This window comes from Sodalis sp. dw_96 (assembly GCF_018449575.1).
Lineage (GTDB): Bacteria > Pseudomonadota > Gammaproteobacteria > Enterobacterales > Enterobacteriaceae > Acerihabitans.
This window is the reverse complement of the sequence record NZ_JAAVUT010000013.1, coordinates 1-57,671: the sequence shown is the minus strand read 5'-3', so window position 1 is coordinate 57,671 and position 57,671 is coordinate 1. Positions and strand designations below refer to the sequence as shown.

Genomic DNA, 57,671 nt, shown 5'->3' with positions numbered 1-57,671 from the left:
CCGCCATTAGCTTTTTTAATTAAGTAGAGAGTCCTCAGCAGCGTTTATTAACACTGCTTTAATGTAAGTGGATAAAATATTGTTTATACATCACCCTCTCTTAGGCTAAACCGGAACAAACGTTATGTCGGTATTGATATCAACAGAAGGGTCAGATATTAAGTAGCATGTGACCCTCACCATCTCAGGTGTGGTATTAGTGATGCTTAACAAATATTCACCATTATTATCTGTAACACCCGTGCTCGGTAACATAGCATTCCCGCTGGCCCTGAATCCCAATGCAGTATTCCTTACCGGCTGCAATTGACTATTCAATAATTGATAACGCAATTGAACGGGCGTTGTGCCATTGGCTGGAACGAAGTCATTTATCACCGTTACAGTTAATATGTCATTTGACCTGAAGTTAACCTGATCATCCCGATAAACATTCGGCTGAGCTGCGATGTATGCGCGTACGGAAACCGTGCCAGGCACAAAGGCATAGAGATAAAGAGGAAGCATGCCTTGTGAATCGGTACGACTAGACAGCCCTGGCAACAAAGTTGCCATGCCTGCGAGCAAAGTAAAATTGATCAGCTCATCGGGTACGGGTTGCCCGGCGGAATTCGTCACCGTATAAATGATGATATTTGGCAGGCTACCGTCAGCATAAACATTATTTTGGTCAACCCTTGAATTCAGAATAAGCACCGGAGAAGCGGCATTTTCAAAGGTAGAATATTTTCTCGCGAGAATATCTTCGCCATTGAGCGGAGTATAAATACTATAGACTGACACTGTTTCAGCGACATTGTTGGTAAAATAGATCGTTGCAACACCCAGGCTATTGGTGCTGACAGAATCAGTTTGCGCGTTATTGCTGCTAAACCTTGCGCTACCGGAAAGCTCAAAGGTAATAAGCCTGTTGGCCAGGTATATGCTGCCCGTTTTTAGCGTAGCCTTGGCGGTATTAGTGGCAATGCCATTAGCTACAGCACCCGATGTCACCTCCAATGTCAGGCTGTAATCTGCCAATGGCTCCTCGTCGGATAACGGTTCCTCGCCGGAAAAATATTTCTCTTGCATATTATGCCCCTGGCTGATGACGAAACATTTTTACTTATTTGATTGCGCACCGCGCATTAACATTCTGTGATTAAATTTCCGCGTCGACATATCTTTCAGGCTCTGATAATGTATTGCTAATGCCGACAGGTTGTGAAACAAATACAGTATTCAAAATGACTTCCGAACCACTGGCTTGGGGTAAAGAAAGTATCACTCTGACCTGTTCGGCAACAGGGTCAATAATATTAATAGTGGCGGATTGATCGCTGTTGAGCAAAATATCCGCAGTCTGGGTATACCCTACTATGGTTGCGTTGCCATTGACCTGTGCCCGTACATGGGTAATAATATTCCCTCGATTGGAAATAATATCGGTCAGCAAATAAATTGAATTGTATGTTAAGTCATTTGCCGGTGCGCCGGTGGTATAATTGATCCTTAATATTTTATCTTCGCCGTTCCTGAAAGGACCGAACACAGTTGTTTGCGTGGAGTTCATGCCGCTGGTCATATCACTGGCGAGAACAAAATTAGCACTTTGTTCATTTGACCAGAGACGGAAAAAGCCTTGGCCGGTGGAGTCAAGATTGAGCTCAAAGAATCTTTCATCCGTTTCATAAAAATAAGCTTGGCCAATTATATCTAATCTGATCCTGGCACCCGGATTACCGTATACCACCCCCCGGTTAAACGGATTCACCCTGATGGCATCAAAGTCGAAATTGGCGGCTCCGGTGGAAATTATCATGGACAATGAGATAGCTACAAACACTTCCAGGGGCTCTGAACTGCCGGGATTACCTAAACGATCCGTTATAGTATAACTAATTATATTTATTCCTCGCCGTACTAGCTGCAGCGGAACGAAGCCTACAATAGGAAAATCAGCATATGGATTACTAATGGTATAATGACCAATAAATATTCCATCCCAATATATCTCTATGACATCATCCACGGCCGAATTTTCATTACGTAATATCTGATATATTATGCCGCCAGCGGACTGGATGGTGGCCGTCGGTATTTGCCCATTCATTACTTGAGGCAAAAAAGGGGGTGCAAGTGCCATCTCCACTCCTTAATGGATGCGCGGTTGGGTGCATCAAATTATTGTAGGGTCTACATGAAGTTTTGATATTTATATTAGAGAAAGCGCATTGCTTTGCAATGGTATTTTTTGACAACCAAAATGCTAAAAAAAACGGAACAAGATACCTGAAATTCCGTCATGTACAGAGGGCGGTGGTAGTCCCGATGGTGCCGACATCCCGAATGGTATCCTACTTGATATGCGCACGAAAATGACTGGGAGCCATGCCGACAACCCGCTTGAACGCGCGGCTGAAGGAGGCTTCGGAATCGTAACCCAACCGACGGGCCACCTCCGAGATACGCGCGGCATCACGACTAATCCATTGACGCGCCAAATGCATCCGCACCTGCGCCACATAGCGGGCCGGCGTCTCCCCCACTATAGCGGAAAACTTACTGGCGAAGCTGGAGCGCGACGCCCCCATGACCTCCGCCAGTTCCCATAGCGGCCAGTCTCGATGGGGGCTGGCATGGATGGCCGCCAGTACCCGGCCGATTTCAGGATTACGCACCGCGGCTATCCAGCCGGTGGCATCACCGCTGCCGTGTTCCACCCAGGCACGGATAATCTGGGCGGCCAGCACATCCGCCAGGCGCGCGATAATCCCGCAAGCGCCGACCCGGTTCATCTCCACTTCACATCCCATGGCTTCCAGCAGGTGCAAGATGGTGGGTTCGCATTTCATCAGCTCATCGGCACGCATGACATCCGGCATCATCCGCAATAGCGGATGAAGGCTGTCGAGATTAAAGCGCATGGAGCCGGAAAACAGCAGGCAGTTTTCGCCTTTGACGCCGGAATGGTAATCAAAAATATTGCCGCTCAACGCTTTGCACTGCCAACGCGGGAACTGGTGCGGTATTGCTCCCGGCTCACTTGCCAGGGCATGGGCGCTGCCCCGGGGCAACAGCACTGCATCACCGGCCCCCAGTTCAACCCATTGGCCGGCAGGGTTCAGCAACCAACAACCCCGCTCCGCCACAAAATGAAATAATGCGTCCTGCCGGGCGGGAAAAGCGAATGCCCACGGCGCGGCCAATGTACAGCGACCATATTCCACTCCGTCCAGCCTGAGTCCTTTCAGCATATCCGTCAGGGGATCATTGGGGGTCGGTGAGGTCGGCGGGGTGGATTTGGACGAATTGTCATGCATTTCGGTTTTCCTAGCATGGAAGTTCCAACACATCGACTGTAACATTCGTTTAACTGCTTTGGAAAGCGATCTGCGTACAAATTTTGGAGAATCCATGACAGAAAAAAGCTGTATCGGCGATGACGCCCTGGCCTGCCCCGCGTCCCGTACCGATGATGAACGAAGCGCCGCCTGGTATGCGGTACTTTCGCTGTCGGTGGGTGTATTCGCGCTGGTGACGGCGGAATTCCTGCCAGCCAGTCTGTTGACTCCCATCGCCGCCGATCTCGGCATCTCGGATGGCGCCGCCGGTCAGGCAGTGACGGCGACGGCCCTGGTGGCGGCGGTAGCGGGACCGGCGGTGGTGCTTGGCACCGGCCGCATTGATCGGCGCAATGTGGTGTGGGGACTGACGCTGATGTTGGTGTTATCAAACCTGCTGGCGGCGGCGGCCTCGAACATCTGGGTGCTGATTGCGGCACGAGTGGTGCTGGGCATCGCCCTGGGCGGAGTCTGGTCCCTGGCGGCGGCCCTGGTGCTGCGGCTGGTTCCCGCCCGGTTATTGGCGCGGGCCATGATGATCATTTTCACCGGCGTCTCGGCGGCGACGGTATGCGCCCCGGCATTGGGCTCTTATTTCGGCGCGCTCTGGGGATGGCGAACCACGTTCCTGGCGGCCGCCGCCATCGGGGTCCTGGCGCTGCTTTTACAATTGCTGAGCCTGCCGCGCCTACGGCCGGAGGCGGGGACAGGATTAGGCACCTTCGGTGTCCTGCTGCGCCGCCCCGGCATCCGCATCGGTCTTATTACCGTCCTGTTTGTCATTTCCGGCCATTTTGCCGGTTTCACCTATATACGGCCTTTTCTCGAACAGGTTCCACGCCTTGACGTTCGAATGATTTCCTTGGTGTTGCTGGCGTTCGGCATCGGCGGCTTTTTCGGCAATATCGCCGGCGGGATGTTGGCCGGACGCAGCGCCAGATTGGCTGTCGCGCTGGGTTCGCTTCTGCTGTCGGCCATGGCGTTTTCCCTGCTGGCCGATGGCGCATCAATATACATCGCCTTTATCGCCACGGCGGGCTGGGGTTTTGCCTTTGGCGCGTTCCCGGTCAGTATCCAGACCTGGAATACCTTGACCGCGCCTGATCATGCCGAAACCGCCGGCGCCCTGCTGTTGACCACCTTCCAGGTAGCCATCGCCCTGGGCGCGGTGGTCGGAGGCGTACTGGTGGATAACTTCGGCGCGACGGGAGCCATTACCTATAGCGCGCTGGCGGTGCTGGCTGGCGGGCTGGCGATGCTGCTGGCCGGCCGCGGTCACGGACAACCGGCGGTCTGACGCCGACGGAGACATCATACTGACGCTGTTCAATCTTGCCATGTTTCCTTTACCCCGGCGCGACAAAACCAGCGCGGACCTCGGTGTCACCCCAGCGCGGCAAAACCGGCGCGGATCTCCGCCTCGGGCAGATCGATGCCGATAAACACCAGCACGCTGGTTTGCTGTTCGTCCGCTCGCCATTCCCGGTCCCAGTCGGCGCTGTACAGCCTTTGCACGCCCTGAAACAGCAGACGGCGGACATCGTTTTTGATGGCTAAAATCCCTTTATAACGCAATAGATTGTCCGCATATTTCACCAACAGGCTTTCCATGAAATCCGACATCACCAGCAGTTCCACCGGCTTGTCCAGATAGACCACAATGGACTGCACGATATTCTGCGGAGGGATAAGCGGCCGGAACCGCGGTTTGGTCACGGTCACCCGGTCATTGAGAATAAAACCGTCGACGCCGAACAGTTCGTTTAACCGGATATCGCCGTGCACTACCCGATAAACGGGCGCACGGGCATTGATGGCCTGCAGGCGTTGCACCAGCGCCTCGCAATCGCCGGCCACATCGGTCTTGGTGAGCAGGATCCGGTCCGCGAAACCCACCTGGGCCTGCGCGATGGGAAACCGGGTCAGCTGCTGTTCGGCATGCACCGCATCCACCAGCGTAATCACCCCGTCCAACAGAAAGCGGGTATTGATAATCCCGTGGGAAAAAAAGGCCTGGATGATCGGGCCGGGATCGGCCATCCCGGTACATTCGATAACCAGCCGGCTGAAATCCACCTCTCCGCCGTCAAGGGCCGTGAGCAAATCCAGCAGCGCCCGCTCCAGTTCATTGGCGCTGCTGCAACAGATACAGCCGTTGCTCAAGGTGGTGATACGGGTGGCGTTATCGCCCAACAGACCGCTGTCGATAGGCACCGCGCCGAATTCGTTTTCGATGACGGCTATTTTTTCGCCGTGATCGGCATTCAAAATATGGCGCAGCAGGGTGGTTTTCCCGGCGCCCAGAAAACCGGATAAAATCGTGGCCGGCAAAGGCGTGTTCATGTTCGGATCCTTTTGGCAAACCCTATCGCTAACAACAGCGGAATCCCCCTTTACCGTTGCCGCCGTAGCGCGCCTCCTGCCGATCGCGGAAGAACGCTTCATAGTCCATCACCGGTTGATCGGGGTGATTGGTCGCCATATGCTGCACGTAATTGTCATAGTCCGGAATACCCACCAGCATCCGGGCAGCCTGCCCGAGATATTTTCCCGCCTGACCTAAATTTCCAAACATAGGGCGTCTCCGATGAAAGACCCGCATAACCATCGATGGTTATGCGGGGTATGGATGTGTTCCCCCTCAGTGGCCGGAGGAAGTGGTAACCCCGCCTTCAGGGAGTGCGATATAGGCGGTCTCTTTATCGGTGCGCTGGGTGGTTTTGCGTGCGCCCAGCACCGTTTTGATCCCGTAAAATATGATGCCATAGACCACTATCAAGAACAGTACGCTTAACACCGCATTGGTATAGTTATTGACAACTATGTGATGCATATTGCTAATTTGCTGCGCCGTCAGGCCGGCGCCCTGTTCGTCGATTTTGCGGCTGTAGGCGCGGGCCAGGTATAAGAAGCCTTCCAACTGCGGATCCTGGCTGAACAGCTTAAGCCCCAAGGCCCAGGTGGTGCAGATCAGCAGCCAGACGGCGGGAAGCACGGTTACCCAGATATAGCGGGTGCGTTTCATCTTCACCAGCACCACGGTACCCAGCACCAGGGCAACCGCCGCCAGCATCTGGTTGGATATGCCGAACAGCGGCCAAAGGCTTTTCACGCCCCCCAGGGGATCCACTACCCCCTGGTAAAGCAGGTAGCCCCACAGCCCGACACAGCCCGCGGTGCCCGCCATGCCCGCCGGAAGTGAGTCGGTTTTTTTGAGAAAGGGCACGAAGTTGCCCAGCAGATCCTGCAGCATAAACCGGCCCGAACGCGTACCGGCATCCAGCGCGGTCAGGATAAACAAGGCTTCAAACAGGATACCGAAATGGTACCAAAAGCCCATGTCGGCGCCGGGCATGATTTTATGGAAAACATGGGCGATGCCTACCGCCAGGGTCGGCGCCCCCCCCGCGCGGTTAAGGATCGAAGGCTCGCCGATATCATGGGCGGTTTGCATGATTTGCTCGGGCGTAATCACAAAGCCCCAGGAGCTCACGGTGGCCGCCGCATGCGTCGTCACATCCCGCAGATTGGCCAGAATAAGGGCCGAATCCGCGCCACCGAGATTATGCAGGTCCGGCATGGTGATGCCCAAGGCCACCGGCGGGGTATTCATGGCGAAATAGAGGCCCGGTTCAATAATGGACGCCGCCACCAGGGCCATCACGGCCACAAAGGATTCCATTAACATCGCGCCGTAGCCGATAAACCGGGTATCGTTTTCACTGGCCAGCAACTTGGGCGTGGTGCCCGAGGCAATCAGGGCATGGAAACCGGATACCGCGCCGCAGGCGATAGTGATAAACAGGAAAGGAAATAATGCGCCTTTCCATACCGGGCCGGTGCCGTCGATAAAACGCGTCACCGCCGGCATTTTCAAATCGGGGCCGATAATCAGGATGCCGATGGCCAGGCCGACGATAACGCCGATTTTCAGGAAGGTGGCCAGATAGTCCCGGGGTGCCAGGATAAGCCACACCGGCAGCAGGGAGGAGATAAAGGCATAACCAATCAGGGTGTAGGTAATGGTGGTGTCTTTGAAGGTCAGTGCCGGTCCCCAATAGGGGTCATGGGCGATAACGCCGCCGAACCAGATAGCCGCCAGCAGCAGGACCACGCCGATGACCGAGACTTCCCCCACCCGGCCCGGGCGGATAAAGCGCATGTAGATCCCCATCAGCAGGGCGATAGGCACCGTCGAACAAACGGTGAAGACCCCCCAGGGACTTTCCGCCAGCGCTTTCACCACAATCAGCGCCAGCACCGCCAGAATGATAATCATGATGAGGAAACAGCCGAACAGGGCGATGGTGCCGGGCACCGGGCCCATTTCTTCCTTGATCATCTCACCCAGGGAGACGCCGTTACGCCGGGAGGACATAAACAGCACCATAAAATCCTGCACCGCGCCGGCCAGTACCACGCCGGCCAGCAGCCACAGGGTGCCGGGCAGATATCCCATCTGTGCCGCCAGTACCGGGCCCACCAGCGGTCCGGCGCCGGCGATGGCGGCGAAATGATGCCCGAACAGCACGTTTCTGTTGGTGGGCACATAATTCAGGCCATCATTGTTAATCACGGCGGGCGTCGCGCGGTCGGGGTCCAGCTGCATGACATTTTTAGCGATAAAAAGACTGTAGTACCGATAGGCCACCAGATATACGGCAACGGAGGACACGACAATCCACAGGGCGCTAATGCTTTCGCCACGGCGCAGCGCGACCACGCCGAGGCAGCACGCGCCGATCAGGCCGATGATCATCCAGGGTATGTGTTTTAGAATATTATTCTTCATCATTTTGCTGTCTTCAGTAGGTAAAGATAAGACGGTACTCTATGACAATGATGAAGAAATCAACCGTGAATTTTGGTTAAACGGTTATTACAGGGGCGGGAGCGGTCAAATAGACAATTAAAGGGTTTCAGGGAGTAGCCGCTCTTTCAGGCCAATCGTTTCCGAAGTCGTGCTTTACACTTGATTAAAGGTGTATAGAAGCAGACCGTTAAATGCAATGTTATCCGCGCCTCGCAAGGCGGGGGCGGAAAACCCTAACCAAAGGAACCTTCAAAAATGAAAATCGGCATAATCGGTGCGGGATACGTAGGACGGGCGCTGGCGGCGGCGGCGGTTAAGAGCGGTCATGACGCCATGATCAGCAACTCCCGCGGCCCCCAGACCTTGTTCAGCGACGGCGCCATGTTGGGCTGCAAAACCGGCACCATAGACGACGCGGCCAAATTCGGCGATATCGTGATTGTCGCCATTACCCTCAAACATTACAAAGCCGTCCCGGTTGAGCCCCTGGTGGGCAAAATTGTCATCGACACCAATAATTATTATCCCCAGCGCGACGACAAAATCGACGCCCTTGACAGCGGCTCCACCACCAGCAGTGAACTGCTGGCGGCCCACCTGCCGAAATCAAAAATCGTCAAAGCCTTCAACGCCATCATGATGACCCATATTGAACGGGACAGTCAGCCTACCGGCTCCTTTGACCGCCGCGCCCTGCCATTATGCGGCGACGATGCGGCCGCAAAAAAAGTGGTGGCCGATCTTTACGATCAGTTCGGTTTTGATGCGGTGGATGTCGGCCCGCTGTCGGAAGGCTGGCGCTTCCAGACCGGCACTCCGGCTTACTGTATCCGCCTGAATAAAGAATGGATACAAAAAGCCCTGGCAGCGGCGACTCGTTAGCAGGATACAGTTGCCGTTAATCTTCGCTAAATGCCCTTTACCCCTTAGGGAAGGGGCATTGGCATAGGTATAGGCAAGGCGCTAAAGTTGGCCGGCATGACCGTCGAGCATTAATCCCATCCGCCGATTCATTCGCCGGATATTTTTTTCATCAGCGCCAGCTGCATCTCCTGTATCCAGGGCTCATTCCCCACCGCGCGTTTAAGCAGATTCGCTCCCACCATGGACGCGAACAGCAGCATCAATTCTTCCCGCTGCGGCCCGTTCGGTTCAGGCGGCGCCGCTTTCACAAAGGTTTCAAACATCTGTTGCGCGCCATGTCGATAGACCTGACTGAAAGGCTTATCGGCTGAATGGGCGGCGGCATCCTGTCCAAGGGCTATCATCGGGCAGGTTTTTTCCGGCGTTTTTTCACTGAGATAATAGGTCGCCAGTTGCAGCAGCCTGTTGGTTCCACCCGGTTCGGGGACGGCATTGATCAGGTCTTTCCAGGTGGTCGTGGAACGGTTGAACGCCTCGGCACAGGCCTCGGCGGCCAGGGCTTCCTTGGACGTAAAATGCTTGTAGAAACCGCCCTGAGTCATGCCCGCGGCTTCCATGATTTCAACAATGCTGACCGCATCTATTCCCTTTTCACGAAACAGTCCCGTGGCGGCATCGACGATTAGAGCCCGATTCTGGTCAGCCTGAGCGCGAGTTGATCTTCCCAAAATAAGCCTCTGCTAAAATAGATGTTCTATGAACTTTAATTCTTAATGGGCGTTCTATCAACCGCTAATATAAAAATGGTCAGGCAACCGCCCATTTTGCTCATCTATTGCGAAGGGGGTCGACGCTGTCCGCGCTCCCGCAATAACAAAAGCAAGAGTATGGTAGGGTATAGGCCATAAGAAAACGTGAGGAGGCGCGCCATGCCGGAAGATGCCAACGGCTAGCAAACGTTCTACGCCACTCCTTTTTGTTTGATGATAAGATTAAGTATTGCTTTGGTAAACATCTGGCCAAGGCCCTCATCAGCATTTATATTATTTACTACCGGAAAAATAGAATAATGCTCATCAGCTTTATCATGGGCAATATCATAAATGATTTTCGCCATGAAATGAGCATTATCCATCATGATATTTTTTTGTAGCAAAGGATTGTTTTTGATCACTTGAATCAGCTGGACAGCATCAACTACCTTTACATCGAGAAAATTTTCATAGCTTTTTATAAATAAATCATCGAACATAAAAACTTCCTTACCCTGTGCAAACATATCCTCATCAAACACCTCAAGAATTTGATTTACATCTCCTGCCTGCCGGCCTTTAGGTGAAAAGATAAAACTACGCGCACCGATCTGTATACTCGAATTTTCCACTAGCGACGTGATTTTTAATCTATCATTCAGGATAATATCCCTATCAAAATAATCCACCATAATAACGATTCTATTACCAGAATCCATTGGCATGGTAAATCCTAACATAGGCTCTTGGAAAGGAATTCCTGGCGCGTTTTTTACATTTGATGTGGCAAATATTATATTTCCCATGTCTTCACGAAAAAATTTTACCAATTGCGAGAGATAAAATTCCAGCCTAAGCATTGCCTGATGCACGATAGTGCTGTCATCGGTATCAAGGATTCTTTGCAAATGGCCTTTAATACTATTCTGAGAATGATATTCAAGACAGCCAAAATCATTTCTTTTGGTAGTGCGGTTGAATTTGAGCAATACCTTATTTACCATACCTCTGACTTTATTTATTTCCATTCTAAATACATTGAAATTATTTTTGAGATAAAAAAATTGATCTGGAACGTCATTGCCAGTATTTTTCAAATAACATATGCAAACGTCTTCTGTTCGATAATTGCTTTTTATTTTCCGTTTTATGGCTTCATAGGTATCCGATTTTTTATCTCCGAATTGCAACTGATGATATTTCATTGGATTGATAAATTGCGCCAGCTTGGGAATATAATAATTATGCGCATTATGTATTGGAAAGCTTTCACTTCTCTTCGGGGCATCACCGCCATCGGCTATGGCCGCCTCGCCAATGATATCTCCGGCAGCCGGTGGAACCGCGCTCCCGTGGCTGCTCGCCTTGATGACGCCCATACCCATGAACGGGGCGGTGGTCACGCCGGTTGCTTTGACAGAAGTCGCTGTGGATGGCGCCACCGAAGGGGTCGAATGCCCTGACGCTTCAGCCTTGTGCCTGGCGTTGTCCCGGGCTCGTTTGCGTTTTTTCAACTTCCCCGCTTTTGCGATTTCGCAGGAAGGATCCGCCGTATTTTTCCCCGTGACGTGCGGCTTGTGCAATGGAATAATATCGATTAATGAAATATTTCCATAAGGCACCTCATTGTTGAGACTATTATTTAATCTGGACAGAGAAGACAATAACATCGTTTTTTCTGATGATAATTTTTCATTATGAACGCCATAATGAGGTTTTAAAGCCAGAAGAATTATCGCCACAGGCAAAAGTGAAGCAACCTGCATTTGCTTTGTGATTATTTTATCATTTTTTCTGTCCGAATGAACTCGATTACTCACGTGGGCTAATTTTCGAATGCTCTCACCTTCTTCCAAAAGAGGAAATTGAGAGTAAGCCAGATCGATTTTTACGCGTGTTTTACACTTTTTTCTTTCCAGGTGATAATAAACACCTATTGTCCGACGTTGGTTGTCTATGGATGAGATCGGCATGCTGCCTCCTTGTAATAGCGATTGAGTTGTAGGCATCTCATTAGATCCGAGTGGATAAATGAAAATGAAATGAACATCCAAAAAAATTAATTTACGTGAAAGAGTTCTGCCCGCCACTTGTTAAAATCGCATTTAATATGTCATATATCAAAGATATGAAAGTTACATTATATACCATTGAAAAACAATCAAGAGCCTTATCACTTCGAACCCAGCAGCCGATAAGGACACAAGCATCATGCTCATATATTTCCAAAAATACAAGAGTCTAATGGAAAATATATCAGTGATATTTTCCATTTGTATATATCGTATATTTAGGCAGGTTAAAATCCTTCTATAACCCTTTATTATATATAATATATTCCAATAAAATTAGCTGAGTTATTGATAATTTATTTATGCGGTTAGTTTGATTCTCAAAGTAGTCAATCTTACGTGAACGATATTATACCCATCAATAATCGCTCGTTTTCTAAAAAGAGCTGGAATTTATACTGACGGCGCCGCTGCGCACTGAGCGCTGCAAAACCTACCCAGGATGATGCAAAAACTCGCCTGGGCCATGAAAGAAAGGTCAATGATTGACAGTTGAATCGTGCTGGAACCAAGGTGATAAAACCTTATTGAGATAATATCAGTTCATCCAGGTAAATTTCTGATATGGCATAGGTGCCATTGCCGTTAAGATCGGTGTGGAAATCTCCGACATCGTGCAAAACCAATATCTGATCAAAGGCATTGTTGAACTTCATCACTATCTGCTTGGGTTTGGCAAAGCGTTCGTCCTCCAGGATATAGTGCCCCAGCGGCAGGTTTGCATGGCCAAGTGAAAAAACGTCATTCGCCCCCTCCTCTCCGCCGATGCTGTATATTTCTATATAACCGTCGGAAAAAGCTATCGCCGCCAGCGCGTTCAGGGCGGAGAATGCAACGCTTATCAGCTTGCCGGCACCGTAGCCCTCCGGCTTGACCGGCTGGCTGCGGCGCAATAGCATGGACTTATCGCACAAAGTATCAAACAGCAAGATTTCACTGACATGCATATTCCCGTCACGTTTGACGTAGCCGAGAAAGCGCTGATCCGGGGAGACAAAATTCGGCTGATATTCCTCGGGTGTGACCCAGCGAGGATGGTCTTCATCTAAAAAGGACCAGTGTTTTTCCCAGGGGACGTATAAATCCCCCTGATTGGTGACCCACCATGCTCGTCCGGGAAAATAGGGGCTTGTCAGTATGGCTTCTTGATAAAACTCGAGTTCAACACCCGCCGCCGGGCTGCCCATGTCCGGCATATGATAAAACAGCGCCCGTTGTAGCTTTGGCGTACGTTCGACGATCAACACCACCGTGCCGCCGTCGGGAGAGATAATAATGTCGTCCACGGGATGATGACTTTTTGTACGAAACAGCCGGGTTTTCACCCCGTCCGGCGTTTGCGCCCAAATCTGGTTGCTGTCGTCCAGCCAGAACACCGGCTGCTGTATATCCACCAGAGTAAACTTGGTGACTACCGTCGGTTGAATGTCATCAATCAACGGCAGCCAGCGACGAAAACCGTCTTCACGAATGAGTGGCTGCGCCGTTACCCTTTCGGGGAAAAGCCATATTTCAAACTCTTCATCCCGGGATTTTTCCGTGGGATATGGCTCTCTATTAACAATAAACAGGCTGAGTTCGGCACCTTGGGCGAACAGAACCGGAGGAGGAAAATGCCAGAAGATGCCTTCAATTTGCGACAGCTGCCGACTGGACCAGGCAGCCTTCTTCGCCGGTTGGCTCAGGCAGGCGTCAAGGGTCTTAACCAAGGTGGCCCACAGCGCCAGCGGCTGGAAGTTGGTCACCCAATCGTTCGGCAAGGCGTTATTCATCTGGAACGTTCGCAGCGCTACGCTTGAGGCATGCAGGAGTTCGACGCGCCGCGCCGGGTCGAGGCGCAATAAAAGCGCCACCTGGCGCAGGCGGGTATACAGTAAGGAGCTTAAGTTTTTCTGCGGCCAGGTTCCCACTCGGCACAACGTGGACAGCGTGGAGAAAATACCCTTGGGATAGGTGCGCATGGCGAGCCTTTCGAACCTGGAAGGCGGCCCATTGATCACTTTATAGCGTGATGAGGGGGAATAGCTGATGTCGATAATATCGAAGCCGCCGGTGAATAACTCATAGCGCAGGGTCCAGTCCCTTTTATCCGGTTCAATCTCGTCGCCTGCTTGGGACAAGCTATGATACAGCCCACCAGATGGCGCGATATGCAAAAACCGGTTGCCGTATTTAAGAAACATTTTATTACCGTAGCTAAAGGCACCGTTTACCAGCGGCGGCAACAGAATATCGATATAAGGTTCCCGGGCGGACTGAGGATTTTCGGCAATTCGCCGGCGCAAGGCTTCACCCATTTTAAGGGCATTGGCGGGTTCCGTCGGCGATACAAAAATAAAATCGCCTTTGTTGACCTGATAGGCTACCCGGAATGCCGGCGCGGCGGGCTGAGTGGGATGACGCAGCAGGAAAGTGGCGCTATTCATTTCGGGGGTCAGCAAATACCTGGACTCGCCTATGTGCACGTTCAGGGTTGAATCATCGTGAATGACGGCGGGGAAACCAAAAATATCCTCCTCATCCCGGGTGTAATTGGTCAAATACGGCCCCCAGTCCTGGACTCGGGGTATGACGGTTTCACGCTTCCGACGACCGTGCAACGGGGTCAGCGTCAGCCGTAACTGTCGGTCATTCTCGCCGGGCTCAATCATTGAGGTTACGCGCTTGCCCGGGCCGGGGGAAAGTTGCCAATCATCGATATTATCCGCCGGCATCAGAGTAGCGTTGACCTGGGAAAAGGCCCAGCGCCGGCCGTTGATTTCAAATACCACCCATTGCCGATCGGCAAAATCAAGCAGATGGAGCGGATGCACCACCACCAGGGATATCGGCGACTGGCTTGAGAGTAGCCAAAAGTAATGCTCGTCGGCCGGTCGTGGGAGCGCTGCGTCCTTTTCTATCACAAAATCCGGATACACATAGGCTTTCAGTTGGCACCGGGCGCTGCCGAGATACAGGCAGTAGTATTTTTTATAAATGCCGAACTGATTTTGCACATCCAGTTGGGCAAACATCAGTTGACCGACCGGGGTGCGTTCGCCCGTTTCCACCGCCACCATGCTGCTGTTTTGTATTTGGAAAACCGGATAAGTGACCCCTTTCACTTTAACGGTGAGCGGTGTGTAGCCGTCTTTGTCATAGGAAATTTGATAATCCCGGGTATGGGTGGTCACCACAAACTTGGGTATATCACTGGCGACTTTAACCAGGTTGCGTTGCCAGGCATTCAACCCTAACGCCGCCCTGCCGAGCAACGCCAGATAGAGGCCCTTGGTCAAAACGCTCAGCGAGCGCAACGCCGCAAATCCCGGATCGGCAATGTTCAGTATCTCTTTCCCCATGACATCCATAAAGGCGCCTAATTGGGCATGGGTGGCGACGATGCCGCCGCCGATTTGCACCATGGCGGGGACAACGTTCCTAAAGACCTGCTGTCCCGAGGCGCTGAACGTCGGACCGCTCAACGTACGGCCGATCCCGATTGCCCCCGCCCGGAACAGGCCCGACCCGGCCTTGATGCCGGTAAAGATCAACGGCATGCCCACCAGGGCGCCGTCCACCAGGCATTCAGCGAATGCGACCTGGTGCTGTCCGGCGTTAATGGCGCTGATACAGCCATAAAAAGGGACTATATAGTCGGCCGCCGTATCTAAAATACTTTCAAGAGAAGGCCCCGGCCCCTCGTAGCCCTGATCGTGGATTTTCAGGCGGTAGATCTGATAATGGGAATCCGCGTAGCGCTCGAGAAAAACGGATAAGGTTTCGTTTGATCGTTTCATCAGACCGGCATTGTCTAATGCCAAAAGAGTAAATTCATGCTGAGGTACCAATTTCGGCAGCGGCCAATCCGCCATAAACGGCCGCAGTGCGTTCAGGTATTCATCTTCAAGGGGGATTTTTCGCAGCACATATCCCTGCTCGGTGGTTTGCAGGGCAAATAGCCGTTGTTCGCTTCCTGCCTTGACCCGTAAAAAAAACGTATCGGGTTTGGCTAAATAATTCACCGGCACGTTGGAATAAAACATATCGTGGTGACTTCGGCGCCGGGACAGCCTCGGGGCAACCCATTCAATCTCCGCCCGTTGCATAAATTGCTCTTCCTCCGCCTGAAGATTATTATCCAGCACATCACTGGACATAAAGGCGGCCTCCAGCAGCGCCACATCCAGGGCCAGGATTTTTCTCGCAAACCGGTCCACTTCCTGACGATAATAGCCATTCACATCAGGAATCGGCTTACCTGACGACACGCATTGCTGGCCGATGGGAAATATCATTAATCGCCGGGCCGGATCTCCTGCATATGACGGGGGCAAAGGCTGCAAATTATCGTGGTCCGTGATGGGCGCCTGGACGCTCCCGCAATGCTCTTTGAGCAATTCCTCGGCCGCCGCCTTGCGCGAACGCCAGGTGAGCCGTTGGTAATTCACCTGGTAATAGGTAAAGCTGTCATACAGGCGCTGGGCAACAAGATGCCGCCGTTCCAGCGCCTCCTTGAACAGAGCGAACGCGGGGTCCAGTGTGCCGGATGCCAATAATTCATCGAGGCCCAGTTCCGGCCGGGCGCGCAGATAATACAGCACCAGTCCCAAATACAGCGTCGGCTCCACGCCCGTTGCCAGCAAACCTTGTTGGAACATGGCCACCAGGCCGAGACCCAATTCAATCAGAGACTGCGAGGACGTGGATTTCAATTTGTCCGGATCGTCCAATGCTATCGATCGGGCGCCGAATTGCATTAATGCCCAGGTCAGGCTGCCCACCAGGAGATTATCCAGATCGAAAACCGCGGTCTGGTTTTGTGCCATCAAATGCGATCCGTCCTGCACCTTGTAAAGGCTTCTCAGATACAGCGTGGGGATTTCCGGCGCTTCATAGCGCTCCTGCCACACTTTTTTTTCCCGCTCAAAACTCCCTGTGTACGGCCAGGATTGCACTATTGCGGCAAAGGCCCGCTGCGTGATATGGCGATGAGCGGCAAACAGTTTCACCACGCGCAGGGAGACATTGTCCTCCCGGTAAATCAGCTGGCACAGCATCTGTCCGATAAGGCCGTTTTGCTGCAGGGGACTCAGGGTCTCCCCCAGGCGTTCGCCGTAAAGCCGGCTGCCGGACAGGGTCAGCCGGGCAAGATCGGCTAAAAGCCGCGGCTGTTGTTCGAGGGTGGTAAGCAACCGGATAGCCAGTTGGCGGTCCTGAATGTATTCCGGATTAATGCCCGCCGCCGCGTTTTTGTTGAGGTAGACGGCAAGCCGATATTGACTATCTGTCCGGATATGCCGGGGAGACGGCAGGGCCTCGCGCTTAGACCTTTTCCTTACTTGCCCTGGCGCCGGCGGGTCACGATGCAAGCACCTTGTCGGCCAACGGTAAATGGCGCCGGAAATATTCAGCGTACGGGACGGTATTGATCCCTGAAGTGACTTCTTACAAGCGCCGTTACCATGATGCGGGGCTGGAGACGATGCTGCAAAAGCGCCCTGGTCATCAGCTATTTTCGCCCGGTATTGCCGCCCGCTGTTAAAACGCGAAACCAGAAGAAGACCATAAATAATTTTTTTCAAGATATTTTTGGGTGGTTTGAATGTCACCCCTATAGTGAAATCATCATTAACAACCTGTCCACGCTCCTTATTAAAATCGGTCGCCATATGATAAAGATCAAGGCCACTTAGGGATGCATTATTTTTTGGTAATTTATTTTTGGATGAATAGGCAGATTTAACATTATTTGAAAAATTATTGTTTTCTTTCTCATAAGAATGAAATTCCGACAACGGCCTGATTGATGTCACAATATGATTCATCCTGCCGCCTTTTTTTAATATTTAATAACGGTTATATTTTAATAAATTATAAAGATATAGCGTAGCCGTGATGGCAACCAATATACACATAATTACCCGTAGATGGATTCATAAATATCAAATATCATATTCACTACATAAAATGGCAATAGGCTATCCGTTTACAGCGACTTTATTTGAAGAATTCAGTATGGAATAGGCTTAAAAAAAAAATCCAAGAGCAGTTAAAAGAGTCAAATTCGATAGCATTTTTATTTTAAACATAATTCTGATTTTGTCACCCGGTTATTTGATCAACATCATTCCCCCCTGGCTTGTTTGGCTCTGATCGGAGCATATCCACCACGAAGTCGATAAATGCCCGCACCTTTGCCGGCGGTAAATGACGGGAAGGGTAAAGTGCATAGAGTTGAAAATGCTCTCCTGACCAGTCAGTGAGTAACGCCACCAGTCGTCCCTTTTCGATCAGGTCCTCAACCCCTCTGGCTTTAATCCGTGCAATACCCGCACCGGCCAGGCATGCCGCCAGTAGCGTGCCGGCCTCATTAACCAGCAGCCGGCTCACGATCTTCACCGGAAAAGCCTTGCCGTCAGAAGAGTATGCCCACTCCAAAGGCAATCCCGTCATGGAGCTTCGCATCTGGATACAGAAGTGGTGTATCAAGTCCGCCGGTGTGCGCGGGTAACCATGTTTCTGAATATAATCCGGAGAAGCCACGGTAACAGTATGTGTTTCAAGCAATTTACGGGCAATAAGGGAAGAGGACGGAGGTTCCCCGAAGCGCACGGCGATGTCGAATCCTTCGGAAACCAGATCCCCCAACTGATCGCGTACCGTCAGCTCAAGGGACAAGCCCGGATAACGCTCCAGAAAGGTGGTGAGGTGAGGGGCCAGCATTCGTCCGGAGAAAAAAGGATCGACGTTCACCCGAAGTCGTCCATTAACGGCGGAGGCTGCGCCGGAGGCGAGGCTGACGGCATCAGCGATGCCCGCCAGCAGCGGACTTATTTCTTCGTAAAGCCGTCTGCCCTCGTCGGTCAGGGTAACCGCCCGGGTGGTCCGGTCAAATAAACGCACGCCGATACCTGCTTCCAGGCGGCTTACCGCGCGGCTAACCCCCGATGGCGTCATGTTCATTGCTTCGGCGGCGCGAGCGAAACTGCCGCTGTGCACTATGGCGGCCAATACATTGATGTTGGAAAGCAGGCGTCCGTCAAAGCTCATGATTTACTCGTGACGTAAAGTCACTAAAGCTATGACCGTATAAGCATTCTGTCAAGGGACAACTCATTTTATACTTCGCTCACGCCAAATTTACCGGTCATGTTTTCATCTCTCCTTATCTGAATCTGAACAGGAACTCTCTTAATGTATGTTATTACAGGTATCACCGGAAAAGTCGGCGGCGCAACCGCGCGCGAATTGCTCAATAAGGGTCAACCCGTGCGCGCCGTTATGCGAGACGCCAACAAGGCGGCGTTTTGGCAGGCGCTAGGCTGTGAAATTGCCATCGCGAATATGGATAATGCCCCGCAGCTCATCGAAGCGTTTAAAGGCGCAACCGGGGTATTTATTCTTCCTCCCTCGGAATTTGATCCCGCGCCGGGCTTCCCGGAGGCGCGAAAGGTGATTGCCGCCGTTTCCAGCGCCATCAAGGCGACTCATCCGGAAAAGGTTGTTTGCCTCTCTACCATAGGTGCTCAAGCCGTTCAAACCAATCTGCTGACACAACGCACCCTGATTGAAAAGGATTTGGCCAAATTAAACCTGCCTGTGGCCTTTCTGCGGCCTGGCTGGTTTATGGAGAATGCGGCGATGGATATCGATGCGGCGCGCGACCATGGCGTCATCCAAAGCTATTTGCAGCCGCTGGATAAAGCCGTTCCGATGATCGCCACGGCCGATATCGGGCGAGTGGCGGCGATTCTTTTGCAACAGCATTGGTCAGGTCAGCGGGTGGTGGAGCTGGAAGGGCCGCGACCTGTATCACCGAACGATATCGCCGATACGTTTGCCGACATTCTTGGACACCCGGTTGTTGCAAAAGCCGTTCCACGCGCGAGCTGGGAGTCGATGTTTCGTGCACAGGGCACACAAAATCCCTTGCCACGTATACGGATGCTTGATGGATTCAATGAGGAATGGATCCGGTTTGAAGGAGAAAAAAAGGACAGAGTCATTGGTGAAGTTGAGCTTGCCAGGGTTTTGCGGGAAATGTTGTTAAAAAATAAATGATTGGCGGTGCCCTCTTGGGACAGCACTTGAATTCATCCGGTTGATTGCCTGAACCGTCAGGTTGGTTAATGCTATAGCGCTCACATATCGCGGGGAGGAGGTATACCGTGAATGGGCTGTTTACCAAATATTTACGATTTGCCAAGTAACCTATATTAAACAATCTATTGATTTTTATAGTAAAAAACTCTCATGATCGCAAACCTAATTTTACTATGGATTACCGTTTAGCCTGTGCTAGAATGTAACCATCATGGTTAGTTAAAGGAGAGTAAGAGGATGCGCAAGGATGGCCAATTTACCCTGTTACCCCTTGCGCGATATTTTTATCGCGGCAATGAATGATGACATTATTATGAGCAGAAAGGCGCAGAGAGACCTGAGAAATCTTGGATATGAACGTGATGATATGATCGATTGCATAAAATCACTCAAAACTTCAGAATTCAAGCTTTGCAGAATCTACCCGCCAAACCCATTTCCACATGACGTTTATGTGACTCGTTTCCATCGATCGCAGGAGGATGACCCTGATGATATTTACCTTAAATTCTATATGTCAAAAATTAATGTTGTCATAGAATTAATGTCATTTCATTTATCGGCCTAGCGAACGGGAGGATTGTATGACTGCATGCACTATATGCAATAGTGAAGATTTCTTAGTCCTTAACGAAATGGAAATCATTTCCTATAAAGATAAAGAGATTAACGTTTTTTCAGAATATACACAATGTCAGCATTGTGGGAACGAATTTATCAGCAAAGAGCAAGGACGCAGAAATGATTTAAACTTCAAGGATGCAAAGCGCAAAGCCGATGGATTGATGAATCCGGATGAAATAAAACGCGCACGAATTAAATTGGGGCTCACCCAAGCGGATGCCGCCAAATTTTTTGGTGGCGGATATAACGCATTTTCAAAATATGAACGGGGTGAAGTCACTCAAAGTGTGGCAATGGATAAATTAATCAGGTTATGCTTGGTTGATAAGAATAATTTGCAGTACTTACGTTCCAAAAGCGAAACGGGCGCACAAATCAATGATACTGACTTTCTTCTATCCACAAGAAACCCCAAGGGAGACTCTGGAAATTGGCTAAAAGTAAAATAGGCCATAATATTATTTACCTCGAATTATAATAACAACAAAGTCATTCCGGAATGAGTAAATTTTTGTTAGACGTACTAATCCAGTATCGATTGAAAATACACTCACCAAATCAGGAGGAATTCAATAATGCTTTTAACCATTGGTGTGCTTGCCGGGATGGGACCGCGATCCACTGCGCCTTTCATAGATATGTTAGTGAGTTCTTGTCAATCCTTGTACGGTGCAAAGGATGATATGGACTTTCCTAAAATGCATATCATTTCATTACCGACGCCCTTTTATCCCGGGCGGGACATAGATGATGTCAAAATGATATTGGCTCTGCAAAGTGGCATCGCTGATCTGGTTAAAGCGGAGGTGAATTTGATCGTGGTTCCGTGCAATCTTGCACATCGCTATTTTGCTGATATGGAAGAAGCCAGCGCTGGAATCCCTGTATTGCACATTGCAGATTACGCGGTTAAAAGCCTCCCTCCTGACGCAAAAAAAGTGGCGATCATTGCAACAGAGCCAACGATAGAGGACGGCTTTTACCAACAGCGTCTCGTCGCGGCGGGCAAAGAGGCTATTTCTTCACCCGCTTTGCGCGCACATTCAACAGAGCTCATAAACTTAGTCAAGGAAAAAGGTTTTAAGGATGAAGACGTTATAGCTAGCTGGCGCTCCTTGTTGTTGGATGCCGCAGCGCTTGGGGCGGAGGCGGGACTCATTGCCTGCACAGATCTCAGCCCACTAATAGATGGCGGTCCAAAGCCCTTTGTAATGACAGATACCGCCGCCAGCTTGGCGGAAGCCGCAATTCAAAATTTATTAGCTTAAAAAATATACTTATAGACGTTTAACCAGCTTAATCATCGTAATGATCCTTCATAATCAAATGAGCAGGCCCCGAATTCATTTTGCTGCTTCTTGAGAGAAAATTTCCTTCGCGGCAAACAGTCCGTTGAGTGCCGCCGGAAAGCCCGCATAGACTGCCATCCGCATTATGATTTCGACAATTTCCTGCTGGGAACAACCCACATGCCTGGCACCGTGGATATTAACGAAAGCGGGGGCGGCATTTCTGCCGAAAGTCAGGGGGACGTTACTCAGGCCAAAAAGGCAATAGCAGTCGCCAGAGTAAGGCACGAAGCACTGCGAGCGGACAATTCCTCATAGGCTAAACTGCGGTGTTCCTTGCACTCGCGAGGTCTGAAACTCGTCATACGCCGGGTCCCCAAACCAGTCAGTGACAAATGCGACACCGAGCGTCCCTGAGCGGCTTCATTGATTCCTTTAGAATTTATGCCGGTAACAGTCCGGCTGCCCGATAGCTCTCCATCAACGCGTCAAAGAGCGCGATATCCGAGCGACTCCGTGCCATGAGCTGGGCGCCGGCGATGGCGGCGAAGATGGCGCGAGCCCGTCGTTCGCTCTCCTCGGCGCTGACCGCGGCCGCCGCGGTCAGGACCCGGCTCAGCCATGCCACATTGATATCGGCAAAGGTCTGCACCTCTTTTTTCACCACTTCCGGCAGATCGTCATATTCGGCGGACATGAAGCTGCAAAGGCACATACGGTTACCGTCCTCGAGAGACTTGCGAAATATATCGGGATAGTGGCGCAGGCAACTGACCGAATCCGAGGCTTCGGCCAGCATAGCTTCCAGGAAAGCCGCCGTATCCTCCCAGTAGCGCCTGGCAACCGCGGCACCGAGATCGGCCTTGCTGGGGAAATAGTAATAAATGCTCGCGCTCTTGATGCCCACCGTTTGCGCGAGATCGCGAAAATTCAGGCCGCTGTAGCCATGTGCCTGTGCGACGCTTTTGGCGGCCGCCAGGACGGCTTCCCGATAATTTGAACTCATTTTACCGCCTCGTTGTAGGGTTAGAGCCCCCGCATGTTAAGCGAAAAAAAGGGCTTGACCAATGCTCTTTTAGCTTATAACTTTGTCTACCAATCGGCAGACAGACAAGAGTCTATAATGATATCCGATAAAATCAATTTTGACCCAACCAAACTGGCTCTGATGAAGATTCACGATTGGCATACCGGCCCGTATCCGGCTCGCGTACGAATAGCCTTGGCGGAGAAAAACCTGCAATCACGCGTCCAATTTGTGTCGGTCAACCTCTATAAAGGCGAGCACAAGAAAGCCGCATTTCTCGCCAAGAACTACTCAGGCACGCTGCCGGTGCTCGAACTCGACGACGGGACTTTTATTGCCGAATGCACGGCCATTACCGAATACCTGGACGCCCTTGATGGCTCTACCATCCTCACCGGCAAGACTCCGCGGGAAAAAGGGGTAATCCACATGATGAGCAAGCGCGCCGAGCTGGAGTTGCTGGATGCCATTAGCGTTTATTTCCACCACGCCACGCCGGGGCTTGGGCCGGACGTCGAGATTTATCAGAACGCCGAGTGGGGGTTCCGCCAGCGCGACAAAGCCCTGAGGGGTATGCACTACTTCGATGCCGTTCTGCAAAAACAGCCGTTCATTGCCGGTGAGTTCTTCTCAATGGCCGACATCACGGTAATAGGCGGCTTGATCTTTGCGGAAATCGTAAAGCTGCCGGTGCCGGCGGAATGCCTGGCGCTTCTGGCCTGGTATGCAAGGATGGAGGAACGTCCCAGCGTAAAGAACCGGGTGACAATGTCAGAACCGAACCAGGCGTCCGTTTGAAATCGCTGTCTGTGAACGCCTTATCCTGACCGGCCGCAACTTAGCCCTGCCAGCCCAGCCCCAGGCTTTTTTGCAGCGCGACAAAGTCCAATGCCAGGTCGGTTTGCGCCTGGATACGGTTCTGCCCGGCGGTAAGCTCCGTGCGCTGGGTATCCAACAGGTCAATCAGGCTGGCGACGCCGGCGCCATAACGCTGGTTAACCAGTGTGCTATCGCGGCCTGCGGCATTTTCCACCTGCAGATAATTCACCAATGTCTGGCGCTGCTGGCCGTAGCGCGACAGCGAGCTGTTCGCGTCGCGCAGGGCATTCAGCACGGTTTTGCGCCATTGAGCTTCGGCTTCGTCCCGCTGTGCCTTGGCCACATTGATTTGCGAACGAACGCGGCCGAAATCCAGGATATTCCACTGCAGCATCGGGACGAGCATCCAGGATTCATTTTCCTGTCGGTATATTTGGCCGCTGTCTGAACTGCTGAAACCCAGCAGACCGCGCAGAGTGATCTTGGGGTAAAGATCCGCTACGTGCTCGCCCACGGTTGCCGTGCTGGCGGCCAGCTGGCGCTCGGCATTACGGACATCCGGCCGATGGCGTAACATGGACAGCGGGTCGCCGGCGTTGACCTGCCCGGGCAGCGGCGGGAGCCGGTCAGCGCCTGCCAGCAGCCTATCCAGCGCGCCAGGAGCCAGCCCCGAGAGGAAGGCCAACTGGTCCTGATAATCGTTAATGTCAGCCAGTAATGACGGGATCTCCGCCCGGCTGTTTTCCAACTGCGTTTCCAGCCGGTTGACATCGCTGTCATTCGCCGCGCCGTGCTCGCGCCGTTGACGGACAAGGTCCAGGGCTTTTTGCTGCAATTGCAGATTTTGATTGAGATTAACCAGCCGTTCCCGCGTACCGCACAACAGCAGGTAATTTCGCGCCACTTCAGCGGCGATGGAGACCTGCGTATCCGCCAGACTGGCCTCGCTGGCCTGCGCCTGCGCCCGACCGGCTTCCGCTGTGCGGCGCTCCTGGCCGAACAGATCCAATTCCCAACTGGCGTCAAAACTGCTGCTGTAGAGATTCATCGGGTTGTCGCCGCCCAAACCGATGCTGTCGGGTAGCTTGGCGCGCGCCGCCAGAGCGCTGGCATTAAGCTTAGGATATTGCTGCGCTTCATCGCCTGCCAACGTCGCCCGCGCTTCCTTCAGCCTGGCGGTGGCAATGGCCAGGTCGGGATTATGCCGCAGCGCGTTATCGATGAGTCCGTTCAGCCGTGGATCATTAAAAGCCAGCCACCAGCGCGCCTGCGCCGGCTGCGTACCGACGCCGATGGAAGGCATGCGCTCAAAATGGCTGACCGCGGGTCCGGCGGGCGGTCCCTGATAGTCCGGCCCCACGCTGCAGCTCGCCAGCAGCAGGGTCAGCGTGGCCTGTAACAACAGTCTACCGTAAACGTCAGTGGTCATTTTGATCTTCACTTATGGGTTAAACGCGGCGCGCGCAGCAGTAACGCCAGCGGAATGCAGCACATCAGGGCGATGCCAAGCAGGTAAAACGATTCGGAATAGGTCATGACCGCCGCCTGCCGGCTTATTTCGTTCGCCAATTGCGCCATGGCCTGCATCTTGGCGTGCAGCATGTCGCCATGCTCACTGGCGAACAGGGCGGTGTTGCCGGACAAACGACTGTCCGCCAGCGGCGAGTTGGCGGTCACGGACTCCCGGATAATGTCACTGTGTAATTTATTCTGGCGGTCAATAAAAATGCCCATCAGCGCCAGTCCCACCGAGCCGCCGAGGTTGCGCATCATGTTATACAGCCCGGCGGCATCCGCCGCCTCCTCATTGCTCACCGCCGCCATCGACGCCTGATTAAGCGGCATCATCGCCATGATTTGCCCGGCGCCGCGCAGCAGCTGCGAGTAGAAAAAATCATTGCCGGCGCTCTGCACGGTGAGCGAGGTGTCCAGAAAACAGCTCACCGCGAACAGGAGTATTCCGACAATAACCAGCAGCCGGGCATCCACAGTGCCCAGCAGACGCGGCAATATCGGCATCATCAGCAGGCTGGGAATGCCGGAAATCAACAGCACGTTACCGGACTGCAGGGCGTTATAACCGACAATCCCGCTCAGGAACTGCGGCAACAGGTAGAGCACGCAGTACAGGCCCATACCGACGACAAATACGATGACCAGCACGCTGGCAAAACGCGGGTTGGCGAGCAGGGAAAGGCGAATGACCGCTTTTTTGGCGGTAACCTGGGCTATGGCCAGGCATATGAACCCGATGACCATCACCACCGTCAGCCAAACGATCAGGTCCGACTCAAACCAGCGATCGCGTTGCCCCTCCTCCAGTATCACCGTCAGGCTGCTCAGGGCCGCGCTCAGGCCGAAAATACCCAGCCAGTCCGCTTTAAAAAAGTCGTCCCAAACCGGTTTTACCGGCGGCAGGCCCAGCAATAACAAAAGCACCAAGCCCGCGCTCACGGGAATATTGAGAAAGAAGCACCAATTCCAGCTTACGTTTTCAGCCAGCCAGCCGCCCACCACCGGCCCGAGTACCGGCCCGAGAATAACGATGACGCCGAACAGCGACATCCCCAACGGCAACTGGCTGCGCGGCAGGCGGGTACGGATAATCATCTGCGCGGTGGGGATCATTGCGCCGCCGGCAAAACCCTGGCCGATTCGGCCGATAATCATTTGCGCCAAACTGTCGGCGGTGCCGCACATAATGGAAAAAAACGTAAACAGCAGGGCGCAGCCCACCAGAAAATTACGCAGGCCCAGCAGGCGGCTGAGCCAGCCCGCCAGCGGGATCATGACGATTTCCGACATCAGGTAGCCGGTGGAAATCCAGGTGCCTTCCGTACCGGTTGCGCCGATTTCCCCCTGGATTTGAGGTAGCGCCGAATTGGTTATCGATATATCCAGCGTCGCCATCAACGCACCCAGCGCACCGGCCAACACGGCGATCCAGTCCGTAATATCGGCTTTTTTTTCTTGCGCCGGACTCATGGCTGTGTCCGCTGCCGGGACGGATGGGTATCCACATCCACAGACACGGACATGCCGGCCACCAGACGCTTCAATTCGTCGGAATGTTCGGTAATCCGGATACGCACCGGCACGCGCTGGACGATTTTGGTGAAGTTGCCCGTGGCGTTATCCGGCGGCAGCAGCGCAAACAATGAACCGGTACCGGGGGCGAAACTATCCACTTCGCCCTGAAAGTCATGATCCGGCAACGCGTCCACATGCAGGGTGGCCGGTTGGCCGGGGCGCATGTTGGTCAACTGCGTTTCCTTGAAGTTCGCCACCAGATAGATGTCATCATTCGGCACCACGGTTAACAGCCGGGTGCCCGGCTGGACATATTGACCGACGCGCACGGCGCGATCGCCCACATAACCGTCGATGGGGCTGCGGATCACCGTATCGTGCAGATCGATACCGGACTGCTGCCGGTTCGCCCGGGCGGATGACAATTGTGCCTTGGCTTGTTCAATCTGCGCCTGCATGGATCGGATCTGCGCCGCGGCCGATTTTACCGCCGCGACGTTGGCGTCGTAATCCGCCTGCGCCTGATCCCGGCTTCGGCCCAGATCGGTGAGCTTTTCCTGGTTCTCCGCGCCGCTGGCGGCCAGCGGCCGATAGCGCTGATATTCATGTTCCGCGTAATGCAGTTGCACCAGCGCCGACCGCTGACGCGCCTGCGCCTCTTCGATTTCCGCCTGCTGGCGGGTAATTTCCGCCGTGGCGCGGTCAATATCCGCCTGATTGGACAGTATATTGGCGTCCGCCTGGTCAAGGCGCGCCTGATATTGGTCGTCCTCCAGCCGCACCACCGGTTGCCCGGCGTCAATCCGCTGGTTATCTTTCACCAGCACCTCGCGCACATAACCGGTGACCTTCGGCGCCAACGTCACGCTGTCGGCCTGCAGGTAGGCATCATCGGTGGATTCGCTGTAACGGGCAATCAAAAACCAATAAAGCAGCCCCGCCGCCAGCACAACAGCGCCCGCCAGCACCAGATAAAGCAAGATGCGGCGTTTGCGGCGCGGACGGATCGGAACGGGGCTCTGGGAAGCGGGAGTGGATGAAGCCGTGATAGCCATGGATGAGGATAAGCCTTAAAGAAATATTCCGATTGGAACAACTATTCCATATGGAATAATTGTGTCAAGTGATATATTTCCCTTATCGACATTCCGGTGGTTATAATCGGACTGTTTTCGCACAGGACCTGAGACTATGCCAGCAAGCATGCAGCCGAAACGACTTCGCCATCCGTCCTCCGGAGGCTATCCGCGCGGGAGCGAAACGCGCCAGCGCATCATCGACAGCGCCATCGAACTGTTTGGCGAATTGGGATACGAGAGCGCGTCCACCCGGCAGATTGCCAGGAACGCGGGAGTCAATCCCCCTGCTTTGCAATATTACTTCGACAACAAAGAAGGTTTGTACATCGCCTGCACGGCGTTTCTGGTGGAAGAGAATCAGGCGTGGTTACAGCCTTTTCTGGCCCAGGCCGTGGCAAAGGACAGTGCCGATACGGACACCTGCATCGAGACACTCAGCCAAATGCTTGATGCTCTGCTTGAGCGGATTTTAAGCAAAAACGCCACCAGCGGCCAACGGCTGTTTTATGCGCGTATACGGCTGGGACAGGGACCGGGCAAGACCGCGGAAGAATTCAGCAATAAACTCTTCGGGCAGCTGTATGGTGTTGCGGTGAAGCTGGTGGCGCGCGTCTGCGGCAGCCCGGTGGAAGATGAAATGGTACAGTTGCGCACCCTGTCGCTGCTCGGCCAGGTCACCACCTTTCATGTCTTGCGCCACACCCTGTTTCCCACCCTTACCGAGTCCGGCAGCGTTACGCCGGAAAAAATTGCGATGATAAAAAAATGCATTCGCGAGCAAAGCCTGATTCTGATGCACAGCTGGCGTAATTCAGCAGGAAACTAACCGCGTTGCGGCCCGCCCTACCTGATCAAATTTAAGATGAGCCTGGATGACATGGCGTGGAGCCGCCGGCGGGTGTTGCCCCAGGCGGACTAGGCACGATCTTCTATACTTATGGTTTGCTCCTCAAAAAAGGTGAAAAACATGACTATTCATAAGAAAGGGTTGGCCCATTGGGAAGGCGATATCAAACGCGGCAAAGGTACCATCTCCACCGAGAGCGGGGCGCTGCAAAAGCAGCCTTATGGTTTCAATACCCGCTTTGAGGGCGCCGCGGGAACCAATCCGGAAGAGCTGATCGGCGCGGCACATGCCGCCTGTTTTTCCATGGCATTATCCCTGATGCTTGGCGATGAGGGATATACTCCGGAAAGCATTGATACCACCGCGGATGTCTCGCTGGATAAAGTCGAAGGCGGATTTGCCATCACTAAAATAGCGTTGAACAGCTCGGTGAAGCTGCCGGGTATTGATGATGCGATATTTGAAAAAATCATCCAAAAAGCGAAAGCCGGATGCCCGGTATCGCAGCTACTGAAAGCGGAAATAACGCTTCAGTATCAGCTTAATTAATTTATCCTCATCGCTGTCCCCAGAGCTATACTTGGAGACAGCGATGATGACCTCTATGTTGTGGCCTAGGCGATAGGGTGCCCAACGAAGCCGGATTCATCGGTCGCCATTAGAAGGTTATTTTTCTAATTCAGTTAGACAATATTATAAGCGAAGCAGCAAAAGAGATTCCGCTGAATACGACCTTGCACAGAGAAACACTTAAGATCGATACAATATGCTAACGTCATTTACCATCAGCCAGATAAATTTCCGATATGGCATAGGTTCCGTTGCCCTTGAGATCGGCACGAAATTCACCGATATCATGAAATACCAATAATTGGTCGAAGGCGTTATTAAATTTCATCACCATCTGCTTGGGTTTGAGATAATCCACACCTGACAAGACATATTTTCCATGAGGCAGATAGGCATGGCCTAATGAAAAAGCCTTATCTGCATGCTCCTCCTTTCTGATGCGGTAAATTTCGATATAGCCGTCGGCAAAACCTACCGCGACCAGTGCGTTCAGGGCAGAGAACGCAATACTCACCATTTTGCCTAATCCATAACCCTTATTCACCACGGGGTGGCTGCGGTGCAACAGCACCTGTTTATCGGAGGTAATATCAATGAGCAGGATATCTTGATCAACCATGTTATCGTCCCGCTTAACATAGCCTAGAAAACGCTGGTCAGGGGAAACAAAGTTCGGTTGGTATCCTTCAGGCGTATCCCAATGGGGATGATCTTCGTCCATAAAAGACCAGTGTTTTTCCCAAGGGGCGAATAAATCGCCCCGATTGTTGACCCACCATGCCCGTCCCGGAATAAAGGGACCGGTGAGTATGGCCTCTCCATAATGACTGATTTCTTCGCGCACCGCAGGGCTGCCCATATACGCCAAATGATAAAACAGAGCTCGTTGCCTGAGTGATGTGCGTTCAACCAGCATGACCACCGTGCCGCCATCGGGAGAAACGATGATATCATGCACAGGATGATGGCTATTTTGACGATACAGTCGGGTCTTCACCCCGTCCGGCGTCTGCGCCCACGTTTGATTGCTTGCATCCACCCAGAACATCGGCTGCTGTGTTTCCGACAGCAAGAATTTTGTCACCACCGTCGGTTGGATTTCTTCATAGGAAGGTAGCCAGCGGCGAAAACCGTCTTCGCTGACCAGCGGTACCGCCTCCACCCCATCGGGAAAAAGCTGTACCTCATACTCTTTTTCCGTGTGCATTCCCTGGGAGGCCGCCAGCTCCTTGTTAAGGATAAATATCCTGAGATCGGGCCCCTGGACAATGACCACCGGCGGTGGAAAAGGCCATGAACTGTTTTTGATCCACGCCAGCGTGCGGCTTGTCCACAGACCCTCTTTGTTCTGATGAACCAAACAGGCGGCCACCATTTTAACCAGCGTACTCCAGAGCGCCAGCGGCCGGAAGTTCGCCAACCAATCCTCCGGCAACGTGCTATTCATCTTGAAGGTGCGCAGCGCAACGCTTGAGGCATGTAAGAGTTCAGCTCGGCGCGACGGGTCAAGGCGCAGCAGCAGCGCTACCTGTCTCAGCCTGGCGCGCAGCGAGGGGCTTGCCGATGATATATCCAAGGCCGGATTCTCCGGACGGCAAAGCGCCGCCAGGGAGGGGTAAGCGCTTTTGCTAAACGTCCGTGCGGCAAGCTTTTCGAAGCGGGAAAGCGCCCCGGCGATGCCGGCATAGGTTGAGGTTGACATGACGGTAAGGCGCGCGTCGACAATATCAAAGCCGCCGGTGAACAATTCGTAGCGCAGCGTCCAGGATTTTCCGTTTTTATCACCCCCATCCATGGATAAAGTATGGTAAACCCCGTCAAACAGCGCGATATGCAAAAACCGTTCGCCGATTTTCAAGAACATCTTATTACCGTAGCTGAAGGCGCCGTTAACCAGCGGCGGCAGCAGAATGTCAATATGGGGTTCTTGCGTGGCCTGCGGATTATCGATAATCCTTTGACGCAATAGCTCGCCGATGTGATGGGCATTGGAGGGTTCAAGGGGAGAGGCAAAGACAAAATCACCGAGGCCGACTCGATAAGCTACCCTGAATGCCGGCGCAGCCGATTGTCTGGGATGGCTAAGCAAGAAGGTGCCGGCGTTCGTTTCAGGGCTAAGCAGATACCTGGCTTCGCCTATTTGCACGTTCAGGGTGGAGTCGTCATGAATGACGGCAGGGAAGCCGGAAACGTCCTCATCATCCAGTGTGTAATTGGCTAACTGCCGACCCCAGTCAAGCACCCGGGGCAGGACGGTTTCACGTTTCCGGCGATGATGCAACGGCGTCAGGCGCAGCCGGAACGACCTGTCATTCTCGCCGGATTCAATCATTGACGATAAACCAACGGCATGACCTGGCGATAGTTGCCAGTCCTCAATATTATCCGCCGGCATCAGCGTAGCGCTCTCCCGGGAAAAGGCCCAGCGCCGGCCGTTAATTTCAAACACCACCCATCGCCTGTCAGCGAAATCCAGCAGATGGAGCGGATGCACCACCGTCAGAAAGATAGGTGAACTCGTTTTGAAAACCCAGAAATAGTGGCTGTCGGCTGGCCGGGGAAATGTTGCATCCATTTCAATCTTAAAATCCGGATAGGTATAGCTGCTCAATTGGCATCGGGCGTCGCCGATACTCAGGCAATAATATTTTTTATAAATTCCGTACTGATATTGCAGATCCAACTGAGCAAACACCAGTTGTCCGTCAAGGGAGCGCTCGCCGGTTTCCACCGCCACTATGCTGCTGTTTTGTAGATTAAAAACTGGGTAAGCGACCCCTTTCACTTTCACGGTGAGCGGCATATATCCATCCGCGTCATAGGAAATCTGATAATTCAGGACATGGCTTGCCATCACGTACTTGGGAATATCAGAGGAGACTTTAGCCAGATTGCGTTGCCAGGCTATCAGCCGCAGTGTCGTCCTGCCAAGCAACGCCAAATAGAGCCCCTTGGTCAATATGCTCAATGAGCGCAATGCGGCAAACCCCGGGTCGAGGCTCTTGAAGGCCTCTTTTCCCATAACATCCATAAAGAGCCTTAGCTGGGATTGTGTGGCCGCTATACCACCGGCGATCTGTACCGTGGCGGGCACAACGTTCCTGAAAATTTCCTCCCCCGAGGCGCTGAACCTCGGCCCGCTTAAGGTCCGGCCGGCCCCGATTGACGCCGCCCGGAACAGGCCCGAGCCGGCCTTGATACCTGTAAACACCAGGGGAATCCCCACCAGGGCGCCGTCCACCAGACATTCAGTGAATGCCGGTGTATGCCGCCCGGCTTTAAGGGCACTGGCGCAGCCATAAAAGGGAATGATATAACCCGCCGCCTTATGCAAAATGTCGCCAAGGGAAGGTTCCATTTCTTCATACCCCAGCTCATAGATTTTCTGCCGGTAGGATTGATAATGGAAATCCGTATACCGCTCCAGAAAAAGGGACAAGGTTTCGTTTGTCTGCTTGTTGATAACAGTGTTGCCTGACGGCAGCAGCGTAAATTCATGTTGAGGCGTTAATGCCGAAATCGGCCAATCCGCCATAAACGGCCGCAGCGCGTTCAGATATTTATCCTCAAGGAGAATCTTACGCAGTAGATACCCCTGCCCCGTTATTTGCAGGGCAAACAGCCGGCGCTCGCCTGCCGATGCGGCTTGGAAAAAAGACGTATCGGGCTTAGCCAGATAATGCACCGGCATATTGGAATAAAACATGTCATGGATAGTGCGACGCTGGGACAGCCTGGGGATAACCCATTCAATCGCCGCCCTTTGCAAAAATTGTTCATCCTCCGGCTGGAGGTCGTCATCCAACATATCGCTGGGCATAAAAACGACCGACAATAACGCGCTATCAAGTGCCAGTATTTTTCCGGCAAACCGGTCCACTTCCTGGCGATAAAAGCCGTCCAGGGCAGGAATATGTACGCCGGATGCCACACATTGCTGGCCGCCGTCAGGCTGCATCAATAGTTGCCTGACCGGGTTGAGTTCCTGAGAGAGGGCTCTGAGCTTAATATTATTCAGGCTCATAATAGGAGCCTGGGCGCTTCCACAATGCTGTTTGAGCAATTCCTCCGCCGCCGCCTTACGTGAACGCCAGACCGGCCTTTGGTAATTGACCTGGTAATAGATAAAGCCGTCATAAAGCCCCTGGGCAACAAGATGTCGCCTTTCCAATTCGGCCTTGAACAGGTCAAATGCGGGTTCCAGCGTGTCGGACGCCAGGACTTCCTCGAGACTCAGCTCCGGCCGGACGCGCAGGTAATACAGCAGCAAACCCAGATACATCGTCGGCTCCACCCCGGTGGATAACAAGCCTTGCCTGAACATGCCCACCAGGCCGATACCTAATTCCATCAGTGCCTGTAACGAAGTGAATTCAAGCTTGCCTGCATCGTCCAGCGTGATGGACCGGGCGCCGAAGTGCATTAATGTCCAGGTGAGGCTGCCTATCCATAGGTTATCCAGGTCAAAAGCGACGGTCTGGTTTTGCGTTATCGATGCCGGCCCATCCTGGATCTTATAAAGGCTTTTCAGATAGAGCACGGGGATTTCCGGCGCTTCATAACGTTCCTGCCATAGCCATTTATCCCGCTCATAGGCGCTTGAATAAGGCCAGGATTGCACCAATGCCGCAAAGGCTTGCTGAGTGATATGGCGATTGCCGACAAAAATTTTCGCTACGCGCAGGGCGATATTGTCTTCATGATAAATCAGCTGGCACAGCGTCTGTCCGACCAGTCCATTCTGCTGTAAGGGACTCAGAGTCTCCCCCCGCCGTTCACCGTAAAGCTGACTACCATAGAGGGTTAACCGGGCAAGACCGGGCAGAAGGTCCGGCTGCTGTTCGATGCTATTGAGCATCCGGATGGCCAGCTGCTGATGGTTGATGGTGCCTGGATTGATGCCGGCCGCCGCGTTTTTGTTTAAATACACGGACATGCGGTAGAGAGGATCGGTCCGTATATGCCGGGGGGCCGGAACGGCCTCGCGTTTTGTCCTTTCTTTCCCTTTTACTTGCAATGATGCCCAGGCGCCGGGACGTCCCCTAACCGAAGACGAATCGGAAGACGATTTTACATCGATTCCATTAGGTTGATTTGGGGTTGGGGTGGTTGCCGAAAAAGCGCTGTCCGTATTGAGCACCCTTGCACGATATTGCCGCCCGTCATTAAAAGGCGAAACAAGAAGCAGGCCATAAATAAATCTGTCTATTGTTTTCTTTGGCGACTTAAGTCTTGTCTTTACCTTAAATATATCATTGATGAATTGGCTTTTTTCTTCATTATAAGCAGATGCTATAGCATAAAGATCGGGCCCGCTCAATGATACGTTAAATTTTGGTAACTCATTTTCAGTTGAGTATACAGAGATTAAATTATGATTAACCCTACTATTATATTCTTTTTCATGATGATGAAAATTAGGCACAGGCTTGACGGATTCCCCGATATTATTCACCCTACCCTCCCAGTCTTGATAGCGAAATAGCAACCATCAGGTCAATTCCATTAACAATCAGACGTAACATAATAAACAGTTCAATACCAAAAAGACACCGCGATTTAAATCACATATATCAAAAAACAAATTTACTTCAAAAAAATTCAATTTAAAAAAAATAAATAAAGATGTCATGTCAGCACAAATTATTCATGATTGAATATTTAAAATGATAAATTTCGCCCTGCATAAAATGCCAGATATGACCCTATCTATTTAGAGTGCATTCACTATCAGCCAACACGAATGACAACTTTTCCGAACGGTCCTCTTTCCAAATGTTTAAATGCTTCCCTGGCATCAGTGAAATCATATATCTTGTCGATGACGGGTTTGATGCCGTACTGATCCACTGCCCTATTCAGATCTTCAAAAGCGCGCCGGTGCCCCACGGTAATCCCTTGAATTATGGCTCTTTTTAGCATGATGGGCAGGGCGGGAAGAATAATGTCATCCCCTTTCAGAAAACCAATCTGGGCGATACGTCCTCCCGGCGCAAGCGCAGCGGCTGACTGGCGTATATTATCCCCGCCCATCAGCTCAAGGATATGGTTAAAACCTTGACCATCCGTCAGCTCAAGGGTTTTCTGCGACCATTCCGCCGTTACGCTGGTATCGATCAGGGCTGATGCGCCCAACGCCTTCGCTCGGCGGAGCTTGTCGGCACTGCGTGAGGTGACGACGACTTCAGCACCCATCGACCGGGCCAACTGAAGGCCCGCCAGCGCCACACCGCCGGTGCCCTGAATCAAAACCCGATCCCCTTTCCTGATTTTGCCCGTCTCCACCAGGGCAAACCAGGCGGTCAGTCCGGCAACAGGGAGGGTGGAGACCTCTTCATCGCTCAGTGAAACCGGAGCCGCTACCGCCACCTCTTCATGCAAAACAACGTACTCCGACAACACCCCCGGTAACGGACCTCCCATCGATTGCCCATGTCGCGCCATTTCCGCGGGGGCATCACCCTCCAGCCACTGTGTCCAGAAATTCCCAGTAACCCGGTCTCCGACATTAAAACGTGACACGCCGGGCCCGATTGCCACCACCTCACCCGCCATATCCGAAGCAGGCGTAAAGGGCATCCGGGGAAGATCCGGCAATAGCTTTCCGTCTATCACCAGCAGATCCCGGTAGTTAAGAGAAACGGCGGAAACCTTGATCAGCAATTCGTGGCTTGCCGGCTGAGGTATCGGCACCTCTGCCAATTGCAGGTTTTCGAGGCCAAAAGACATAAGCTGCCATCGCTTCATCAGATGATTCATGGTGATTTCTCCTGAAATGTGGGAAAAATCATTTTATTGACAATATCCAGTCTTGTATCGCGATATAAAGGAATATTATTTCCTCCTTAATGGATACAATTGGATGAGCTTTGTTCTTCACTCACAACTGCTGAACATGGCGGCTTTCGTGCACACCGTTGAAACCGGTAGCTTTACCCTGGCCGCCGCTCGGATGGGAGTCTCAAAATCCGCAACAGGTAAAAGCGTTGCCCGACTTGAGCAACGGCTGGGTGTCAGACTGCTTAACCGTACCACTCGCAGCGTAAGCCTGACGGAAGAAGGCAGCTTGTACTATCAGAGTTGCCTCAAGATAATGGACGAACTTAATGAAGCTGAATCCCTTTTGGCCTCCCGCAAACACGCGGTTTCAGGTTTACTGCGCGTCAGTCTCCCTATCTCCTATGGAAGGCTCTGTGTCATGCCGGTCCTCGCCGCCCTAAGCTTCGACTATCCGGAACTCAGTTTGAATGTTTCCTTTACCGACCGTCGCGTGGATCTCATAGAAGAAAACATTGATCTTGCGATACGGCTCGGCGATACAGGAAATTACGCCAGTCTTTCCGCACGTAGAATAGCTACCCAGCACTCCGTTATTTGCGCCTCGCCCTCATACCTTAACCGCCGCGGAATTCCGGGCAGTTCCGATGAGCTGGCTTCCCATGATTGCCTGGGCTTTGCCAGAGACGGGAGGGTTCTGCCGTGGAAAACAGTGGATGAAAAAGGTAACGCGAAGCTTATCGAGCCAACCATACGGCATATCGTCAGTCACGGCGAAGCCCTTCGCGACGCCGCCGTCAGTGGCATGGGCGTGGCCTTTCTGTCGACCTGGCTTGCTGGCCGGGAAATCCGCCAGGGAACTCTTGTGACAGTGCCTATACGCACGCCGGAAGATGATGCACCGGTTTCAGCGCTATGGCCGGTATCACGTAACCTCTCACCGCGAATCAGGGTGGTGGTTGACCGGCTGGTCGCAGCGTTCGGTTAAGTCAGCGCCAATAAGTTGGGCAGCCCCTGGAACGGGGCTTTCAACCTTGCTTTAGGCGGTATACGTTATTACCGGATAGAATCGCCAATACAGGCCGCAAGCCCCTCAAGGAGGTGAATATGAACATTGCCCACGTCGCACTCTGGACCCGGAATCTCAACGCTCAGGTTTCGTTCTGGCAACAGATTTTTGGCGGGATCAGTAATGAACGCTATGTCAGCAAAAACCGCGCCGGGTTTGAATCTCACTTCATTACGCTGTCCCAAGGCCCTACTATCGAACTGATGACCTTACCTAAGCTGTCTGCCGCGCCGGAACACTCGGAGTTTGTCGGCTGGGCGCATATTGCGGTGGATGTGGGAACCAAAGCAGATGTCGATCGTCTGGCCGACAATGCCCGACAAAGCGGCACATTATTAAGCCCTGCACGTATAACGGGTGACGGTTACTACGAAGCCGTGATTGCCGATCCGGACGGTAACCGGATAGAGCTGGTGGCCGAGCGGGACAAGAAATAGGCGGTAAAATTATGCAACTTTTGTGACCTTCAACCGGATTGTAAAGCGTGGCTGTGCGATGAGTGTCATGACCGCCGACATGAGGCTATTAGGAAACGTGATTACTTATCACTCATTCCGTTTGCAATACTGACGTGCCGCCATCTATGATTGCTATTAAAGTCCTGATTCATAAAAATTCAGTTCCCGGACAGCGTGCGCTACGCCGACAATATCAGCCAAGGCCAACGCTTGCTCGCGAAACTCGGGCGTGAAGTTATTCCGCGGCTTATTTTTAACAGCTGTGGATTTTTTCATGGATCACCCTCGTTAAAAAGTTTATTAGGTCTGAGGTAAAACCCTCAAGGCAACACGCGGGATTTTAGCCGCTCATCATTTGAAATGATGCCAGACAAAAATAATGACAACTGGAAGTTGTTTTCCACCAAAACAATTTACTTAATTAATCAAGCGACCAGTACCCGGCGTTTTAACGCCATATAGTTGGATATCGACTAACGATGAGGACGGCGGTAAAACCTCGAAAATTAAAGTTTTCCGGCTTTTTGTCGTTAAAGAATAAATAAAGTACCCAGTCCCTGAAAGAATCCGGCGGGTACAGAACGTCGAGTTGACTTAACACAAATTAATTGCACTAGTTCCTAAATTTGCTGTTTAAACTATGGAAGTTAATTATTAATGAAGAATATTTCAGTTCGACTTGCTCTGACCGGCGCAATTTCCATTTTTGTGCTGATGATTTTGGCTATTTCCTGTGCAGGTTTATTTGCGCTCACGCGCTCGAATGATACCACTGAGTTCGTTCACAAGGCAGATAGCCGGGTCATCCTGATTAATGATGTCTACAAAGATTCCGCACGTACCCGTGCGGGATTTGCCCTGGTCTATGCCAGCTTATTGAAAGAGGGCAAAGCCGAACCCTGGATTTACAAAAACATCGAGACGACCCACGGGCGCATGCTGGCCAATATCCAGCTATTCAAGGACCTTCCCGTCATGCTCAGCAGCGACGAAGCTATCAAGACTGAACTGGTGGAGTCGGCGAATGCCTTGAGCCAGCTTCTCGACAAAGCGGAGCATTTGTTGCAGGTGGGGGACGTGAAAGGCTACTACGATATCAACATTCAGGATATCGACAAAGCCGGAGGACGGTTTTCCACATCGCTGGAGAAGTATCAGAAAGACACCCGTGAAACGGTAAACACGCTGACGCAGATAAGAAACAGCGAGTACCGCCAATTGCTGTGGACGATGGCAATCTTATTGCTTATTGCCTTGGTGATAACCATTACCCTGTTGTCCATCTTAAGAAACATCATTCTGCGGCCGCTGAACTATGCCATCGAACAACTGGATGCGGTGGCAGAAGGCGATTTAACCGCCGACATACAGGTATCAAGCAAAAACGAAATCGGTAGATTGCTTTTCGCCATCAGGGGGATGCAACAAAATCTGATGCGTCTGGTCACGCAAGTCCGCTTTGGCGTTGAAGAGATAAACATCGGCTCCAGAGAAATTGCGGCAGGTAACACAGATCTCTCGTCCCGCACCGAAGCACAGGCATCTTCACTTGAAGAAACCGCCGCCTCGATGGAACAGCTCGCCTCCAACGTCAAGCAAAACGCCGACAACGCGCGCCAGACCAGCCAACTCGCCACCAACGCTTCGCAAATGGCCGAGTCCGGCAGCAAGGCCGTATCAGAAGTCGTCCAGACAATGAATGCGATCTCTTCCAGTTCCAGCAAAATTTCCGAAATTATATCGGTGATCGACAGCATCGCTTTCCAGACCAATATACTGGCGCTGAATGCGGCGGTGGAGGCTGCGCGCGCAGGAGAGCAAGGCAAAGGCTTCGCGGTGGTGGCAAGCGAAGTACGCACCCTGGCACAACGCACCGCCTCCGCGGCCAAGGAGATCAAATCGCTGATAGAAGACTCCGCAGACAAGGTCAACATCGGCGCCGGGCAGGTGGAGCGCGCCGGTGCAACCATGCATCAGATCGTTTCGTCAGTGAAGCACGTCACCGACACCGTGGCGGAAATCTCGGCGGCATCACAGGAGCAATCCACCGGTATCGATCAGGTCAACCTCGCGGTTTCGCAGATGGACGGGGTAACGCAGCAGAATGCCTCGCTGGTGGAACAGTCCTCAGCGGCCAGCGCCTCGCTGATGGAACAGGTACGCCTGCTGCTTGAAACTATTCATGTGTTCAAATTACATGAACCGGAAGGCAGGCCAGAGGAGGCCAAGCCAAACATGGCTAACGTATCGCCTCGTCCCGCCAATACGCCTTCTGAGAAACAAAACGATAATGCTGACTGGGAAACATTTTGATAGCGATCCGGATATCGCTATACCCTAGATGATTCGATTTGCTGGAAGGCGGCAACGCAGCGATCCCCGCGAGCTTTCTCAATAAAGTGATTGGGGTGAGCGAGGCAAGCCAACGCACCTGCAGCTTGAAGTATGACGGGTATACGGTTTTGCCGGACAATATTACCCCCGGAAACGGACTGACCGTATTCATTTTTGCGTGGCTGAATGCACAGCCTTGACCCATGACAAGGCGGCCGAGGGGAGACTCGATATAATCAGGGCCGTTTGTCTTCTCATTGGTGTAACAGCATGGCTTATCAACTTAACCTTAACTGGCCCGAATTTTTAGAAAAATACTGGCAAAAACGACCCGTCATTTTAAAGAATGCTCTCCCGGACTTTGTCGATCCCATTACGCCGGACGAGCTGGCGGGTTTGGCAATGGAAGCGGAAGTGGACAGCCGCCTGGTCAGCCATGCCAATGGGAAGTGGCAGGCCAGCTTCGGGCCGTTTGAGCATTTTGATAATTTGGGCGAAACCGGCTGGTCGCTGCTGGCCCAGGCCGTCAACCACTGGCATGCCCCGTCCGCCGAACTTGTACGTCCGTTTAGGGTGCTGCCGGACTGGCGTTTAGACGACCTGATGATCTCCTATTCCGTACCGGGCGGCGGCGTCGGACCGCATATCGATCAGTACGATGTCTTTATCATCCAGGGAATGGGCCGGCGCCGATGGCGCGTCGGCGACAAACTGCCCTTGAAGCAGTTTTGCCCGCATCCGGCGCTGCTGCACGTTGAGCCGTTCACGCCCATCATTGATGAAGACCTTGAGCCGGGGGATATTTTGTATATTCCGCCGGGCTTCCCCCACGACGGTTTCACCCACGAAACCGCCCTTAACTACTCGGTCGGTTTCCGCGGACCCAACGGCCGGGATTTAATCAGCAGTTTCGCCGACTATGCGCTGGAAAACGATCTCGGCGGCGAGCATTACAGCGATCCTGATTTAACCTGCCGCGAACATCCCGGCCGGGTTGAAGATCATGAGCTTAATCGCCTGCGCGGTATGATGATCGATATGATTAATCAGCCCGAGGATTTTAAACAATGGTTTGGCCGCTTCGCGACAACGCCGCGCCACGAGCTGGATATCGCTCCCGCAGAGCCACTTTACACACAAGATGAGATTATCGGCGCGCTGATGGAGGGGCAAGTCTTGAAACGACTGAGCGGGCTAAGGGTTCTGCAGGTCGGCGACGGTTTCTTCATCAACGGCGAACCACTGAAAACGGTCAATCCCGAAGCCGCCGACGCGCTATGCCAGTATACCCGTATCGGTAAAAATGAGCTGGTAGAGGCGCTGCATAACCCGGCTTTTGCGGCGGAGCTGACCGGGCTGGTGAATCAGGGCTATTGGTTCTTTGACGAATCATGATTGATCACATCAATTCACTATCAGGCTGCGCCGGCGCACAGTAATTACCCGGCAAACCGGCCATGAAGAACGCCTTGCCGTTCGGTCGCGTCGGTTGTGTGCATTCTATATTTTCCCTGTTATTCATCTCACGGCCAGCCCTTACGCGGAGGGCCGGGCGTAGCACCACCAACCAGGTTCCCGCAAGGGATCGCTTTACTTGCCTTTGGCGCCCTTGCCCGCCCTCGTCTGGCGCGGCTTCCTAGTCCTTAGCCGCTAAATAAAAAGAGGTCGCGTATTGATACTATAGCGAATAAGCTATATTCTACTTATAGTGAATAGGCTATGAGGCATGACATGTGGGACGTCATCACAACCAACCAATGGCAACCTATAAAGAATTACTGGCCCAGGAAAGTCCGGAAGTACAAAGCCGGGTCGCTGGAAAGGTCGAAGTACTGCGGCGAGAAATTGCTCTAAGCCAGCTCAGGGAAGAGATGAACCTTTCACAGACCGAAATGGCTGCGGCGTTGGGTATTAAGCAGCCAAGCGTTGCACGAATGGAGCAACCCGATAACGATCCGCGCCTGTCTACATTAAAACGATATGTTGTGGCGTTGGGCGGAGAACTAAGCATCGATGTTACGCTCCCAACGGGGAAAAGGATTGCTATCCAACTCTAATATGTATTAGCTCAGATCTGACTATTCCCGCTGAATAAACGGCCAATTGTTTCGCGACTGGCCAACAACCCATGGGATAAGCTATCAACCATTAGAATGTTTAAATAACTTTCAATTTCTACGCGGCTCGTGATCGTGCAAGTATGGCTGTGCGACTCTCCTTGCAGATCACCTCTAAATTTGGCTGTACTGAAGAGACGTCATCAAGTCAACGTGTCTGGATCATCCGGAGGTTAATACATTCAGTCATCGGTGGTTGTGAGCTCGGCTAGGAACAACGTGCCAATGTCAACGGCACGCGTTGCCGCATCTGCATCCACATCCACACTATGTGAAGCTTCGTTCATGACGCTCAACGCGCCAAGCATCTGCTCGGTGCTGGCGGGCATGGCTCCCTGCTGTCGCAGGTCTCGCAACATATCCATGATGCCAGTTGGCCGATCGAAGGCGATGCCCCTTTTCTCAGCGAATTTGCGAAGTGCGCGCTCGATTTCGATGCGAAGTTTGACCAGCGACATCAGCGGGAATTCGCGCGCGAATTCTGTGAGCGTCGGAAGATCCTCTTCAAACTGAGGTGGTAGGGCCTCAGAGATTTGATACTGAGCAACACCCATCGGCTTAGTAGAATCTCGTAAAGCATATTCGACTATGACTTCGTTGCGTCCCTTGCACAAGATGATGCCGATGGTCGGCTTGTCATCAAGGTGGCGTAGCTGATCATCCACGGCTGAAAGGTAGAAATTCATTTTCCCCGCGAACTCGGGCTTGAAGTCCTCTATCTTCAACTCGATCACCACGAAACAGCGCAAGCGCAAATGATAGAAGAGGAGATCGAGATAGTAATCCTGACCACCAATCTGGAGGTGATATTGACTGCCGACGAAGGCAAATCCCTTTCCGAGTTCCAGAATGAGCAACCGCAGATGCTCGATCAGACCGCGTTCGAGATCACGCTCCAGCATTTCAGGGCCAAGCGCAAGGAAATCAAATGTATAGGGGTCCTTAATGATTTGTTGGGCAAGCTCGGATTGGTCGGCCGGGAGGGTCCGCGAGAAGTTGGTCATCGCATTGCCTTGACGGACAAAAAGATTGCTGCCGATCTGGTGGGTGAGAACGTTGCGGCTCCAACCATGTTCGATCGCTTGCCGGGCATACCAAGCCCTCTCCTCAGACGGCTTGACGGCGTCGAGAAGGCGGACGTTATGGCCCCAGGGTAATTGTGCAACAACCTGTTGCACAAATTCGCCATCGGGCCAGGCTTGCGCAAATGCACGCATATATTTTAGATTGCGGGCGGACAGCCCCGTCATCTCGGGAAAAGCGCGCCCGAGATCGTCGGCCAAATGATCGATAACCTTGGCACCCCAACCCTCCCGCTTTTGCCGTGCCAAAATATCACTTCCGATAGTCCAGTAGAGCAGAATCAACTCTCGATTCACAGAAAGGCTGGCGCGGTGCCTGGCTTGGACAATCTTATTCTTAAGGTCGTTGACGAAGGCAAAATAGCTTTGTGCGTCGATCTCGACAGCCCGCCCCGTGTTCGTGGCACGAGGAGTGACAGACTTGGAGCGCCGAGTGCTCATGCAGACACCTTCAAGTGCATCGCTGTCACAAACTTGTCCCATTTGACCATGCCTGCACGTTTTAATATGGGCTTTGGAACGACAGCGGGCCAACCGATTACGCGTTTTTCGCCGTCGGTTAGGATTTCTTGCTTCCCGCTCAATTGCAAGCGCTTCTCCGCCTGCCGGATGGCAGTATCGATAAGGCTGGGCATAACAATTCTCCTAGTCCGCAATTAGGATAGGAAGAGAAAAGAATAGGTTCGGCGCATCAAAACTAAAAGCTGTTTTCTCACTCTTCGAATGGCTCCTAATTTGTCAGAACCGCCTTCCGTAGGCAAGAGGAAAAAATCATATTTTTCAATGTTATTTTGCATATTTATCCAATTATTAGGAAAGGTCCCTCCGCGGCTTATTTTTTTATAGCCATCGGTTTTGTCATGAATCACCCACGTTAATGAGTTTATTAGCCCAGAGGTGAAAACCGTAAGCCACACGCAGGATTTCCCACGCAATACTATTCGCGCACCCATGCGCTCAAATGACACCACTGAGTTTGTTCCCACGGCTGATAGCGGGGTAATCCCGATTAACTAAACAAATGTGATCTATGGACACTCCGGTCCTAGGCCGGTGCTGACCGCCGGTACACCAATCTGCGAGAATCAGCCCCTGCTTGCGGGACTTAAATGTCGGGGGTATACAGGAAGACATTTGTATTATCAATAAGTTATCGTTGATTTCCACTGCGACTTGTTATAGCCTATCCAATAGAGGACTCAAAACCTCGTCTAGCGCGGCCAGGACCAGCCCCGAAAGAGTTGGCCTTTTTTTGACCTCCGTCTATTTAGACGGAGGGTTCAAGCTGCCCGATTAACGTCGGGAGGGCGACTAATACAATACCCTTCGGGGAAATAAGTCCGCGGTTCGCTAGACCGTTTTGAGCCTCCCGGCACCATAATTTTTGGTGTTGTTGTTTTTAACTCAAAGAAACTAGCGAGATTTTTATGCCTACATTTACGTCATCTTCACGGCAGCGCACCGATGCGCTGCTTGCCATACCCTTCAGCGTTGAAACGGATTTCACCCTGCTGGCTGACTATAGCGAACAATTTGCCGAAACCCTGCTGGAGGTCGACGAACCCATGCAGCGGCAGGCGCTCTACGTCCGGCTGGCAGACTGCCTGGCAACGCTGCTGCCTACCATGAATGACCCCCTTCCGCCTCATGTGATGGAAAGCCTTACCGTTGATGAACTCCCATCGCCGAAGCTTGGTTTTGAACCCGATGCCGATCTGCTCTGCGAATATTGTCTGACGCTGGCGCGTCTTTTGACAAACCGGGTGGTAACGCCGGAAATGGAGCAAACCCTGATTGGGTTGATGTTCGAACTCGTTAGCTACTTCGCCAGCGAACTGAAAGCCCCTCGCTGGGTGCGTACCAGCAAAGGGGTGAAGCTGATTGCGGAAGTGGAAAAGGTAAAGAAAGACTGGGAATGGGTGCCTTGATGGCCCCCTGAGTGGTAGCGGGTGGCACTGTTCAGGGTGAGCGGTTTGATTTGCCCTTGTAAAAACAGATAGAACGATCAACCCAAAACCCCTTTCCCTTATCCATGATGAAATTGGCCCTCATACAAGGCATTTCATTGCAAACGCCTGGTTTTGCCTAAAGGGGATAATGAATCAAATAAACGGGGTAATTTTCTTGAATTTTACCCCCTTTAACAGAGCAGATTGCCCTCTTTAAAGATTACGATAGTAAAACACGTGCTCAAACTCATTATTTTATCTACTGTGCAGAAGATGGCAACGATTAATGATTGACGAAATGCAAGAGAAGAACTTATATCAATAGTGAAGAGTTACTCAAGTCAGCTAAAGAATCAGCAAAAAAATTAACTACTCAGGAAAGGTTTGACATGCTTGTTGATGCGAAGATTCTGACTAAAAAGGGCAATTTTAATTCCCGTTTTTTCAAAAAAGAAACCGTACAAAAAAGTAAAGTCTAATATTTACATTTGAAATATTATTTAACTTGGCAACACAGTGAATCCACTCAAACATAATATTGCCTGTAAAGTGATGCTGAATCTACCCAACTGTTGCTTAGTCAGATATCTCCCCGCACTAAATTGGAGAGTAATTTATCATAGAGATAAATATCAAAAAGCATATTTCTCTTTCCCCCAAGTCAAACATCCAATCTTTTCTTCATAAAGCGTTTCTTCAACCGAACTGTCCATTAATTCCAGGCAGTTTTTGCCTCTTACGCCAGATTTAATAAGATTTTCTTTTGCTTTTAGGTAATATCCAAAAAAGGATTTTCTATCATATTTTTCCGTATTGATCATATAGGCACAAACAGAGTCGGTACCGAGTTTATCTCTAACTGATGAATGGCCATATTTGATTATTTCCTTATCAATAGCATGAAGGGCAGTTAAACTTTCATTCGTAGAAAATAGAAGTGAGTGTATTAACGCATCTCTCAAACTATTACTTTGTTCCGCGCTTACATACCCCACAATATTTGGAACAACCATTAGCCATTCTTTATCTGCCTCATGCACACCTTCTATTAATTCAAGAAAATTTTGGCGATTTGATAATAATCTTTCAATTTGATCCCTATGTGCATATTTGAGGGACTCAGGGCACATGGCATGGGCGATGGACAAGAATAAGAAAAGAAAACTGAAAATAGAAATTTTCATCTTATCACTTCCAGAACTGTATCATTAGAATCAAGAATGCGTCGCCTTGTTCCCGGGCCAACAATGATACATCCCTCAGAAGCCCAACCCGGAACGCCTTGCACCCTTTCCCCATGAATGCGAAAAGCATTACGGCCAAATGTATCACCTGATACTTGCGAAAGTACGATTGTCATGGGACCTTTGGATCTCGTTTGTCCGGCTATGCAATATGTACCTCTGGGTAGAGGCCCCAATCCTTTTACCTGCTGTCGATCCGGGTTATTTTTATTCGTCATTCGCCCCGAGTAACCTTTTTCAATAAAGTTACCGTTATAAAAAAGCTCCCCAGTGCTTTGTTTGTACGTCCATGTCATATATTATATCTCCTTTTGACTAAGCGGCTGAACATTCATTTATGCTATCTGTATGCCTGATGTTTCCATCAACGCAAAGCCATGTTATTTTTTCATAGTCCAAATCAACACATTCGATATGATTTCTTTTTTCTCCATATGCATCATAAATATCATACATTAGGGATGTAGTAGATTCGACTTTTACGCCATCTAAAATCAAGGAGAAATAGTGTTCCTCATAACCAGCACCATTAATGCGATAATATTTGAACTCAGCGGATTTAAGCGTTCTTCCCTGTGTTAAAGCTTGATAAATGTAGGGAGATGAAGAATCTATTTCTTTATCAAAACTAACAGGCTGATGTATCCTTGTACCAGTAATATTTCCTGTATGTAGATCAGTGGGCAGTTCAATCATATGACGTAAAGCCACAACCTCAATGCTATGATTACGGCTTAGAACATTTACTGAACCCTTTATCTGATTTCCTATATTATCATAAAGCCATAAATAAATTGGTATAGCCATATTTTAAAAAGTCCCTTTTACATTCATCCGGTTATTATGCTGTTTTTTTATTTCGCCGTAAAGACAAATGAATATCATTCCAAGGGATTGGACTAAATTGGTGATAATATTAATTAGCAAAAAATGTTATATTGCTAAAATTAGTATGATTGATATGTGCAGAGGTTAAATTTTTAGCACTGTTATAAAGGTCGACTGCTGCAAATTTCAACGTAGGACATTGACTTTAAGCACCCTGCTAGCAGGGGGTAAGCCATTTTATTTAAGGATAACCGGCAATCGCATTAACCAGCCGTCTTTGGACCATCGCCGATCAAAACGTTGGACAATTAGCACCTTTTTTTGACCAAATACAGCCAGATCGGCACTGGCGACGGGAAATCCGAATGCACTGGCGATGCGAGAACATAACCATCCATTCTCTCAGCTTTCGCTCAGATTGATGTGGTTCTGCGCTATCATGCCAATAGGTAGCTTGAATATATGGCTGGTCGGCGTGCTGCCATGTGGCCTCTGCCAGCGGCCTTGATACCAAAGCAGAGCCGTTTTCTCCTGGGCTCCTGACAATGAAATCCGGAAATCATCTCCCCCCGTCATCCCTAATGGAGAGGTTTGATAACCGTCGAGCAGTGCTTCAATCTGGATATCATCCAGGTGCTCCGCAAGAGTATCCATGACCGAAGCAATATCAATTCCCTGGGGATAAAGCTGAACCGCCCCTACACAATCGCGCCCAACGCTTGCCAGCAAGTCAAAGGGGTATGCCGTTTTAACATGAAACCGGGCCTGCATCCTGGCGATAATTGCCTCAAAATCCGGCAGCAAATTACTGAAGAAATTCAATACTTCCTTCCCTTTGATCCTGCCATGCTGGAGAGGCTAGCACGCGAGCCAGGCTCAGACAGCCATTCAGGCGTGTATTGAAATAACATCGCACCGCTGCCATCCCGGTACAGCGTACCAACAACAACGCTATTCATCGCGACTGTCAGTGCCGATGTCCTCTTCTCTTACCACTCCCTATTCCAGACGATTTTTTCGTCCGGTGTTGCGCCACGCTTCACCACATGAAGCTCCAGATCCAAAGACGAAAGGATTTTGAACAATGTCTCCAGCTTGGTCGATTCCGGTTTATTTTCAAAATCAGATACTGTCGTTTGCTTGATCCCAACACGTTCAGCCGCTTTTACCTGGCTCAGCTTGTTAAGCTTACGTTGATCCCTGACCGTACTGGCCAGTGATGCCGGAGATGTCACCTTCATTATTACCCCCTATAGCGGATATTTTAATAATAACCTCTGTAGGGGATAAATTCAATATTAACCTCTATAGGGGTTAAACCAACTTTAACCCTTATAGGGGATAAATTGGAAAATGAATGAATAATCGGGCGAATATTCCTGACGACAATGTTAATTGGGAAACAAGAGCACCAATCACCTTGCGAGGCGTTTACCAAAGCCATTACAAAATTGAATTCAGTGTCGAACAAAGCCCTACTGAATGTGGGTTGACCGCTATTTCCCGCGTCTGAGCAAAATTCTTAAACCCGACTTATCATCCCAAATAAACAGTAGTGATCTGGGTACGCTCATGCCCGGTAAATAATTCTGAGTAACTGCCACCGTATTAAAGATGGTCGCTCAGGCAGCCACTCACTTTGCGCCAAGAAATGCTTGATGCCACCGCCGAGAACTTTGCCCGTGACGGCATGCAAAACGTACTCATCTGCTGATACTGACTATTTTATAAGCAACGCGTATTTACTACATAGCATCCACGTTACTGACCCAACTCACGCAGCAGCCTGGTGTTGATATACAGCTTTTCACGGCCAGCAGTCATTTCTTCCAGTACGCCAATAGTTACTAACTGTTTGAGGTATGTTGATGCCGTTTGGCGTTTGGCCACACCTCGTTCAACAAGGTTATCGATCCGGCAATACGGCTGCGCAAAAAGCGCCTGGATAAGTTCATGGGTGTAGATTTTCGGCAGTTGCTCGCGCACATATGCTGTGGTTTCTGCCATCAATTCTCTGACAACCGATATCTTATCAGTCGTCCACCGAGACGTGTTCCTCACTGCCTCTAACATAAATAAAATCCACGATTCCCAGTCACCCTCTTCTGTCACCCTGCGCAGGAAGGTGTAGTAATCATCACGCCTCTCCAGGATGAAGCGGGACAAATACAGTATAGGCAGCGAAAGCAATCCAGTCTGAATCAGGTACAGGATATTCAGGATACGACCCGTTCGCCCGTTCCCGTCCGGGAACGGGTGGATGCACTCAAACTGATAGTGTGCAATAGCCATTTTCACCAGCGGATCTAAATCATCATCACCGTGTATAAACCGCTCCCAGTTCGCCAGTAAGTTACGAATGGCGTCTTCACCCACCGGCGGCGTATATACCACGTTATTATTCTGATCACGCAATCCCGTACCCAGCGTTTTCCTGATATCGGTTTGCACTGCGCGTAATTTGGTGCAGATAGTTACCGCTGTGTTTGTGCAAAGTGGATAGTCCTTAAGGCGGGTATAACCATCATAAAGCGCTGTACGATAGCGCAGCGCTTCTTTGGTGGCCGGATCTGCGCCATCTGCGTGGTCAGCATACTGAAAGAGCCGATCGCTGGTAGTTACGATATTCTCAATGCGCGAAGAATCTTTCGCTTCCAGCATCGGAAGGATGCTTATCAGCAAGCCTTGATCGGGGATCAACTCACCGGCAGTTTTCAACTCTGCGATTGCTGCGCGCGCACTTATACACGCTTTGAGTACGCTGCGCGTTTCAACGCGCTCCAGTTCAGGCGGCAGTATCGGCAACTCGTTGTGAGGGGTTTCTGGATTCCAATTCATATGCTTATAAAAACCGTTTTCATCGACATATAGTCATAATATGTCGATGCTATAAACATGTCACGGCATCATGTTTAAAAAAACGCGTTTTATCGACACGTAGCCAGAACGTGTCGATACCATAAGCATATCCCGGCCACATGTTTAAAAAAGCACTTCATCGACACATGCCCGGGACATGCCGACATGAACCGCACCCCGGCATTTCCCTCACGGAAACCAGCATGAACAACAATTGCACGTTGTATGTCGGATTAGATGTCCACCAAGAATCGATTACTGTTGCTTATGCCATCAACTCGGAACCGGTTGAGCTGATGGGCAAAATCGGTACCACCCCGACGGACATTGAGCGCCTTTGCAAGCGGCTGACATCAAAAGCAGGACGAGTCCAGGTCGTTTATGAAGCTAGCCGCCAGATAAAACAGCTGGTGCAGTTGAGCTGATCCTTAAGCAGGCTGAAGTGGTTTCGTTCAGCTGGACGGTTTGAATTTCATTCCGGCAGTCAATACCGTTGGTTAATTAGCAAGCAAGTGGTGAACTCGCATTGTTAAAAGAATGCCACTCAATCATTCTTACCTTACCCAATATTACCGATGTATGGATCAACAAGGGGCTAATACAGAAAGCCTTGCGGAGACTGAATTTCAGGCATAAAAAAAGCCACCCTTGGGTGACCTGATTGTGTACTAATGGTGCGAAGGCCGGACTCGAACAACCAAATAATTATTTAATTTTAGTAAGTTAGTTAGAAAGCCTTTCTATCGAAGCCCCCAAAAAGGCCCCCAATTTATTAAGAAGGCGAAAAGCCAACCTGTTTCCATGCTGAATTTAGCACTGGTCAAACCAGATTGCGAGTTATTTTTCAACGCCATTTTAAAACTGATCGAGGTCAAACGAAGCCTATAGAACGCTCATTCCCACGCCTTGCGGATCTGACTCTCATAAAGAATTCCATCAGTGTTGCTATCAGCCCATAAGCCAAACGCATTATTATTACTACCGGCGCGATTATCCGCAAGATAGCCGGCCAAGGCTTGCCTGATTAACTCTGCCCGGGAGAGATGGCGAATAGCGGCCAGATTATCCCATTGCCGGAGATCTTCTTCAGGTAAATCGATCACGATGCGGGTCATCTGTACCCTCTCCCGGATGATTCTTCATGAACATCATTATCGATCACAATAGTGCTCCGATCCACTTATTTTATTAGCATCATAAACGGCTGACCGATGACATAAGTAGTACCTTTCATCATGAACTTATATAAATAAAATATAACACCTAAGGATCTAAACAGGCGAATTGATAGAATCTGAGTAAAATATCAAATTAAAGAGTGAAGTTACTACATAATTAGCTTCTGATTTTTAATTTACTAAAAAAGCTTATAAAATATAAAAAAAGAAAACTGTCTGGTTTAGCTGAGTTGAAAAACTCGGAACAGCCAACTATCAAAATATTTGACATTGAAATGAAGGTTGAATAGAAGCAGGCAAGTATCTAGAAAAAACAAGCCCCCGGGGGCATGCTTGCGCAGAGGTCGCACCGGGGGTCTACAAGAATGATATTAACCTTTCCCAGTTGTTTAGTCAACACAGCGGTATTGCATATAGAAGGAGCACAAATTGGCCAATAAAAGGCTTCCTGAATTGGGCGTAGATGGTTTGCAACAGATCATTTCTTGCTTTTCAAGACCTCGTTTAAGTAAATACCTTAAGGTAACAAATAATAGTGAATTAAAATCATTAAAATTATATGTAATTAATACGAAGATTAGTTCGGCATTATTTTCAGATATTCATTATATAGAAATTACTCTCCGAAATAAATTCGACAAAGAACTCGCAGCTGGATTTGGACCAGAATGGTTTAAAGAAAAACGGTTTTTAGCATTATTAAATCCGCTTTGTCAGAATATGTTGATCAAAGCGCAAAATATTGCTGTTAGGCAAAGTATAAAAGGAAGCGAACTACTTCCCGGAAAAGTGATTGCCGAGCTAACCTTTGGGTTCTGGTATTACTTAACCGTTTCTATGTTTGAGCATTCACTGTGGGTTCCCTATTTACATAAATCATTCCTGCCTCGAAAGGCGCCCAAACGTTCTGTATTTAACCAGCAAATCGATAAAATACGACAACTTCGCAATCGAATCGCTCACCATGAGCCTATATTCCATATGAACTTATTAGAACTTCAATTGAATATCCGTGAGGTCAGTAAACTACTCTGTCCCAACATTACAATCATTATGAAGAGAACCAGCACAACAAAACGAGAAATAATGGCCTTAAGCAATTATCTTCGCCGTTGTAATGCAAAGTAACCGATTGGCGAACTTGGACTGCCGCCAGGATCGTGGACACGCCTGTCTATAGCGCGCCCCTCTGATTTTAGTAGAATCGAGGATTGCTGCCGCAACACGCTGCGGACTAAAATCAATTCGCTCGCGGGGCGCGCGCTCATTCCAACTTAGGGCATCATGACGATAATGGACAAATACCAATGAAGCAGAGTCCAGCTAACCCTGAAATGCTGATGAAACTGACAACAAAGGAGACTGGCATCATGACCGCATGGCACAACGATTTATCCAAGCAGAATGTGTACGATAATCCCGATTTTTTCGAAGGATATAAGGCATTACGCCAGAATGACTCCGGCCTGAATGGCGCGTTAGAGCTGCCCGCGATCCGCGCCTTACTGCCGGAACTGAGCCACTTGAACGTGCTTGATCTTGGTAGCGGCTTTGGCGATTTTGCGCGTTACGCCCGGCCCAATGGTGCCGCCCATGTCACGGGGATTGAACTGTCAACGCGTATGCTGGCTGAGACACAACGCCTGACGGATGATCCGGGCATTACCTTTCAGCATATTTCGATGGAGGATTTTGCTGCTGATAACAATATCTATGATCTGGTGGTGTCGTCATTAGCCTTGCATTACGTCGAGGATTATTCGGGGATATGCCGCAAGGTTTATAATGCGCTAAAGCCCGGCGGGTATTTTATTTTCAGCGTTGAACATCCGGTTTGTACCGCCTGGCCGGTAGGATGGATCACCACTGAAACCGGCGAACATTGGCCGCTGGATAATTATCACGATCAGTCGATACGCCATACCACGTGGTTTATAAACGACGTCATTAAATACCATCGCACGACAGATAACTATGTGAATACCCTGCTGGGTTGTGGTTTTACCCTGCGCGCATTGTCTGAGCCGCAACCGACAGAAGAAGCCCTGGCGAAACGGCCCAAATTAGTGAAACACTGCCGCCGGCCGCCTTTTTTAATACTCAAAGCACAAAAGTAGCTGTCAGCACCGTAAGCGGCGGTCGGGCATCTTGGTTGAGGCTGAAAATGCTCAAGGTTTTGGGAAGTCTACTTCGCAGGCTGCTTTCGGCACGTTACCGAGCTCTTCGGCGAGATTCAATAAACCCACTTTGTGTTTAATGACAGGATTGTTAGAGAGAAGCATGAGAGTCACCTCGTGTTATGTAAAGGGATTCGACACCCTTACCAAAACCGGTAACTCTCAATCTTTCAAGCTGTTGTGTCAGATGTACTCATGACGAACACAGATTATGCGTATTTGGCCGACTTTACTTTCTTTCTCGGTCCCACAATATCCATTTCTTTCTCTTTCTGACCCACTTTGGCGAGTTTATTGCCGTCAATAGTTGCCCAGAAATCTAAGGAGCGTTTCGCAGCAGCCATCGCTTTGTCAGAATCGATTCTTTTAGTTTGCTTGATCATTACGCCTCCTTTTTTCTTACTATCATTGCATACAATTCTACATCAACTCTGTTCATTTAACAAACAGCCCCTGTTAGCCATAGAGGTAACTTCTTACTCATCAAGATCAACGCCATTCACCTTGATACGGATCATTTCCAGAATGTCCCGCACTTCAGCCGACATTTTATCGTGATCATTCCACACTTGAGCAAAGCCATACGACCTGTAACGTGGTTGGGCATCAGGAACTGGATCTTGAATAAAAACCTCTTCAAATTCAACAATATTGCAGAATGTTGTTGAGTATATTAGGGCAATAACCAGCGCATTGCCTGTCAGAGCTGTCTCTTCATCAGAGATAAAATTCTCCAACATGCAGATAGAGAACTGTTCACGCCGCTCATCATACTTGCAAAGAATGACCGCATGTAACGAGCCCGGGTCATCATGATCGATTACCTTGAGGGAGATGTCTAGGATGCCATCGTCGGCGTTGCCTCTGTAACGATTCATCGCCCACGGCCAGTTGAGGATGCTGTGGTCGATGCCCTCTTCCAGCCGTTCTTTATCTGCTTCGCTTAGCACGCCAACCGAGATGTTATCCCACCCAAAACCTTCAATGGCTTGTTGCGTGGTGCTTAGGCACCGTTCATGGATTTGCTGAATTGTTAAATCATCCACTTCGATCAGCCTTTCTAAGCTATTTCATCCTGCTTGGAATCATATAGCAGAAACGCTGATATGTTAATCAATACCTTATCCAGGTTAAGGGAATGTTTGCCCTTCCCCGTTGCATCAATTGATATCGATGTTGAACGAAGCCCATTGATCAGAAGTGAGTCATCAGCTCTCTCTCCCGGATGAATTTTAACAGACATCAATACGGGGCATTATGCTGAAATAAACGATTTTTTTACTTCATTTAGCATTAAATCGCCTGTTCTATCTATTGTGCGGCAAACCACTCCTACGAATTTAAGATTGCAAGGCACAATGCCTTAAGAAATATTGAGTTAGGTGTGTTTTCTTCAATTGATCGCATACCCACCAGGGGCGTAATATAAAACGCTCTCACTTTGTAACATATTACCCTAATATTTCAGCATCCCCTGAGACTGTCTGGGTCGTGGAATGCGCATGAATAAATCCAACTTCGATTTTTTGAAAGGCGTTAACGATTTTATTTACGCCATTGCTTGTGCCGCAGAAAACAACTACCCGGATGATCCCAATACCACACCTTCAAGATGCGGATGTTCGGTGAAGCCACGGCGAAACACCTCGGCGTATTGTTAAATATCCCTCCCTGCGAGAACCAAAACGACCTGCTGCGCGAACTGGGTAAAATTTCTTTCGTCGATGGCAGTATTCTTTCCGTATTCCATAAACTGCGTCGTACCGGCAACCTAGCGGTGCATGAGTATCATAACGACCTGAATGACGCCCAGACAGACTGAACAGGAACGTAAGGCATATCACACGCTGATGCGGGAATTGGGTGCAGGTGATGAAGCCGATGCTCAGCGCACATTGCTAAATGAAGCGTTTGGCGAGGAGAAGGCATGAGCGGGGGAAATTGCCTGAAGGGTGGTTAGATACACAATTAGGCAATATTGTCGATTATGGTAAGGCAACTAAACAAGGCTTGTCTGATGTTCAGCCTGATACCTGGGTTTTAGAGCTTGAAGATATTGAAAAGGATTCATCAAAGCTCCTTAATCAAGTTAGGGCAATGGACCGGCCTTTCAAAAGTACAAAAAACAGCTTTAAGAATGGTGACGTTTTATATGGGAAACTACGCCCTTACTTAAATAAAATTATCGTTGCCAAAGAAGATGGCGTATGTACGACTGAAATCACCCCTATCAATGCAGAACCTTTTTGCTCCAATAAATATATTTTTTATTGGTTAAAAAATTCTGTTTTTTTAAGTTATGTCGATGAGGTCAGTTATGGCGTGAATATGCCCCGTCTTGGTACAACAGATGGTTTGAATGCTCCATTTCGTCTAGCGCCACTTGCAGAACAAAAAATCATCGTTGAAGCACTCGATACGCTATTGGCGCAAGTAGACAGCGTTAAAGCACCTCTTAAGCAAATAGCTAGAATCCTTGAGTTTTTTCGTCAAACTGTATTTGGTGTTGCGGTCAGAGGGAGACTAACGGAGAAATGGTGAGCACAAAATAATATAAAGGAATGGAGCAATACAACTTGGGAGTCTATTTTGAATAATAATAAAGACTCTTTCAAAAGGGGGCCATTTGGAAGCTCATTGACAAAAGCAATGTTTGTTGAACACGGTTATAAGGTATATGAGCAGTATTGTCCAATCAATGACGATTGCTCCTATGCACGCTATTACGTAACTGAGATAAAATTTAACGAAATGAAAGCATTTCAAGTTATCGATGGGGATTTCTTAATTAGTTGTTCGGGAGTGAGCCTAGGAAGAATTACCCAAGTTCCAAAGGGAAGTGAAAAAGGCATAATAAACCAAGCTTTGCTAAGAGTACGGATTAATAATTTATTATATAATGATAAATTCTTCAAACTCCTCGTCAAATCCCCTCCTTTCCAAAAAAAAAAATTTGAGAATAGTACAGGTTCGGCCATACCAAATTTAAAAGGGGTAAAACAACTTAAAGCAATGCCGGTACCTTTGCTTTCTTTAGAAGAGCAACACGAAATCATCCGCCAAACCGAACAACTTTTCGCTTATGCCGATACTATTGAAAAAGAGGTCAGCAGCGCACTTACCCGCGTAAATAACCTCACCCAATCCATTTTGGCAAAAGCATTTCGCGGTGAACTGACGGCGCAATGGCGGATAGAAAACCCGGAGCTGATAAGTGGTGAAAACAGTGCGGCGGCATTACTGGATAGAATAAAAACCGAACGCGCCGCCAATAGTAGTAAAAAAACGTTGCACAAAAAAGCCTAAATACTAATTGAAGCGCACTACTATTGTGCGCTTAAAACATTTTCTGTTATCCACGCATTTCTTTAAGCAGAACATTTTTAATACTATATATAGTATAGTCGTGGAATCCATTAGAATCTAAAAGCAATATATACTTTTAGACCCTTCTTCGCTTACTAAATAACGCTTTAGAATCGATGGCATTATTAATATGCTAATATATTAAAAAAGTTAGCAGAACGTCTACATTCAATTTCGAATTGATCGCCCAGACTTATTAAGGCCTTAAATTTCTTTTCCACTGTTCTGAAGGTGACAACGTTTCATGATGCACATTGGGTTGGCTACTTCGGTTCAGTTGGGTAGGACCCATAGGAATGTTAGGCATCTGAACATTTAGAGGACAATGCCCTTTCGCTGCTTGTATTACATTCTGTACGGCTGCTAAACCCGCGCCCAATGGAACACCTGCGGGGCCAGAAGTTGCCAATCCAAATCCCGCGCCCCAAGCCATGTCATTCGCAAGCCCTCTTGCCATTTCTCTATTATTGGGTCCAATATTTGAATTATTCATTTATATTCCTTTTCTTAATAAATCCATATATCAGCAGGATGATTATAGTGATAATCATAGTAATGACCGACGATATGCAATAATGCAAAAAACCGTCTTTAGTTAAGATATCTGTTTTTATTTGTTCTAGCGAGCTTAATTTAGATAAATTCGACAAAAAAGCCAATAGAGCAATAAATAAAATTGTTTTAACGCTCATTTCTTTGAGTTTCTTGCTGAGGAATACTGCTATTAGTACAAACAATACTGGCTTAAATATATCAGTTTCCATGATATTAACTTCCCTTAGTAATTATAGTTAGAGACATACAGCAGGTTCTTTTTTATATCCTTACTTCAAACATCTACTATATTTTTATGAAGTTTATCAGTAATCTAATTATTGCCTAATTCAGGGCATTTTTGCTTCAGATGACTGATTTGATAAAATTTTCCTAGGTTTTTATTGGTGCGTTATGTGCCATGATACTCGACACTATGCCATCAGCCAAGTCCAGCGCTTCGTATTAAGCTGCCATATCTTATGTAAAACGGTGCGGGTAAGGA

At 50.2% G+C, this 57,671-nt stretch carries 47 protein-coding genes and 6 pseudogenes; 22 read left to right on the top strand and 31 right to left on the bottom strand.

Annotated features, from left to right (window positions below):
* Positions 1-105: 105 nt before the first annotated feature.
* The 3 genes from HB631_RS18205 to HB631_RS18195 form a co-directional block, all read right to left on the bottom strand.
* Positions 106-1,071: an Ig-like domain-containing protein gene (locus HB631_RS18205; RefSeq protein ID WP_213992597.1), complete on the bottom strand. Its 966-nt coding sequence runs from the start codon at positions 1,069-1,071 to the stop codon at positions 106-108.
* A gap of 70 nt (positions 1,072-1,141) precedes the next feature.
* Positions 1,142-2,125 carry a hypothetical protein gene (locus tag HB631_RS18200; protein WP_213992596.1) on the bottom strand — a complete coding sequence of 328 codons (984 nt, stop codon included), beginning with the start codon at positions 2,123-2,125 and terminating at the stop codon, positions 1,142-1,144.
* A gap of 211 nt (positions 2,126-2,336) precedes the next feature.
* Positions 2,337-3,302: an AraC family transcriptional regulator gene (locus tag HB631_RS18195; RefSeq protein ID WP_213992595.1), complete on the bottom strand. Its 966-nt coding sequence runs from the start codon at positions 3,300-3,302 to the stop codon at positions 2,337-2,339.
* A gap of 94 nt (positions 3,303-3,396) precedes the next feature.
* On the opposite strand from HB631_RS18195, the gene HB631_RS18190 reads away from it, so the two are divergent.
* Positions 3,397-4,620 carry an MFS transporter gene (locus HB631_RS18190; RefSeq protein ID WP_213992594.1) on the top strand — a complete coding sequence of 408 codons (1,224 nt, stop codon included), beginning with the start codon at positions 3,397-3,399 and terminating at the stop codon, positions 4,618-4,620.
* Between the two features lie 86 nt (positions 4,621-4,706).
* Here HB631_RS18190 and yjiA read toward each other — a convergent pair whose 3' ends face one another.
* The 3 genes from yjiA to HB631_RS18175 all read right to left on the bottom strand — a co-directional run bounded on the left by yjiA (position 4,707) and on the right by HB631_RS18175 (position 8,118).
* Entirely contained in the window at positions 4,707-5,666 is a 960-nt protein-coding gene (gene yjiA, locus HB631_RS18185; protein ID WP_213992593.1) for a GTPase, read from the bottom strand.
* Positions 5,667-5,694: 28 nt separating this feature from the next.
* On the bottom strand, positions 5,695-5,898 hold the full coding sequence (locus HB631_RS18180) for a YbdD/YjiX family protein (RefSeq protein WP_213992592.1): 204 nt from the start codon (positions 5,896-5,898) through the stop codon (positions 5,695-5,697).
* 66 nt (positions 5,899-5,964) lie between these two features.
* Complete coding sequence (locus HB631_RS18175; RefSeq protein WP_213992591.1) at positions 5,965-8,118, bottom strand: carbon starvation CstA family protein; 2,154 nt, start codon at positions 8,116-8,118, stop codon at positions 5,965-5,967.
* 273 nt (positions 8,119-8,391) lie between these two features.
* Here HB631_RS18175 and HB631_RS18170 point away from each other — a divergent pair, with 273 nt between their 5' ends.
* Positions 8,392-9,018, top strand: coding sequence for an NADPH-dependent F420 reductase (locus HB631_RS18170; RefSeq protein WP_213992590.1), 627 nt, complete (start codon positions 8,392-8,394; stop codon positions 9,016-9,018).
* A gap of 128 nt (positions 9,019-9,146) precedes the next feature.
* On the opposite strand, the gene HB631_RS18165 is transcribed toward HB631_RS18170, so the two are convergent.
* From HB631_RS18165 to HB631_RS18150, 4 genes are all read right to left on the bottom strand, one after another.
* A complete protein-coding gene (locus tag HB631_RS18165) occupies positions 9,147-9,728 on the bottom strand; it encodes a TetR family transcriptional regulator (protein WP_213992589.1) in 582 nt (193 codons plus the stop codon).
* Between the two features lie 233 nt (positions 9,729-9,961).
* The gene (locus HB631_RS18160; RefSeq protein ID WP_213992588.1) at positions 9,962-11,725 is read right to left on the bottom strand and encodes a hypothetical protein; all 1,764 of its coding nucleotides are present in this window, start codon (positions 11,723-11,725) and stop codon (positions 9,962-9,964) included.
* A 623-nt stretch (positions 11,726-12,348) separates the two neighbouring features.
* The gene (locus tag HB631_RS18155; protein ID WP_213992587.1) at positions 12,349-17,175 is read right to left on the bottom strand and encodes a hypothetical protein; all 4,827 of its coding nucleotides are present in this window, start codon (positions 17,173-17,175) and stop codon (positions 12,349-12,351) included.
* Between the two features lie 733 nt (positions 17,176-17,908).
* On the bottom strand, positions 17,909-18,856 hold the full coding sequence (locus HB631_RS18150; RefSeq protein WP_213992586.1) for a LysR family transcriptional regulator: 948 nt from the start codon (positions 18,854-18,856) through the stop codon (positions 17,909-17,911).
* Positions 18,857-19,000: 144 nt separating this feature from the next.
* Here HB631_RS18150 and HB631_RS18145 point away from each other — a divergent pair, with 144 nt between their 5' ends.
* From HB631_RS18145 to HB631_RS18130, 4 genes are all read left to right on the top strand, one after another.
* The gene (locus HB631_RS18145; protein WP_213992585.1) at positions 19,001-19,867 is read left to right on the top strand and encodes an NmrA family NAD(P)-binding protein; all 867 of its coding nucleotides are present in this window, start codon (positions 19,001-19,003) and stop codon (positions 19,865-19,867) included.
* 289 nt (positions 19,868-20,156) lie between these two features.
* A complete protein-coding gene (locus HB631_RS18140; RefSeq protein WP_213992584.1) occupies positions 20,157-20,477 on the top strand; it encodes a type II toxin-antitoxin system MqsR family toxin in 321 nt (106 codons plus the stop codon).
* A 16-nt stretch (positions 20,478-20,493) separates the two neighbouring features.
* A complete protein-coding gene (locus HB631_RS18135) occupies positions 20,494-20,982 on the top strand; it encodes a type II toxin-antitoxin system MqsA family antitoxin (protein ID WP_213992583.1) in 489 nt (162 codons plus the stop codon).
* A gap of 126 nt (positions 20,983-21,108) precedes the next feature.
* Entirely contained in the window at positions 21,109-21,801 is a 693-nt protein-coding gene (locus HB631_RS18130) for an aspartate/glutamate racemase family protein (protein ID WP_213992582.1), read from the top strand.
* Positions 21,802-21,876: 75 nt separating this feature from the next.
* Here the strand turns inward: HB631_RS18130 and HB631_RS18125 are convergent.
* Positions 21,877-22,044: pseudogene (locus tag HB631_RS18125) on the bottom strand (carboxymuconolactone decarboxylase family protein); the annotation flags it as partial.
* Between the two features lie 220 nt (positions 22,045-22,264).
* Positions 22,265-22,828: a TetR/AcrR family transcriptional regulator gene (locus HB631_RS18120; protein ID WP_213992581.1), complete on the bottom strand. Its 564-nt coding sequence runs from the start codon at positions 22,826-22,828 to the stop codon at positions 22,265-22,267.
* A 33-nt stretch (positions 22,829-22,861) separates the two neighbouring features.
* Here HB631_RS18120 and HB631_RS18115 point away from each other — a divergent pair, with 33 nt between their 5' ends.
* Entirely contained in the window at positions 22,862-23,647 is a 786-nt protein-coding gene (locus HB631_RS18115) for a glutathione S-transferase (protein WP_255557102.1), read from the top strand.
* 40 nt (positions 23,648-23,687) lie between these two features.
* Here the strand turns inward: HB631_RS18115 and HB631_RS18110 are convergent, their stop codons facing one another.
* The 3 genes from HB631_RS18110 to HB631_RS18100 are packed head-to-tail and all read right to left on the bottom strand — an operon-like array spanning position 23,688 to position 27,753.
* A complete protein-coding gene (locus HB631_RS18110) occupies positions 23,688-25,097 on the bottom strand; it encodes a TolC family protein (protein WP_213992580.1) in 1,410 nt (469 codons plus the stop codon).
* Between the two features lie 8 nt (positions 25,098-25,105).
* Positions 25,106-26,653 (bottom strand): MDR family MFS transporter, encoded by a 1,548-nt coding sequence (locus HB631_RS18105; RefSeq protein ID WP_213992579.1) that lies wholly within the window; start codon positions 26,651-26,653, stop codon positions 25,106-25,108.
* On the bottom strand, positions 26,650-27,753 hold the full coding sequence (locus tag HB631_RS18100) for an HlyD family secretion protein (RefSeq protein ID WP_213992578.1): 1,104 nt from the start codon (positions 27,751-27,753) through the stop codon (positions 26,650-26,652). The genes HB631_RS18105 and HB631_RS18100 overlap by 4 nt, the downstream gene beginning before the upstream one ends.
* 136 nt (positions 27,754-27,889) lie before the next feature.
* On the opposite strand from HB631_RS18100, the gene HB631_RS18095 reads away from it, so the two are divergent.
* Positions 27,890-28,603: a CerR family C-terminal domain-containing protein gene (locus HB631_RS18095; RefSeq protein ID WP_213992577.1), complete on the top strand. Its 714-nt coding sequence runs from the start codon at positions 27,890-27,892 to the stop codon at positions 28,601-28,603.
* 141 nt (positions 28,604-28,744) lie between these two features.
* The gene (locus HB631_RS18090; protein WP_213992576.1) at positions 28,745-29,173 is read left to right on the top strand and encodes an OsmC family protein; all 429 of its coding nucleotides are present in this window, start codon (positions 28,745-28,747) and stop codon (positions 29,171-29,173) included.
* Between the two features lie 226 nt (positions 29,174-29,399).
* On the opposite strand, the gene HB631_RS18085 is transcribed toward HB631_RS18090, so the two are convergent.
* Together HB631_RS18085 and HB631_RS18080 are read right to left on the bottom strand one after the other, a co-directional pair.
* Positions 29,400-34,130, bottom strand: a complete 4,731-nt coding sequence (locus tag HB631_RS18085; protein WP_213992575.1) for a hypothetical protein — start codon at positions 34,128-34,130, stop codon at positions 29,400-29,402.
* Between the two features lie 794 nt (positions 34,131-34,924).
* On the bottom strand, positions 34,925-35,953 hold the full coding sequence (locus tag HB631_RS18080; protein WP_213992574.1) for an NAD(P)-dependent alcohol dehydrogenase: 1,029 nt from the start codon (positions 35,951-35,953) through the stop codon (positions 34,925-34,927).
* 103 nt (positions 35,954-36,056) lie between these two features.
* Between HB631_RS18080 and HB631_RS18075 the strand changes: the two genes are divergently transcribed.
* Together HB631_RS18075 and HB631_RS18070 are read left to right on the top strand one after the other, a co-directional pair.
* Positions 36,057-36,959, top strand: a complete 903-nt coding sequence (locus HB631_RS18075) for a LysR family transcriptional regulator (RefSeq protein WP_213992573.1) — start codon at positions 36,057-36,059, stop codon at positions 36,957-36,959.
* 119 nt (positions 36,960-37,078) lie between these two features.
* A complete protein-coding gene (locus HB631_RS18070) occupies positions 37,079-37,477 on the top strand; it encodes a VOC family protein (RefSeq protein ID WP_213992572.1) in 399 nt (132 codons plus the stop codon).
* Positions 37,478-37,636: 159 nt separating this feature from the next.
* Here the strand turns inward: HB631_RS18070 and HB631_RS18065 are convergent.
* A pseudogene (locus HB631_RS18065) lies at positions 37,637-37,774 on the bottom strand (IS3 family transposase); the annotation flags it as partial.
* A gap of 381 nt (positions 37,775-38,155) precedes the next feature.
* Between HB631_RS18065 and HB631_RS18060 the strand changes: the two are divergent.
* From HB631_RS18060 to HB631_RS18050, 3 genes are all read left to right on the top strand, one after another.
* Entirely contained in the window at positions 38,156-39,811 is a 1,656-nt protein-coding gene (locus HB631_RS18060) for a methyl-accepting chemotaxis protein (RefSeq protein WP_213992570.1), read from the top strand.
* A gap of 291 nt (positions 39,812-40,102) precedes the next feature.
* Positions 40,103-41,227, top strand: a complete 1,125-nt coding sequence (locus tag HB631_RS18055; protein ID WP_213992569.1) for a cupin domain-containing protein — start codon at positions 40,103-40,105, stop codon at positions 41,225-41,227.
* Between the two features lie 362 nt (positions 41,228-41,589).
* A complete protein-coding gene (locus HB631_RS18050; protein WP_213992656.1) occupies positions 41,590-41,889 on the top strand; it encodes a helix-turn-helix transcriptional regulator in 300 nt (99 codons plus the stop codon).
* A 242-nt stretch (positions 41,890-42,131) separates the two neighbouring features.
* Here the strand turns inward: HB631_RS18050 and HB631_RS18045 are convergent, their stop codons facing one another.
* Positions 42,132-43,472 (bottom strand): PDDEXK nuclease domain-containing protein, encoded by a 1,341-nt coding sequence (locus tag HB631_RS18045; RefSeq protein WP_213992568.1) that lies wholly within the window; start codon positions 43,470-43,472, stop codon positions 42,132-42,134.
* Positions 43,469-43,666 carry a hypothetical protein gene (locus HB631_RS18040; RefSeq protein ID WP_213992567.1) on the bottom strand — a complete coding sequence of 66 codons (198 nt, stop codon included), beginning with the start codon at positions 43,664-43,666 and terminating at the stop codon, positions 43,469-43,471. The genes HB631_RS18045 and HB631_RS18040 overlap by 4 nt, the downstream gene beginning before the upstream one ends.
* 792 nt (positions 43,667-44,458) lie before the next feature.
* On the opposite strand from HB631_RS18040, the gene HB631_RS18035 reads away from it, so the two are divergent.
* A complete protein-coding gene (locus HB631_RS18035; RefSeq protein ID WP_213992566.1) occupies positions 44,459-44,959 on the top strand; it encodes a hypothetical protein in 501 nt (166 codons plus the stop codon).
* A 653-nt stretch (positions 44,960-45,612) separates the two neighbouring features.
* Here HB631_RS18035 and HB631_RS18030 read toward each other — a convergent pair.
* The 7 genes and pseudogenes from HB631_RS18030 to HB631_RS18005 all read right to left on the bottom strand — a co-directional run bounded on the left by HB631_RS18030 (position 45,613) and on the right by HB631_RS18005 (position 49,890).
* Positions 45,613-46,164, bottom strand: coding sequence for a hypothetical protein (locus HB631_RS18030; protein WP_213992565.1), 552 nt, complete (start codon positions 46,162-46,164; stop codon positions 45,613-45,615).
* The gene (locus tag HB631_RS18025; protein WP_213992564.1) at positions 46,161-46,520 is read right to left on the bottom strand and encodes a tlde1 domain-containing protein; all 360 of its coding nucleotides are present in this window, start codon (positions 46,518-46,520) and stop codon (positions 46,161-46,163) included. Before HB631_RS18025 ends, HB631_RS18030 begins: the two co-directional genes overlap by 4 nt.
* Before the next feature lie 19 nt (positions 46,521-46,539).
* Positions 46,540-47,031, bottom strand: a complete 492-nt coding sequence (gene tssD / locus HB631_RS18020; protein WP_213992563.1) for a type VI secretion system tube protein TssD — start codon at positions 47,029-47,031, stop codon at positions 46,540-46,542.
* A 258-nt stretch (positions 47,032-47,289) separates the two neighbouring features.
* A complete protein-coding gene (locus tag HB631_RS27315; RefSeq protein ID WP_345945721.1) occupies positions 47,290-47,391 on the bottom strand; it encodes a hypothetical protein in 102 nt (33 codons plus the stop codon).
* 63 nt (positions 47,392-47,454) lie between these two features.
* A pseudogene (locus HB631_RS27105) lies at positions 47,455-47,963 on the bottom strand (HipA N-terminal domain-containing protein).
* A gap of 78 nt (positions 47,964-48,041) precedes the next feature.
* Entirely contained in the window at positions 48,042-48,293 is a 252-nt protein-coding gene (locus tag HB631_RS18010; protein ID WP_213992562.1) for a helix-turn-helix domain-containing protein, read from the bottom strand.
* Between the two features lie 520 nt (positions 48,294-48,813).
* Entirely contained in the window at positions 48,814-49,890 is a 1,077-nt protein-coding gene (locus tag HB631_RS18005; RefSeq protein ID WP_213992561.1) for a Fic family protein, read from the bottom strand.
* Positions 49,891-50,114: 224 nt separating this feature from the next.
* Between HB631_RS18005 and HB631_RS18000 the strand changes: the two are divergent.
* Positions 50,115-50,300: pseudogene (locus HB631_RS18000) on the top strand (IS110 family transposase); the annotation flags it as partial.
* A gap of 504 nt (positions 50,301-50,804) precedes the next feature.
* Here the strand turns inward: HB631_RS18000 and HB631_RS17995 are convergent.
* Positions 50,805-51,026: a ribbon-helix-helix protein, CopG family gene (locus HB631_RS17995; RefSeq protein ID WP_213992560.1), complete on the bottom strand. Its 222-nt coding sequence runs from the start codon at positions 51,024-51,026 to the stop codon at positions 50,805-50,807.
* 492 nt (positions 51,027-51,518) lie between these two features.
* Between HB631_RS17995 and HB631_RS17990 the strand changes: the two genes are divergently transcribed.
* Positions 51,519-52,217: an Abi family protein gene (locus tag HB631_RS17990; RefSeq protein ID WP_213992559.1), complete on the top strand. Its 699-nt coding sequence runs from the start codon at positions 51,519-51,521 to the stop codon at positions 52,215-52,217.
* A gap of 242 nt (positions 52,218-52,459) precedes the next feature.
* Positions 52,460-53,206: a class I SAM-dependent methyltransferase gene (locus HB631_RS17985; RefSeq protein WP_213992558.1), complete on the top strand. Its 747-nt coding sequence runs from the start codon at positions 52,460-52,462 to the stop codon at positions 53,204-53,206.
* Positions 53,207-53,475: 269 nt separating this feature from the next.
* Here the strand turns inward: HB631_RS17985 and HB631_RS17980 are convergent, their stop codons facing one another.
* Together HB631_RS17980 and HB631_RS17975 are read right to left on the bottom strand one after the other, a co-directional pair.
* Positions 53,476-53,649, bottom strand: a complete 174-nt coding sequence (locus tag HB631_RS17980; protein WP_213992557.1) for a hypothetical protein — start codon at positions 53,647-53,649, stop codon at positions 53,476-53,478.
* A gap of 93 nt (positions 53,650-53,742) precedes the next feature.
* A complete protein-coding gene (locus HB631_RS17975; protein WP_213992556.1) occupies positions 53,743-54,312 on the bottom strand; it encodes a hypothetical protein in 570 nt (189 codons plus the stop codon).
* Positions 54,313-54,768: 456 nt separating this feature from the next.
* Between HB631_RS17975 and HB631_RS17970 the strand changes: the two are divergent.
* The 4 genes and pseudogenes from HB631_RS17970 to HB631_RS17960 form a co-directional block, all read left to right on the top strand.
* A pseudogene (locus tag HB631_RS17970) lies at positions 54,769-55,079 on the top strand (hypothetical protein); the annotation flags it as partial.
* 34 nt (positions 55,080-55,113) lie between these two features.
* Positions 55,114-55,197: pseudogene (locus HB631_RS27095) on the top strand (hypothetical protein); the annotation flags it as partial.
* Positions 55,169-55,807, top strand: coding sequence for a restriction endonuclease subunit S (locus HB631_RS17965; protein WP_213992555.1), 639 nt, complete (start codon positions 55,169-55,171; stop codon positions 55,805-55,807). The pseudogene HB631_RS27095 and the gene HB631_RS17965, both read left to right, overlap by 29 nt.
* A gap of 48 nt (positions 55,808-55,855) precedes the next feature.
* Positions 55,856-56,572, top strand: coding sequence for a restriction endonuclease subunit S (locus HB631_RS17960; protein ID WP_213992554.1), 717 nt, complete (start codon positions 55,856-55,858; stop codon positions 56,570-56,572).
* A gap of 256 nt (positions 56,573-56,828) precedes the next feature.
* Here HB631_RS17960 and HB631_RS17955 read toward each other — a convergent pair whose 3' ends face one another.
* Positions 56,829-57,125, bottom strand: coding sequence for a hypothetical protein (locus HB631_RS17955; protein ID WP_213992553.1), 297 nt, complete (start codon positions 57,123-57,125; stop codon positions 56,829-56,831).
* Positions 57,126-57,671 lie beyond the last annotated feature (546 nt).

Excerpts from the sequence above, each read along its gene's own strand:
- HB631_RS18205 (WP_213992597.1), bottom strand. The coding sequence starts at position 1,071 with ATGCAAGAGAAATATTTTTCCGGCGAGGAACCGTTATCCGACGAGGAG.
- HB631_RS18200 (WP_213992596.1), bottom strand. The coding sequence starts at position 2,125 with ATGGCACTTGCACCCCCTTTTTTGCCTCAAGTAATGAATGGGCAAATA.
- HB631_RS18195 (WP_213992595.1), bottom strand. The coding sequence starts at position 3,302 with ATGCATGACAATTCGTCCAAATCCACCCCGCCGACCTCACCGACCCCC.
- HB631_RS18190 (WP_213992594.1), top strand. The coding sequence starts at position 3,397 with ATGACAGAAAAAAGCTGTATCGGCGATGACGCCCTGGCCTGCCCCGCG.
- yjiA (WP_213992593.1), bottom strand. The coding sequence starts at position 5,666 with ATGAACACGCCTTTGCCGGCCACGATTTTATCCGGTTTTCTGGGCGCC.
- HB631_RS18180 (WP_213992592.1), bottom strand. The coding sequence starts at position 5,898 with ATGTTTGGAAATTTAGGTCAGGCGGGAAAATATCTCGGGCAGGCTGCC.
- HB631_RS18175 (WP_213992591.1), bottom strand. The coding sequence starts at position 8,118 with ATGATGAAGAATAATATTCTAAAACACATACCCTGGATGATCATCGGC.
- HB631_RS18170 (WP_213992590.1), top strand. The coding sequence starts at position 8,392 with ATGAAAATCGGCATAATCGGTGCGGGATACGTAGGACGGGCGCTGGCG.
- HB631_RS18160 (WP_213992588.1), bottom strand. The coding sequence starts at position 11,725 with ATGCCGATCTCATCCATAGACAACCAACGTCGGACAATAGGTGTTTAT.
- HB631_RS18150 (WP_213992586.1), bottom strand. The coding sequence starts at position 18,856 with ATGAGCTTTGACGGACGCCTGCTTTCCAACATCAATGTATTGGCCGCC.
- HB631_RS18145 (WP_213992585.1), top strand. The coding sequence starts at position 19,001 with ATGTATGTTATTACAGGTATCACCGGAAAAGTCGGCGGCGCAACCGCG.
- HB631_RS18140 (WP_213992584.1), top strand. The coding sequence starts at position 20,157 with ATGGCCAATTTACCCTGTTACCCCTTGCGCGATATTTTTATCGCGGCA.
- HB631_RS18135 (WP_213992583.1), top strand. The coding sequence starts at position 20,494 with ATGACTGCATGCACTATATGCAATAGTGAAGATTTCTTAGTCCTTAAC.
- HB631_RS18130 (WP_213992582.1), top strand. The coding sequence starts at position 21,109 with ATGCTTTTAACCATTGGTGTGCTTGCCGGGATGGGACCGCGATCCACT.
- HB631_RS18120 (WP_213992581.1), bottom strand. The coding sequence starts at position 22,828 with ATGAGTTCAAATTATCGGGAAGCCGTCCTGGCGGCCGCCAAAAGCGTC.
- HB631_RS18115 (WP_255557102.1), top strand. The coding sequence starts at position 22,862 with ATGTTAAGCGAAAAAAAGGGCTTGACCAATGCTCTTTTAGCTTATAAC.
- HB631_RS18110 (WP_213992580.1), bottom strand. The coding sequence starts at position 25,097 with ATGACCACTGACGTTTACGGTAGACTGTTGTTACAGGCCACGCTGACC.
- HB631_RS18105 (WP_213992579.1), bottom strand. The coding sequence starts at position 26,653 with ATGAGTCCGGCGCAAGAAAAAAAAGCCGATATTACGGACTGGATCGCC.
- HB631_RS18100 (WP_213992578.1), bottom strand. The coding sequence starts at position 27,753 with ATGGCTATCACGGCTTCATCCACTCCCGCTTCCCAGAGCCCCGTTCCG.
- HB631_RS18095 (WP_213992577.1), top strand. The coding sequence starts at position 27,890 with ATGCCAGCAAGCATGCAGCCGAAACGACTTCGCCATCCGTCCTCCGGA.
- HB631_RS18090 (WP_213992576.1), top strand. The coding sequence starts at position 28,745 with ATGACTATTCATAAGAAAGGGTTGGCCCATTGGGAAGGCGATATCAAA.
- HB631_RS18085 (WP_213992575.1), bottom strand. The coding sequence starts at position 34,130 with ATGTCCGTGTATTTAAACAAAAACGCGGCGGCCGGCATCAATCCAGGC.
- HB631_RS18080 (WP_213992574.1), bottom strand. The coding sequence starts at position 35,953 with ATGAATCATCTGATGAAGCGATGGCAGCTTATGTCTTTTGGCCTCGAA.
- HB631_RS18075 (WP_213992573.1), top strand. The coding sequence starts at position 36,057 with ATGAGCTTTGTTCTTCACTCACAACTGCTGAACATGGCGGCTTTCGTG.
- HB631_RS18070 (WP_213992572.1), top strand. The coding sequence starts at position 37,079 with ATGAACATTGCCCACGTCGCACTCTGGACCCGGAATCTCAACGCTCAG.
- HB631_RS18060 (WP_213992570.1), top strand. The coding sequence starts at position 38,156 with ATGAAGAATATTTCAGTTCGACTTGCTCTGACCGGCGCAATTTCCATT.
- HB631_RS18055 (WP_213992569.1), top strand. The coding sequence starts at position 40,103 with ATGGCTTATCAACTTAACCTTAACTGGCCCGAATTTTTAGAAAAATAC.
- HB631_RS18050 (WP_213992656.1), top strand. The coding sequence starts at position 41,590 with ATGGCAACCTATAAAGAATTACTGGCCCAGGAAAGTCCGGAAGTACAA.
- HB631_RS18045 (WP_213992568.1), bottom strand. The coding sequence starts at position 43,472 with ATGAGCACTCGGCGCTCCAAGTCTGTCACTCCTCGTGCCACGAACACG.
- HB631_RS18040 (WP_213992567.1), bottom strand. The coding sequence starts at position 43,666 with ATGCCCAGCCTTATCGATACTGCCATCCGGCAGGCGGAGAAGCGCTTG.
- HB631_RS18035 (WP_213992566.1), top strand. The coding sequence starts at position 44,459 with ATGCCTACATTTACGTCATCTTCACGGCAGCGCACCGATGCGCTGCTT.
- HB631_RS18030 (WP_213992565.1), bottom strand. The coding sequence starts at position 46,164 with ATGAAAATTTCTATTTTCAGTTTTCTTTTCTTATTCTTGTCCATCGCC.
- HB631_RS18025 (WP_213992564.1), bottom strand. The coding sequence starts at position 46,520 with ATGACATGGACGTACAAACAAAGCACTGGGGAGCTTTTTTATAACGGT.
- tssD (WP_213992563.1), bottom strand. The coding sequence starts at position 47,031 with ATGGCTATACCAATTTATTTATGGCTTTATGATAATATAGGAAATCAG.
- HB631_RS18010 (WP_213992562.1), bottom strand. The coding sequence starts at position 48,293 with ATGAAGGTGACATCTCCGGCATCACTGGCCAGTACGGTCAGGGATCAA.
- HB631_RS18005 (WP_213992561.1), bottom strand. The coding sequence starts at position 49,890 with ATGAATTGGAATCCAGAAACCCCTCACAACGAGTTGCCGATACTGCCG.
- HB631_RS17995 (WP_213992560.1), bottom strand. The coding sequence starts at position 51,026 with ATGACCCGCATCGTGATCGATTTACCTGAAGAAGATCTCCGGCAATGG.
- HB631_RS17985 (WP_213992558.1), top strand. The coding sequence starts at position 52,460 with ATGACCGCATGGCACAACGATTTATCCAAGCAGAATGTGTACGATAAT.
- HB631_RS17980 (WP_213992557.1), bottom strand. The coding sequence starts at position 53,649 with ATGATCAAGCAAACTAAAAGAATCGATTCTGACAAAGCGATGGCTGCT.
- HB631_RS17965 (WP_213992555.1), top strand. The coding sequence starts at position 55,169 with ATGAAGCGTTTGGCGAGGAGAAGGCATGAGCGGGGGAAATTGCCTGAA.
- HB631_RS17955 (WP_213992553.1), bottom strand. The coding sequence starts at position 57,125 with ATGAATAATTCAAATATTGGACCCAATAATAGAGAAATGGCAAGAGGG.